Source organism: Allosaccharopolyspora coralli (assembly GCF_009664835.1).
GTDB lineage: Bacteria > Actinomycetota > Actinomycetes > Mycobacteriales > Pseudonocardiaceae > Allosaccharopolyspora > Allosaccharopolyspora coralli.
In genome coordinates, this window is sequence record NZ_CP045929.1 from 908,736 (window position 1) to 966,406 (window position 57,671).

The 57,671-nt window shown below is 69.5% G+C and carries 49 protein-coding genes (2 of these 49 cut by a window edge); 25 read left to right on the forward strand and 24 right to left on the reverse strand.

Features of this window, described 5'->3' with window-relative positions:
• Nucleotides 1–835: the 5' portion of a LysR substrate-binding domain-containing protein gene (locus tag GIY23_RS04345; protein ID WP_154075478.1), read on the reverse strand. 80 nt of this gene lie to the left of the window's left edge; only the first 835 of its 915 coding nucleotides appear in the window; the start codon lies at nucleotides 833–835; its stop codon lies off the left edge, out of view.
• Nucleotides 836–899: 64 nt separating this feature from the next.
• On the opposite strand from GIY23_RS04345, the gene GIY23_RS04350 reads away from it, so the two are divergent.
• A complete protein-coding gene (locus GIY23_RS04350; protein ID WP_228717540.1) occupies nucleotides 900–2,105 on the forward strand; it encodes an MFS transporter in 1,206 nt (401 codons plus the stop codon).
• A 5-nt stretch (nucleotides 2,106–2,110) separates the two neighbouring features.
• Here the strand turns inward: GIY23_RS04350 and tatB are convergent, their stop codons facing one another.
• From tatB to GIY23_RS04385, 7 genes are all read right to left on the reverse strand, one after another.
• Nucleotides 2,111–2,509 carry a Sec-independent protein translocase protein TatB gene (gene tatB / locus GIY23_RS04355; protein ID WP_154075480.1) on the reverse strand — a complete coding sequence of 133 codons (399 nt, stop codon included), beginning with the start codon at nucleotides 2,507–2,509 and terminating at the stop codon, nucleotides 2,111–2,113.
• Between the two features lie 102 nt (nucleotides 2,510–2,611).
• On the reverse strand, nucleotides 2,612–4,177 hold the full coding sequence (locus GIY23_RS04360) for a S1C family serine protease (RefSeq protein WP_187352020.1): 1,566 nt from the start codon (nucleotides 4,175–4,177) through the stop codon (nucleotides 2,612–2,614).
• A gap of 393 nt (nucleotides 4,178–4,570) precedes the next feature.
• Complete coding sequence (locus GIY23_RS04365; RefSeq protein ID WP_154075481.1) at nucleotides 4,571–5,293, reverse strand: zf-HC2 domain-containing protein; 723 nt, start codon at nucleotides 5,291–5,293, stop codon at nucleotides 4,571–4,573.
• The gene (gene sigE / locus GIY23_RS04370) at nucleotides 5,290–5,910 is read right to left on the reverse strand and encodes an RNA polymerase sigma factor SigE (protein ID WP_154075482.1); all 621 of its coding nucleotides are present in this window, start codon (nucleotides 5,908–5,910) and stop codon (nucleotides 5,290–5,292) included. The genes GIY23_RS04365 and sigE overlap by 4 nt, the downstream gene beginning before the upstream one ends.
• 284 nt (nucleotides 5,911–6,194) lie before the next feature.
• Complete coding sequence (locus GIY23_RS04375) at nucleotides 6,195–7,334, reverse strand: Mrp/NBP35 family ATP-binding protein (protein WP_154075483.1); 1,140 nt, start codon at nucleotides 7,332–7,334, stop codon at nucleotides 6,195–6,197.
• Between the two features lie 205 nt (nucleotides 7,335–7,539).
• The gene (locus GIY23_RS04380) at nucleotides 7,540–8,097 is read right to left on the reverse strand and encodes a DUF1003 domain-containing protein (RefSeq protein WP_154075484.1); all 558 of its coding nucleotides are present in this window, start codon (nucleotides 8,095–8,097) and stop codon (nucleotides 7,540–7,542) included.
• Entirely contained in the window at nucleotides 8,090–9,391 is a 1,302-nt protein-coding gene (locus tag GIY23_RS04385; protein ID WP_154075485.1) for a magnesium transporter MgtE N-terminal domain-containing protein, read from the reverse strand. Before GIY23_RS04385 ends, GIY23_RS04380 begins: the two co-directional genes overlap by 8 nt.
• Before the next feature lie 129 nt (nucleotides 9,392–9,520).
• On the opposite strand from GIY23_RS04385, the gene GIY23_RS04390 reads away from it, so the two are divergent.
• The 9 genes from GIY23_RS04390 (at nucleotide 9,521) to GIY23_RS04430 (ending at nucleotide 22,026) form a co-directional block, all read left to right on the forward strand.
• Complete coding sequence (locus GIY23_RS04390) at nucleotides 9,521–10,477, forward strand: HpcH/HpaI aldolase/citrate lyase family protein (RefSeq protein ID WP_154075486.1); 957 nt, start codon at nucleotides 9,521–9,523, stop codon at nucleotides 10,475–10,477.
• A gap of 172 nt (nucleotides 10,478–10,649) precedes the next feature.
• A complete protein-coding gene (locus GIY23_RS04395; RefSeq protein WP_154075487.1) occupies nucleotides 10,650–14,456 on the forward strand; it encodes a patatin-like protein in 3,807 nt (1,268 codons plus the stop codon).
• 403 nt (nucleotides 14,457–14,859) lie between these two features.
• Nucleotides 14,860–15,744: a 4,5-DOPA-extradiol-dioxygenase gene (ygiD, locus tag GIY23_RS04400; protein WP_222850235.1), complete on the forward strand. Its 885-nt coding sequence runs from the start codon at nucleotides 14,860–14,862 to the stop codon at nucleotides 15,742–15,744.
• Between the two features lie 73 nt (nucleotides 15,745–15,817).
• Entirely contained in the window at nucleotides 15,818–16,975 is a 1,158-nt protein-coding gene (locus GIY23_RS04405) for a CPBP family intramembrane glutamic endopeptidase (protein ID WP_154075488.1), read from the forward strand.
• Nucleotides 16,976–17,048: 73 nt separating this feature from the next.
• A complete protein-coding gene (locus tag GIY23_RS04410) occupies nucleotides 17,049–17,570 on the forward strand; it encodes a general stress protein (RefSeq protein ID WP_407646829.1) in 522 nt (173 codons plus the stop codon).
• Nucleotides 17,571–17,798: 228 nt separating this feature from the next.
• The gene (locus tag GIY23_RS04415; RefSeq protein ID WP_187352021.1) at nucleotides 17,799–19,064 is read left to right on the forward strand and encodes an ABC transporter substrate-binding protein; all 1,266 of its coding nucleotides are present in this window, start codon (nucleotides 17,799–17,801) and stop codon (nucleotides 19,062–19,064) included.
• Nucleotides 19,061–19,993: a carbohydrate ABC transporter permease gene (locus GIY23_RS04420; protein ID WP_154075489.1), complete on the forward strand. Its 933-nt coding sequence runs from the start codon at nucleotides 19,061–19,063 to the stop codon at nucleotides 19,991–19,993. Before GIY23_RS04415 ends, GIY23_RS04420 begins: the two co-directional genes overlap by 4 nt.
• Nucleotides 19,993–20,823, forward strand: a complete 831-nt coding sequence (locus tag GIY23_RS04425) for a carbohydrate ABC transporter permease (RefSeq protein ID WP_154075490.1) — start codon at nucleotides 19,993–19,995, stop codon at nucleotides 20,821–20,823. The genes GIY23_RS04420 and GIY23_RS04425 overlap by 1 nt, the downstream gene beginning before the upstream one ends.
• A 36-nt stretch (nucleotides 20,824–20,859) precedes the next feature.
• The gene (locus tag GIY23_RS04430) at nucleotides 20,860–22,026 is read left to right on the forward strand and encodes an ABC transporter ATP-binding protein (protein ID WP_154075491.1); all 1,167 of its coding nucleotides are present in this window, start codon (nucleotides 20,860–20,862) and stop codon (nucleotides 22,024–22,026) included.
• 748 nt (nucleotides 22,027–22,774) lie between these two features.
• Here GIY23_RS04430 and GIY23_RS04435 read toward each other — a convergent pair.
• Both GIY23_RS04435 and GIY23_RS04440 read right to left on the reverse strand, forming a co-directional pair.
• Nucleotides 22,775–23,854 (reverse strand): magnesium and cobalt transport protein CorA, encoded by a 1,080-nt coding sequence (locus GIY23_RS04435; protein WP_154075492.1) that lies wholly within the window; start codon nucleotides 23,852–23,854, stop codon nucleotides 22,775–22,777.
• A gap of 354 nt (nucleotides 23,855–24,208) precedes the next feature.
• Nucleotides 24,209–24,637 (reverse strand): NUDIX hydrolase, encoded by a 429-nt coding sequence (locus GIY23_RS04440; protein WP_154075493.1) that lies wholly within the window; start codon nucleotides 24,635–24,637, stop codon nucleotides 24,209–24,211.
• Between the two features lie 142 nt (nucleotides 24,638–24,779).
• Here GIY23_RS04440 and GIY23_RS22600 point away from each other — a divergent pair, with 142 nt between their 5' ends.
• From GIY23_RS22600 to GIY23_RS22950, 5 genes are all read left to right on the forward strand, one after another.
• The gene (locus GIY23_RS22600; protein ID WP_187352022.1) at nucleotides 24,780–24,941 is read left to right on the forward strand and encodes a cytochrome c family protein; all 162 of its coding nucleotides are present in this window, start codon (nucleotides 24,780–24,782) and stop codon (nucleotides 24,939–24,941) included.
• Nucleotides 24,942–24,959: 18 nt separating this feature from the next.
• A complete protein-coding gene (locus GIY23_RS04445; RefSeq protein ID WP_154075494.1) occupies nucleotides 24,960–25,529 on the forward strand; it encodes a PH domain-containing protein in 570 nt (189 codons plus the stop codon).
• Between the two features lie 154 nt (nucleotides 25,530–25,683).
• The gene (locus GIY23_RS04450) at nucleotides 25,684–26,550 is read left to right on the forward strand and encodes a PHP domain-containing protein (protein ID WP_228717541.1); all 867 of its coding nucleotides are present in this window, start codon (nucleotides 25,684–25,686) and stop codon (nucleotides 26,548–26,550) included.
• 49 nt (nucleotides 26,551–26,599) lie between these two features.
• Nucleotides 26,600–27,445, forward strand: coding sequence for a RecB family exonuclease (locus GIY23_RS04455; protein ID WP_154075496.1), 846 nt, complete (start codon nucleotides 26,600–26,602; stop codon nucleotides 27,443–27,445).
• The gene (locus GIY23_RS22950) at nucleotides 27,435–27,992 is read left to right on the forward strand and encodes a hypothetical protein (protein WP_154075497.1); all 558 of its coding nucleotides are present in this window, start codon (nucleotides 27,435–27,437) and stop codon (nucleotides 27,990–27,992) included. Before GIY23_RS04455 ends, GIY23_RS22950 begins: the two co-directional genes overlap by 11 nt.
• 122 nt (nucleotides 27,993–28,114) lie before the next feature.
• Here the strand turns inward: GIY23_RS22950 and GIY23_RS04465 are convergent, their stop codons facing one another.
• On the reverse strand, nucleotides 28,115–29,320 hold the full coding sequence (locus GIY23_RS04465) for an Rv3212 family protein (protein WP_228717542.1): 1,206 nt from the start codon (nucleotides 29,318–29,320) through the stop codon (nucleotides 28,115–28,117).
• Nucleotides 29,321–29,735: 415 nt separating this feature from the next.
• On the reverse strand, nucleotides 29,736–31,445 hold the full coding sequence (locus tag GIY23_RS04470; protein ID WP_407646830.1) for a DEAD/DEAH box helicase: 1,710 nt from the start codon (nucleotides 31,443–31,445) through the stop codon (nucleotides 29,736–29,738).
• A gap of 526 nt (nucleotides 31,446–31,971) precedes the next feature.
• Here GIY23_RS04470 and GIY23_RS04475 point away from each other — a divergent pair.
• Nucleotides 31,972–32,619, forward strand: a complete 648-nt coding sequence (locus GIY23_RS04475; RefSeq protein WP_154078610.1) for a ferritin-like fold-containing protein — start codon at nucleotides 31,972–31,974, stop codon at nucleotides 32,617–32,619.
• Between the two features lie 208 nt (nucleotides 32,620–32,827).
• On the opposite strand, the gene GIY23_RS04480 is transcribed toward GIY23_RS04475, so the two are convergent.
• The 5 genes from GIY23_RS04480 to GIY23_RS04500 all read right to left on the reverse strand — a co-directional run bounded on the left by GIY23_RS04480 (nucleotide 32,828) and on the right by GIY23_RS04500 (nucleotide 36,344).
• A complete protein-coding gene (locus GIY23_RS04480; RefSeq protein WP_154075498.1) occupies nucleotides 32,828–33,361 on the reverse strand; it encodes a hypothetical protein in 534 nt (177 codons plus the stop codon).
• Between the two features lie 27 nt (nucleotides 33,362–33,388).
• Nucleotides 33,389–34,657 (reverse strand): putative T7SS-secreted protein, encoded by a 1,269-nt coding sequence (locus tag GIY23_RS04485; protein ID WP_154075499.1) that lies wholly within the window; start codon nucleotides 34,655–34,657, stop codon nucleotides 33,389–33,391.
• Entirely contained in the window at nucleotides 34,650–34,979 is a 330-nt protein-coding gene (locus GIY23_RS04490) for a hypothetical protein (protein WP_154075500.1), read from the reverse strand. The genes GIY23_RS04485 and GIY23_RS04490 overlap by 8 nt, the downstream gene beginning before the upstream one ends.
• A gap of 39 nt (nucleotides 34,980–35,018) precedes the next feature.
• Nucleotides 35,019–35,531 (reverse strand): hypothetical protein, encoded by a 513-nt coding sequence (locus GIY23_RS04495; RefSeq protein WP_154075501.1) that lies wholly within the window; start codon nucleotides 35,529–35,531, stop codon nucleotides 35,019–35,021.
• 84 nt (nucleotides 35,532–35,615) lie between these two features.
• Complete coding sequence (locus tag GIY23_RS04500) at nucleotides 35,616–36,344, reverse strand: class I SAM-dependent methyltransferase (protein ID WP_154075502.1); 729 nt, start codon at nucleotides 36,342–36,344, stop codon at nucleotides 35,616–35,618.
• A 66-nt stretch (nucleotides 36,345–36,410) separates the two neighbouring features.
• Between GIY23_RS04500 and GIY23_RS04505 the strand changes: the two genes are divergently transcribed.
• Complete coding sequence (locus tag GIY23_RS04505; protein WP_154075503.1) at nucleotides 36,411–40,523, forward strand: alpha-(1->3)-arabinofuranosyltransferase; 4,113 nt, start codon at nucleotides 36,411–36,413, stop codon at nucleotides 40,521–40,523.
• A 224-nt stretch (nucleotides 40,524–40,747) separates the two neighbouring features.
• Here the strand turns inward: GIY23_RS04505 and GIY23_RS04510 are convergent, their stop codons facing one another.
• Nucleotides 40,748–41,977, reverse strand: a complete 1,230-nt coding sequence (locus tag GIY23_RS04510) for a lipopolysaccharide biosynthesis protein (protein WP_154075504.1) — start codon at nucleotides 41,975–41,977, stop codon at nucleotides 40,748–40,750.
• Between the two features lie 127 nt (nucleotides 41,978–42,104).
• Here GIY23_RS04510 and GIY23_RS04515 point away from each other — a divergent pair, with 127 nt between their 5' ends.
• Together GIY23_RS04515 and GIY23_RS04520 are read left to right on the forward strand one after the other, a co-directional pair.
• Complete coding sequence (locus GIY23_RS04515; protein WP_154075505.1) at nucleotides 42,105–43,808, forward strand: hypothetical protein; 1,704 nt, start codon at nucleotides 42,105–42,107, stop codon at nucleotides 43,806–43,808.
• A 4-nt stretch (nucleotides 43,809–43,812) separates the two neighbouring features.
• Complete coding sequence (locus GIY23_RS04520) at nucleotides 43,813–43,989, forward strand: hypothetical protein (protein WP_154075506.1); 177 nt, start codon at nucleotides 43,813–43,815, stop codon at nucleotides 43,987–43,989.
• A gap of 961 nt (nucleotides 43,990–44,950) precedes the next feature.
• On the opposite strand, the gene GIY23_RS04530 is transcribed toward GIY23_RS04520, so the two are convergent.
• Nucleotides 44,951–46,198 carry a glycosyltransferase family 4 protein gene (locus GIY23_RS04530; RefSeq protein WP_228717543.1) on the reverse strand — a complete coding sequence of 416 codons (1,248 nt, stop codon included), beginning with the start codon at nucleotides 46,196–46,198 and terminating at the stop codon, nucleotides 44,951–44,953.
• Between the two features lie 163 nt (nucleotides 46,199–46,361).
• Between GIY23_RS04530 and GIY23_RS04535 the strand changes: the two genes are divergently transcribed.
• Nucleotides 46,362–47,060, forward strand: coding sequence for a class I SAM-dependent methyltransferase (locus tag GIY23_RS04535; protein WP_154075507.1), 699 nt, complete (start codon nucleotides 46,362–46,364; stop codon nucleotides 47,058–47,060).
• Nucleotides 47,061–47,195: 135 nt separating this feature from the next.
• Here the strand turns inward: GIY23_RS04535 and GIY23_RS04540 are convergent, their stop codons facing one another.
• Entirely contained in the window at nucleotides 47,196–48,266 is a 1,071-nt protein-coding gene (locus GIY23_RS04540) for a DUF3068 domain-containing protein (protein ID WP_187352023.1), read from the reverse strand.
• A gap of 252 nt (nucleotides 48,267–48,518) precedes the next feature.
• Here GIY23_RS04540 and GIY23_RS04545 point away from each other — a divergent pair, with 252 nt between their 5' ends.
• Entirely contained in the window at nucleotides 48,519–49,283 is a 765-nt protein-coding gene (locus GIY23_RS04545; protein ID WP_154075508.1) for a hypothetical protein, read from the forward strand.
• A 464-nt stretch (nucleotides 49,284–49,747) separates the two neighbouring features.
• On the opposite strand, the gene GIY23_RS04550 is transcribed toward GIY23_RS04545, so the two are convergent.
• Nucleotides 49,748–49,975, reverse strand: a complete 228-nt coding sequence (locus tag GIY23_RS04550) for a DUF3107 domain-containing protein (RefSeq protein WP_154078613.1) — start codon at nucleotides 49,973–49,975, stop codon at nucleotides 49,748–49,750.
• 186 nt (nucleotides 49,976–50,161) lie between these two features.
• Here GIY23_RS04550 and GIY23_RS04555 point away from each other — a divergent pair, with 186 nt between their 5' ends.
• The gene (locus GIY23_RS04555) at nucleotides 50,162–51,403 is read left to right on the forward strand and encodes a PucR family transcriptional regulator (RefSeq protein WP_154075509.1); all 1,242 of its coding nucleotides are present in this window, start codon (nucleotides 50,162–50,164) and stop codon (nucleotides 51,401–51,403) included.
• A gap of 197 nt (nucleotides 51,404–51,600) precedes the next feature.
• Here GIY23_RS04555 and GIY23_RS04560 read toward each other — a convergent pair whose 3' ends face one another.
• Together GIY23_RS04560 and GIY23_RS04565 are read right to left on the reverse strand one after the other, a co-directional pair.
• Nucleotides 51,601–51,927, reverse strand: a complete 327-nt coding sequence (locus GIY23_RS04560; protein ID WP_228717544.1) for a DUF4873 domain-containing protein — start codon at nucleotides 51,925–51,927, stop codon at nucleotides 51,601–51,603.
• Nucleotides 51,928–51,944: 17 nt separating this feature from the next.
• Nucleotides 51,945–52,688, reverse strand: coding sequence for a TetR family transcriptional regulator (locus GIY23_RS04565; RefSeq protein WP_154075510.1), 744 nt, complete (start codon nucleotides 52,686–52,688; stop codon nucleotides 51,945–51,947).
• Nucleotides 52,689–52,760: 72 nt separating this feature from the next.
• Here GIY23_RS04565 and GIY23_RS04570 point away from each other — a divergent pair, with 72 nt between their 5' ends.
• From GIY23_RS04570 to GIY23_RS04580, 3 genes are all read left to right on the forward strand, one after another.
• Entirely contained in the window at nucleotides 52,761–53,660 is a 900-nt protein-coding gene (locus GIY23_RS04570) for an AurF N-oxygenase family protein (protein WP_154075511.1), read from the forward strand.
• Between the two features lie 124 nt (nucleotides 53,661–53,784).
• Complete coding sequence (locus GIY23_RS04575; protein WP_154075512.1) at nucleotides 53,785–54,729, forward strand: alpha/beta fold hydrolase; 945 nt, start codon at nucleotides 53,785–53,787, stop codon at nucleotides 54,727–54,729.
• Between the two features lie 203 nt (nucleotides 54,730–54,932).
• Nucleotides 54,933–56,618, forward strand: coding sequence for a BCCT family transporter (locus GIY23_RS04580; protein WP_228717545.1), 1,686 nt, complete (start codon nucleotides 54,933–54,935; stop codon nucleotides 56,616–56,618).
• 499 nt (nucleotides 56,619–57,117) lie between these two features.
• On the opposite strand, the gene GIY23_RS04585 is transcribed toward GIY23_RS04580, so the two are convergent.
• Nucleotides 57,118–57,671, reverse strand: partial view of a TetR/AcrR family transcriptional regulator gene (locus GIY23_RS04585; RefSeq protein ID WP_154075513.1) — the 3' portion only. The gene runs 82 nt beyond the window's last position; only the last 554 of its 636 coding nucleotides appear in the window; the start codon falls outside the window, past its right edge; the stop codon is at nucleotides 57,118–57,120.

Consider the following 57,671-nt stretch of genomic DNA (forward strand, 5'->3'; position numbering starts at 1 on the left):
TCCGGCCTGCGGGCGGGTCCAGCGGGATCTCCACGGTGCCCGGTGTCGGCCCGGTGTCGGCGGCGGGAAGGAGCGCGACACCGAGTCCGGCGGCGACGAGTCCGCGCACGGTGTCGACCTCCTCGCCCTCGAACGCCAGGCGCGGGACGAACCCGGCGCCCTCGGTGAGATCGGTGAAGATCTGCCGCAGGCCGTAGCCGACGCGGGTGGCGATGAAGTCGTCGTCGCCGAGTTCGGCGAGGTGAAGCCGCCGGCGTCCCGCGAAACGGTGCCGCGTGTGCAGCACCGCGAACAGCGGCTCGTCGCGGACCGCCGCGCACTCGAACGCCTCGTCCTCCGGGAGCGGCGACACCAGGCAGAGATCGATCTCGCCCGCGTGCATCCGGGTGAGCATGTCGTCGCGGGCGCCTTGTGCGAGCCGGAACCGGACCGTGGGGTGTTCGTCGCGGAACGAACGGATGAGGTCCGGAACGAGCCGCCGACCCATGGTGTGTTGGAAGCCGAGTACGACCTGCCCGCGTTCCGGGTCGAGTTCCTCGACGACGGCGCGGCACCCCGCGTCGAGCGTGCGGAGCGTGTCCCGCGCCGCGTCGGCGAGAAGCTCTCCGGTGCGGGTGAGCCTGATCCTGCGACCTTCCCGCACGACGACCGGGGTGCCCAGTTCGGTGCCGAGACGGGCGAGCGCGCGGCTCACCGACGGCTGCGGCATGCCCAGTCGCTGGGCGGCCCGCGTGACGTGCCTCTCTTCCGCGACCGCCCGCAGCAACGCGAGGGTGGGCGCGAGATACGCGCTGAGCTGCGATGCGTCCGGCAGCGGATCCAAATGATGCGTCATGGCATCAATAATGACCACTTTCAGCATTGGACGCATGAGTTGTGCGGTGCCTACGTTGCGCGGCGTGGACAGCGCGCAGGAACACAGCAGGGCGGTACGGATCCGGATCTCCCTGCTCTGCGGTGCACTGGCGCTGTTCGCCCTGCTGTACGTGCCGCAGCCGGTCCTGCCGCAGCTCGCCGACGAGTTCGCGGTCTCGGCGGGCACGGTCGCGTTGCTGGTATCGGCCTCGACGCTCGGGCTCGCCGCCGCGGCGGTGCCGCTGGGCACCCTCTCGGACGTGATCGGGCGGCGCAACGTCATGGTCACCTCGCTGCTCGTGGCCGAAGCGCTCGCGCTGCTGTTGCCGCTGGTGAGCAACTTCCCGCTCATGGTCGCGCTGCGGCTCGTGCAGGGCGCCGCCGTCGCTGGGGTGTCCACCGTCGCGCTCGCCTACCTCGGCGAAGAGGCCCGGGGGCCGCAGTTCGGCACGACGATGGGGCTCTACATCGCGGGCAACACGATCGGCGGCATGTCCGGGCGGCTGCTCGGCGGCATCCTCGGTGACTTCCTCGGCTGGAAGGGCGGCATCCTCTCGGTCGCCCTGCTCGCCGGTGTGTGCACGGCGGTGTTCGTCGCGCTGCTGCCGAAGGAACGCCACCACCGGCCGAAGCCCGCGCAGGTCGGACCGCTGCTGGCGGGGCTGCGCGCCTCGGCAGGAGACCGGATGCTGCGGGGGCCGTACCTCGTCGCGCTGCTCGGTTCCGCCTCGTTCGTCGCCGTCTACAACGCGCTGACGTTTCGTCTCATCGCGCCGCCGCTGAACGTACCGCCAGCCTGGGCGGCGCTGGCGTTCCTCGCGTACGCGGCGGGCACCGTCACCTCCGCACTGGCCGGTCGCGCCGCCGACAGGTGGGGCCGGGCCCCGATCACGCTGCTCGGTGTCGGAGTCACCGTCGTCGGGCTGTGGCTGACGATGTCCGCCCAGCTGTGGGTGATCCTGCTCGGGCTCGTGCTGTTCACCGGCGGCTTCTTCGGCGCCCACGCTGTCGCGAGCGGCTGGGTCGGTGCCGAGGCGCCCGCGTCGGCGCGTGGGCAGGCCTCGGCGGTGTACCAGTTCTGCTACTACGCCGGGAACGGGATCGGCGGGATCTTCGGCGGTCTTGCCTACGGCGTGTGGGGATGGACGGGCATGGTCGCGATCCTCACGGTGTGGCTGGTGGGCAGCGCACTCGCGGTGTGGCGGGTGCGGACCCGCCAGCAGAAGGCCGAACCGCTCGCCGTGGGCTGATCAGCTCACGTGGTGTCGGCGTCGAACGGCGGCTGCTCGTCGTTGCCGAGCGGGCGCTGCGGAGTCCGTCCCGACGTACCCTGCCGGGACGAGCCGTTCGACGGGTACTGGTTGCCCTTGTCGTCGCCGAACGGGTCGTCGCCGTTGAACAGGTGGTTCTGCACCGCGCGCTTCGGATCCATGTTGCGCAGATTGCGCAGGTCCTTCAGCGGTTTCTGCAGGTCGTCGTACTCGGGGCCGAGCTCGTTGCGCAGCTGCTCGCGGGCGCCGGTCGCGTAGTCGCGGACCTGGCGGACGGTGCGCCCGAGCCACGCCGCCCCTTCGGGTAGCCGTTCGGGGCCGAGGATGAACAACCCGGCGACGACGAGCACGAGGATCTCGGCCCAGCCGATACTGTCGAACACCTCGCCACCTCCGGTCGTCGCGTCTGCGTGTTCAGCGTACCGATCGTGGCCGCAACTCGGTCGACACCCGGGACACCGGCGTGTGCGGACAGAGGTCCCCTCTTACAGCTGGGCGTCGAGTACGAGTTCGCGGCCTTCCCGCACCACGGTGACCGGGACGCGGGAACCGACCGGGTTGCTGTCCACGGCCACGATCAGCTCGTCGGCACTGCCGACCGTGCGCTCACCGACCTTGGTGATCACGTCGCCCTCCGCGAGACCGGCCCGCTGCGCGGGACTCCCGTCGCGGACGTTCTGGACTTGCGCGCCGTCGGCCATGCCGTCGCTGACGGACTTCGCGTTCACCCCGAGGTCGGCGTGCGAGGCGCGCCCGGTCTGGATGAGTTCCTCGGCGATCCGGCGCACGTCGTCGATGGGAATGGCGAAGCCGAGGCCGATCGAGCCGCCCTCCCCGCCGGAACCGAGTGTGCGGATGGCGCTGTTGATGCCCACCACCGCGCCGTTGCCGTCCACGAGCGCGCCGCCGGAGTTGCCGGGGTTGACCGCAGCGTCGGTCTGGATGGCGTCGATGACGGCGTTGGTGTCGGTGCCCTCACCGGCCAGCCGCACTGGGCGGTTCACCGAACTCACGATGCCGGTCGTGACGGTGCTGGCGAGGCCGAGCGGCGAGCCGATCGCGATGACGTCGTCGCCGACGGCGAGGTCGGACGACTTGCCGAGGTCGGCGACGGTCGGGTTCGCGACCTCGACCTTGAGCACCGCGAGATCGGTCTTGGTGTCCCTGCCGACGATCCGCGCGGGCGCACGGGTGCCGTCGTGGAAGACGGTCGAGACCTTCGCGTCCGGAGTGTCTGCGGCCATCGACACCACGTGGTTGTTGGTCACCACGTAGCCGTTGCCGTCGATCACCACCCCGGAGCCGGTGCCTCCCTGCGAGCCGACCCGAACCTCGACGGAGACCACGGCAGGCACGACGCGCTGCGCCACGTCGGCGACCGAGCCTGCCGGGTGGTCCTGGCCGGGTTCGGCCTCGGCGAGCGTGACGTCGGGGTTGGTCAGCGGATTGCCCTCCTCGGCCGTGATGCGTCCGACGAAGCCGCCGACCATCGCGATCACCAGGGCGACGGCGGCGAGCGCGGCGAGCGCGCGCGGCCGCACGCGTTGTCCGAACAGCACCTCGCGGGCACTGAGCAGCGGGCCCCGTCCGGGCTCCGTCCGCTCGTCGCCGGAATCCTCGGAGACGGCGGGCGGGCCGATGATGGCGCCCGCTGCGGGGTTGCGCCACGGGTCGTGTGCGCCGCGTCCGCTCCAGAAGTCCGAGGTCGCGGGTGCGTCACGCTCCGGGTCCGGAGCTGATTCGCCCGGGGCGCGTTGGAGGGCGCTCACCTGCTGCGGCGGGCGGCCGAAAGCCTGGACGAGCGCTTCGGCCGGCGGAGCGCTCTGCTGGACGCCGGTGATCGGCGGCGGTTCGTGCCTGCTCGTCGGATCGAAACTGCCCTCGACACCGCGGGGGCGGCCGAACACGCCTGCGGTGGATGCCTCGGCGGCTTCGGAGCCTGCGGGGTGAGCCGCAGGCCGGGTGTCCGGAGACTGACCACCGGCCGGTTGCCCGGGCCTGTGCTGTTGCTGCGGAGGCGGTGGCGGGTGCCCACCCGGGTGGGCGGGCATGCCGCGCCCACCACGGCCCTGCTGCCACGGGTGCACAGGTTCGCCCGGAGGGTGCTGGGTGCTGCGTGGCGCTGCCGGAGGTTGCTGGGGATCCGGGCGCTCCGGAGAGTCCCGCTGATGATGGCGGCCGGTGTCGTCCGGACCACCGTCGTGTGGCGCCCAGCCGGCACCGGACTCGGATCCGTCCGCAGGCCCTCTCCGCTGCTCGCTCATCGCTCCCCGGGCGTGGTGTCGGCTCGTCCCTGTCCACCCGAGTGGATCACACGAGTGGGCCCTTGCAGGCACCGGCGCGCGCGACAGGCGTCGCGGCCGATGCGGCCATCATGCCTCGCGTGGGGTGAAGTCCGCGTGGGAGCCCGTGTCCGGGAACTGGCGGTTGTGCCCGTAGGGCACTCAGCGCGGAGCCGCGGCCGGAACGGGCGCCTGCGAGATCGCTTCTGCGGCGGGGGCCGGAACCGGGGTGGACGGTTGTGGTGCGGGTGCCGGGCGCGGCGTGTCGCTCGCGGGGGCTTCGGTGGCGTTCGCCGGGACGGCGGAGTAGGGCCACGAACTACCGTTGAGGTACGGCGCGGGTTCGACCTCGTCGACGGGGACGCTGACCAGCGCGAGCGTGCCGAGCATGAGTCCGGAGAACATGACGCCCGCGTGCCGCCCTCGCCGGTGCGGATGGGCGGTGTCGTGACCGGAAGGCGTGGCCCGCGAGCCCAGCGGGGGGTTGCTCGCGAACGGTTCCTGCCCCTCGCCCAGGGCGGAACCGGTCCCGAAGACGGCGCCGCCGAAGGTGCCGCGGTCCACACGGTCGGGCCGGGCCACGGCGACGAGCTGGCCGTCCTCGTCCAGCGCGAGCCCGTCGGGTTCGCTCGGCAGGTCCGCCTCGGACGGGATCGACTGCAAGGTGCGCAGCAGCTCCGGCGAGACCGACGGCACCGCGGCGGACCGGACGGCCGCACGGGCCTGTCGCTGGGCCGCGGCCTCGGCAGCGCACGACGGGCACGACGCCACGTGGGAGGCGGCACGATCGTAGGCGTGGGGGGTGAGTTCACCGTCGACGAACGCTACGAGCGCGTCCAGAGCGAGGTGCTGTTCGGCGAATCCCCACCCGCGCATTCCCGTCATTCGGTGTCCTCCTGAACTCCGTGACGGCGCTCCTCCTGAACTCCCTCACGGCGCGTTTCCAGTGCCGCCTTGAGCAGCTGCCGACCACGGTGGATCCTGCTGCGCACCGTACCCAGCTTCACGCCGAGCGTGGCGCCGATCTCCTCGTACGAGAGTCCTTCGACGTCGCAGAGGACGACCGCGGCACGGAACTCCGGGGGGAGGGCGTCGAGCGCGGCCTGCAGGTCCGGGTCGAGGTGCGTGGCCTGGAAGACCTGCTCCGGCGTCGGCGCACTACCCGGCAGCCGGTCGGTGTCCTCGGGCAGACCCTCCATCCGCAGGCGGGACCTGCGGCGGGCCATGTCGAGGAACAGGTTCGTGGTGATGCGGTGCAACCACCCCTCGAAGGTGCCCGGCTTGTAGGAGGCCAGGGAGCGGAAGACACGGATGAACGTGTCCTGCGTCAGGTCTTCGGCGTCGTGTTGATTGCCGGAGAGACGGAACGCGAGTCGATACACCCGATCGGCGTGCTCCCGGACCACGTCGTCCCAGGACGGCGGGGTCCACGGCACTTCCTGCTCGGGGACGACGGCGTCGGTGGTGTGCGGCTCGGCCGCACTCATCGGCTGTGTTGCCATCTGACGCGAAGGCACCTCCTGAAGGCAGTCGCACCGGGAGAACGATCGGGAGGTCCCCCGAGTTCCTGCGGAACGGTGTTCCCGAGGAACGGGGTTTCGAAACGTTCCGGTTCCCGCGCGTGGGCCCTGGGACGGGACCCTGGCCGGGCCGGGCGGGAGCTGCCGGCCCGGTTCTCACTATGACCGGTGCGCGTGAGGTGACGGTGATAAGCCGCTGAGAACAACCTGAGAAAGTGGGCGTGAGTCTTTTTGGTGGTCAGAGCCACCAAAAAGACTCACGCGCTCTAGGCAGGGGAGACGGAGAGGAGCTGGCCGGCGAGTCCGCGGGCACGGGTGGAGAGCTTCTTCGCGACGTCCCCGAGCACCTGGCTCGCCGGGGAGTCCGGGTCCTCCAGCACCAGCGGCGTACCGCCGTCGCCGGACTCGCGCAGCTTCGGGTCGAGCGGCACCTGGCCGAGCAGCGGCACGTCGGCGCCGATCGAGCGGGTCAGCGAGTCGGCGACGATCTGCCCGCCGCCGGAGCCGAAGACCTCCATGCGCTGCCCGTCCGGCAGCTCCATCCACGACATGTTCTCCACGACCCCGGCGAGCCGCTGCCGGGTCTGCATGGAGATCGCACCGGCGCGCTCGGCGACCTCGGCGGCGGCCTGCTGCGGTGTGGTGACGACGAGGATCTCGGCGTTCGGGATGAGCTGCGCGGTCGAGAGCGCGACGTCGCCGGTGCCGGGCGGCAGGTCGAGCAGCAGGACGTCGAGGTCGCCCCAGAACACGTCCGAGAGGAACTGCTGCAGCGCACGGTGCAGCATCGGACCGCGCCACACCACCGGCGTGTTGCCGGGGGTGAACATGCCGATCGAGATGACCTTCACGCCGTGCGCCTGCGGCGGCATGATCATCTGGTCGACCTGGGTGGGCTTGCCGTCGGCGCCGAGCATGCGCGGCACCGAGTGGCCGTAGATGTCGGCGTCGACCACGCCGACGGACAGCCCACGCTCGGCCATCGAGGCGGCGAGGTTGACCGTGACGCTGGACTTGCCGACGCCGCCCTTGCCGGAGGCCACGCAGTACACGCGGGTCATCGAGCCGGGCTCGGCGAACGGGATGCGGGGTTCCTCGGAGTCGCCGCGCAGCTGTTTGCGCAGTTCGGTGCGCTGCTCGTCGCTCATCACGTCGAGTTCGACGTCGACGGAGGTCACGCCATCGACGGCCTCGACGGCGGAGGTGACGCGCTCGGTGATCGTCGTCTTCATCGGGCAGCCCTGCACGGTGAGGTAGATGCCGACCCCGACGGCTCCGGACTCGCCGACGGTGACGTCCTTGACCATGCCGAGCTCGGTGATCGGCTTGTGGATCTCCGGGTCCTCGACCGAGGTGAGGGCGTCGCGGACGGCCTGCTCGGTGGGAGCGGACTGGGTGCTGGTCACGGCGAGCTGACACCGACCTTTCGTCACGGCTGGACTGCTGCTCCAGCAGCTCCCCCCATGCTACGGGCGGGTAGCACACGGGTGACGAGTGAGGATCGGCTACGTGCGCTGCGTCACGGTGAAGAGGGGTGTGGGGTGTGCGGGTTGGTCTGCGTGGCCGGCTACGGAGACGGTGGCGACGACGTACGCGCGACGAAGTCCCGCGTCAGCTCTCGCCGTCGTCCCACTGCGGGTTGTCGCGCAGTGCGTGCGCGTCCGGCCGCGGCCCCCGCACGCGTCCTCGCCTGCTCTCGGTGCCGGGGAGCTCGTCACGGAGCCGGTCGAGTTCGGTGCGCAGGAAGTCCCGGGTGGCCACCTCGCCGACAGCGAGCCGCAGCGACGCGAGCTCGCGGGCGAGGTACTCGGTGTCGGCCTTGGTCTGTTCGGCCCGCGCACGGTCCTCCTCCAGCGAGACCCGGTCGCGGTCGTCCTGCCGATTCTGGGCGAGCAGGATCAACGGCGCCGCGTAGGCGGCTTGGGTGGAGAAGGCCAGGTTGAGCAGGATGAACGGGTAGGGGTCCCAGCGCAGCTGCACCACGAGCACCAGGTTGAGCGCGATCCAGGTGACGACGATGACGGTCTGCCAGAGCAGGAAGCGTCCGGTGCCGAGAAAGCGGGCGATGCGCTCCGAGAGGCGTCCGATCAGCTCGGGGTCGAATTCCACGGAGAAGCGGCGTGGCTCCCGGGGCTGGTCGAGTCGCCGGCGGGAGTGCAGCTCAGGCACGGTCACCTCCTCGCGGCACCGGGGCACTGCCGGACTCGTCGGTGTCGGGCAGACCGCCCTCGCGCCAGTCCTCGGGCAACAGGTGGTCGAGCACGTCGTCGACGGTGACCGCGCCGAGCAGTCGTTCCTCCTCGTCGAGGACGGGTCCGCACACGAGGTTGTAGGCGGCGAAGTAGCGGGTCACGTCGGTGAGCGTGGCGTCCGGCCGCAGGCTGGCGAGATGGGTGTCGACCGCCGCGGCGACGAGGCTGTAGGGCGGTTCGCGCAGGAGCCGCTGGATGTGCACGCAGCCGAGATAACGACCGGTGGGCGTGCCGGTCGGTGGCCGGACCACCAGAACCATGCTGGAGAGCGCGACGGGCAGGTCGGCGACGCGCACCATGGCGAGGGCCTCGGCGATGGTCGTGTCCGGCTCCACGACGACGGGTTCGGGAGTCATGAGGCCGCCCGCCGTGTCGTGCGAGTACTCCAGGAGTCGTTTCACCGGCGCGGATTCCTTCGGCTCCATGAGTTCCAGGAACCGGTCCTTGTCCACTTCGGAGAGTTCGCCGAGCACGTCCGCAGCGTCGTCGGGGTTCATCGCTTCGAGGACGTCGGCGGCGCGTTCCTCGTGCAGATGGGTGAGCAGGTCCTTCTGGTCGTCCTCGGGGAGTTCCTCGACCACGTCGGCGAGCCTGTCGTCGTCGAGTGCCTCGGCCACTTCGTAGCGCCGCTTGGAGGGAAGCTCGTGCAGGGTGCTGGCGACGTCGACGGCGCGCATGTCCTCGAACAGCGCCAGCAGCTGGTGTACTTCCTGGGGCTGGTTGGCGACGTCGAGCGTGGCCAGGCCGCTGACCTGGTCCCAGGACAGGACGGTGACCGGGCCACGGCGGCCGAGTCGTCCGGTGCGTTCCCGGACGGCGACCTTGCTGATCTGCCAGTCGCGGGTGCGGGTCTGCTCCATCGCCACGTCGACGAGCACGGCGGACCTGCTCGTGGCGTTGACGGTGACTTTCGCGTCGAGCAGCTGGCCGAGGACCAGCAGTTCGTTGGGGCGCTGGGCGAACGCGCGCATGTTGACGCTGCCGGTGCTGAGCGTGGCGGCGGTGGCCTCGATCCGCGCCACGCGCAGCATGGGGACGAAGACGCGGCGCCGGGTTCCCATCTCCATGACGAGCCCGAGAACTCGGGGCGGGTTGTTGCCGACCCGGAGACCGCTGACGATGTCGCGGACCTTGCCGATCGACTCGCCGTCCGGGCCGAACACGGCCAGGCCGCTGAGTTGCGCCGCGAAGACTCTGGACGTGCCAGCCACGCTGATCAGCCTATCGGGTGGTCGCGGGCAGAGCAGTCCACGACTCGCCGTGCTCCCGACGTCCGAGCCTGACCTGCGGGTGCACGGCGTGGATAGGGTGGGCGCGAGTCGTGGAGTGGAGGAGCAGCCGTGGTTGAGCAGCGTTCCCGCCGGAGTTGTCTCGCGGTGCCGGGGTCGAGCGAGAAAATGATCGACAAGGCGCGTGGATTGGCTGCCGACCAGTTGTTCCTGGACCTGGAGGACGCGGTCGCGCCGCTGGCGAAGGAACAGGCGCGAGGGCAGGTGGTCACGGCGTTGACCGAAGGCGGCTGGGACGGCCGGATCCGCACGGTGCGGGTGAACGCGCTCGACACGCAGTGGACCTATCGCGACGTGATCGAGGTCGTGGAGGGTGCCGGCGAGCAGCTGGACACGATCATGTTGCCGAAGTGCGCGGGACCGGAGCAAGTGCGGTGGCTGGAGTTGACGCTCGCGCAGATCGAGCGGGCGACGGGCCTGCCGGAAGGCGGCATCGGCATCGAGGTGCAGATCGAGGACGCGCCCGGTTTGGTCTCCGTGGACGAGATCGCAGGCGCCTCTGCGCGGATGGAGGCGTTGCACTTCGGTCCGGCGGATTTCATGGCTTCGATCAACATGCGGTCGTTGGTGGTCGGCGAGCAGCCGCCCGGCTACGACGTGGGCGATGCTTACCACTACCCGTGGATGCGCATGCTGATGGCGGCGCGTGCCCACGACATCCAGGTACTCGACGGGCCGTACTTGCAGATCAAGGACGTGGATGGCCTGCGGACGGTCGCGGCGCGCTCGGCGGCGCTCGGGTTCGACGGCAAGTGGGTGCTGCATCCCGCGCAGGTCGAGGCCGTCAACGAGGTGTTCTCGCCGCGCCAGGAGGATTACGACCGCGCGGAGAACATTCTGGACGCCTACGAGTGGTACACCTCGGAAGCCGGTGGCGCGCGCGGCGCGGCGATGCTCGGCGACGAGATGATCGACGAGGCGTCGCGAAAGATGGCCCTGGTCGTCGCGGGCAAGGGCCGGGCAGCCGGGATGGTGCGCACGGATCGCTGGACGCCGCCGTCGCAGTGAGACCGGGTGAAGGGTGTGCGGACGGAGGGTTGCGCTACCGGTCCACCAACACAGACCAATCCGCGCACCCTCGGACCGAAACTCTCGATCCGCGTGACGACTTACCGCGCCCCGGTTCGAAGCGGTAGATTCCTCCTCGGCGTTGATCTCCAGACCGAGGGCGGTTCGGCGAGTGTCCACTGTGGCTCCGGACGGCAGGAACCAGCAGGAACTACGGCTCGCACTGGCGATGCGGGGCGGCGCGAGCATGGCGGTCTGGATCGGCGGCGCCGTCGCCGAGATCAACCACCTGCGCACCGCGCTGACGCCTCCGGAGCAGGAACCTGTCGCGGACGACGCACGGGCGGCTGCCCCGTTCGGCAGGAAGGTTCGCACACCGCACAAGCAGGCTCGTGTGGACACTGAGGTTCCGGAGAAGGCCACGCAGGAGCGGAGCAGCGAGGATCGGGGCGTCGAGCGCACGGCGACACAAGCCACGACCGGCTCGGACGGGGCGAGCACACCGACCGATCTCGGAAAGGAGACGGCGTCGCTCACCGTCGAGCACTCCGCGCAAGCGGTCTCGGCCGGAGGTGACGGAGGCAGCCTCGTCGGCGATCCGGCCGAAACGGAACTGAGCGACCCTCCGCACGAACCGAAAGCCGACGGTGCGGGCACGACCGAGGACTCGCCGCGGCCGACGATGTTGGACGAGCACCCGTGGGCGGTGCTGGCGCGGCTCGCCGGGTACGACTCGGTCGCCGTGGACGTGCTGGCCGGGGCGTCGGCGGGTGGGCTGAACGCGACCCTGCTGTCGACGTCGCTGGTGTACGGGATGCCGTTCGACCGGATGCGCTCGACGTGGGTGCGGTTGGCCGACCTGGAGGCGATGTCCCGGCCGGTACCGATGTTCTGGGACCGCAAGCCGATGTCGTTGCTCGAAGGTGACGCCTACTTCCGCGCCGAGTTGGCCGAAGTGCTCGACGATGCCGAGAGCGTCGAACCGTCCCGGGCCGAACGTGCGGATCTCCTGCTCACCGCGACCTTGCTGGATCCGGTGGTGGAGCGGCGGTTCGACGCGGGCTCGACGCCGATCACCGAGGAGCGCCGACGTGCCTGGTTCCGGTTCCGGCACCGAGGTGAGCCCGGCGACCCGCTCTCGGATTTCGCTGCGGGAACGGCTCGGAAACGGACCGCCAGGGAGCTGGCGCAGGCGGCGCGCTCGACCTCGTCGTACCCGTTCGCGTTCGAACCGGCGCAGGTGCATTCCCGCCCGGGTGAACCGCCGCTCGGAGAGCCGAACATGTTCGGTGCGTTCTCGGAGGTGGCGGTACCGCCGGAACACCGCCCGTTCCGGGTGATGGACGGCGGCGTGTTGGACAACATTCCGGTGGCTGCGGCGATCCACTCGATCGCCTCGACGGTGGCGGACCGGCCGTCGGAGCGTTTCCTGCTGTACCTGAACCCGGACCCGGAGTCGCCGACAGGGGAGCGGGAGGGCTCGCGGCTGGCGTTCCCGGTCGCATCGACGGCCATGCGGGCCCGGATGACGCAGGAATCGTTGCTCGCCGACATCGAGGCGCTGGACGAGCACAACAGTGCGGTGGAGCGAACCGCGTTGCGGCGCAAGGCCTTGTTCGCACAGATCAGCGCGGTCGAACCGGCTCAGCGCCCCGACGAGCTGCGCAGGGTGGTCGAGACGGTGCGCGACGACCACGCGGTGGTGCGGGTCGAGCTCGACGCGTTGGCGTTCGTCCGGCTGCTCACCGACCCGGCCGGGTCCGAGGACGGCAGGTTGTTGCCGCCGGTCGTCGGAGATCCGTTGCAGGGCTGGTCGGCCGCCGCGGTGTCGGCGTTGCCGGACGCGTTGTCGCGACGGCTGGCCGGTGAGGCCGAGCCGAACGCTGTCTTCGGTGACGTGCGCGGCTTCCTCTCCGCGGTGGAGGAATGTCTCGGTTGGACGCACGACCTGGAATGCGACGCGACGGGCGAGGCGGCTCGGGAGGTCGCTCGGTGCAAGGCCGCGCTGTACCGGCTCCGCGTGTTCGGCGAGGTCCTCGAAGGGCACGCCGATCGCTACTGGGTGCACGGCGCGCAGCTGGAGCCGATCGTCGACCCGGCGGAGTTGAACACGTGGGTGGGACGGGTTGCCGATCGCAGGCGCCGGTTACAGCACGCACTGCCCTCGCCGGTGCGGCCCTTGCTGGGCGCGGTGCTCTCCGAGATCGAGCAGGGCGAGCGTCTCGTCGGGGAGTCCTTCCAGCGCCCGCTGGGTGATTTCGCCGCCGAACTTTTGTCCATTGTGGAGTCGTCGGGCGCGGACGCCGCCGCCGAGGACACGCCGGGACACGTGGACGCCGTTGCGGAAGCCTCCGGCGTTCTGGACCGCCTGCTGGCTCGGCTGGCGTTCGTCGCGCCCACCCGCACGGAGTTCCGGTTTCCGGAGCAGATCGGCTACGGCATGCTCGAATCCGCCGCGGCCGACGACCGGATCGACGTGCTGCGCCGGGTGGTCGTGCTGACGGCACCGCTGGACGTCGGACGCGCTCCGGGCTCGCGGATCCGGCTGATGCGGGTGCGCAGCGACGCGTCGTCGCCGCTGCCGTTCGAGGCGTTGCGCCGCGACGGCGAGCTGCGGGTCGAGGACAAGGTCCGGGGCGGCGATCTCGGCAACTTCGGTGCGTTTCTGTCGGCACGGTGGCGGGCGAACGACTGGATGTGGGGCCGCATGGACGCGGTGCCGACGCTGGTCGACATGCTCTGCGACCCGGCACGACTGCGGATCCACAACGAAGCCGCAGGCGCCGCCGGAGTGTTCGAGGAACTGCGGGTGTTGGCGTGCACACCGTCGCCGGAGGAACTGCGGGGAGCAGGCGAGGGCGTCGCGGGGAAGTGGCGCGGATTCCTCACCGAACGGTGGGAACATCGTGCGGAGGACGTGCGCTCGGAACTGGCGACCGCGTTCGCGGAGCCCGACGGTGACCACCCGTTGCCTGCGACTCGCGCAGCGGTCACCGAACGTCTCCAGTGGATGATCGCCGCGTCGGAACTGCCGTTCGTGCACGAAGTGTCGCAGGGAGCCGAACCGGACCTTCCCGAGCGCGAGCCGCAGCCGTTGCCGTCGCCGCGCCGAGTGTCGGCTCAGGTCGAGCGGTACTCGGTCGGTGCGCAACGAGTACCGGACCTCGGTGAGCGGCGGGTCGCGGGAATGGCGACGCGGTTCGCGCTGCTGGCGCATCGAGCGGTGCGGCCGGGACGGTCCAGCGTGTGGGCGTGGCTCGGACGAGGCGCGATCATGCTGCTCAAGCCGTTCGTGGTGATCGCAGCGTTCGCTGTCGCCGCACCGGTCCGCGCGGCGACAGTGGGTCTGCTCGGTTCGATGGCGGCCGCGTCGGCGGCCCCGCTGGCGACCTTCTCGGGTGACGAGGGCTGGGACGATTCCGGTGTGAGCGGGCTGGTTCCGATCACGTTCGCCGGCAGCGGGGTGGGGGTCGCCACCGTGCTCGCCTGGGTGGTCTCCGGGGTGTTCGCGCTCTGGCTCGGCGTCGTCGGTTCCGGCCGCGTCCGGTTCGGCCGCGGTGGTGGCGGGCAGTCCGCCCAGAACGAGGCCCCGAGCCGCCGGGACGGACAGCTCAGCGGCGGACTGCGGTGGACGTTCGCGACGCTGCTCGCCGCCGTGCCGCTCGGGCTCGTGGCCGTGATGTGGGCGAACGGCTTCCGGCTCCGCCCGCTCGGCCTGCTGCTGGTGGCGATCGGTCTCACGTGGCTGGCGACGTTCGCGTACAAGGCGTCGGGACGGGTCGCGGCGACCGTCGTCGGCGGCCTCGTGTTCGGTGCGACGACGTGGGCGTTCGCCGACGGGTTCCTCACACCGTGGGCGACGGCGAGTTGGCTGGGCTGGACGATCCTCGTCACCGCCTACGCCCACGCGATCCTGCTCAGCGCCGTCGACCTGCTGCCCCCGCGCCCCCGCACCGACCCCCTCAGCACCACTTCCTGACCACCCCACGAGGCGAACGGCACCTTCGCCTCACCCCACGGGGCGAACGGCACCTTCGCCTCACCCCACGGGGCGAACGGCACTTTCGCCTCACTGTTGGTCGATGGGTGAACGGCACTTTCGCCTCAGGAGACGGGGCGAACGGCACTTTCGCCCCATGCCACGGGGTGAACGGCACTTTCGCCTCACTGTTGGTCGATGGGTGAACGGCACTTTCGCCCCATGCCACGGGGTGAACGGCACTTTCGCCTCACACGGGGCGAACGGCACTTTCGCCTCAGGAGACGGGGCGAACGGCACTTTCGCCTCACGAGACGGGGCGAGAGTGCCGTTCGCCTCGTGGGGTGCGAGACGTTGTTCGTCGCGGCACGATGACGGAGATCGGCGGGAGAAGGGAACGGACATGACGAGTGCGGAAACCCGGAACGGTTCGGGCGTCAGGATGCCTGCGGCGTTCTTCGGTCACGGCAACCCGATGAACGCACTGGAGGTCAACCGCTACACGAGCGCCTGGAAGGCGTTCGGTGCGGCGGTTCCTCGGCCACGCGCGATTCTGGTGATCAGCGCGCACTGGTACATCAACGCCACTGCCGTGACGGCCATGCCGAGGCCGCGCACCATCCACGACTTCTACGGGTTCCCGCAGCCGCTGTTCGACGTGCAGTATCCCGCCCCCGGTCTACCGGAGCTCTCCACCGAGATCAGCGACATCGTGCATCCGACCTGGGTCGGAGCCGACGTGGACAGTTGGGGCATCGACCACGGGACCTGGTCGGTGTTGGTGCACGCCTTCCCGGACGCCTCGATTCCGGTCGTCCAGTTGAGCATCAACGCCGACAAGCCGTTCGACTACCACCTCGAACTCGGGGCGAAACTCGCGCCGCTGCGGGAACGCGGGGTGCTGATCGTCGCCAGCGGCAACGTGGTGCACAACCTGCGCGGCATGGATTGGAGCCTCCGCGACGACGGCTACGACTGGGCGCGGCGGTTCGACGAGGACGCCAAGACCCGCATGCTGACGGAACCGACCGAAGTGGCGACGCTCGACGCCCACAGCGACTATCGCCACGCGGTGCCCACACCGGACCACTTCATTCCCGCGCTGTACCTGGCGGGGCTCGCCGGGGCGGCACGGGGATCCGGCACCGAGGTGCTCGTAGACGGTTACGCGTACGGATCCTTGTCGATGACGGCGTACACCCTGGGCATGTCGTGCCCGTCCGCGTCAGGGGTGGGTGGCTCCGCTCCGCCGCCGGACGAGGTGGCGCCCGACGAGTCCAACATCTAGCCGGGCGGTGGATCCGGCGACGGAACGAGACTCGGGCCGCACGGGAGGCGATGCGGCGCCTACGATCGTGGGTGTGACGGAACCGTCCGAACCTCCGATCGGCTCGGCGCACAGCGGCCCCGGCGAGACCGCACGCGCGCAGGATCCCCAGTCCTCGGCCCCCGCGTACGGCGCGCCTCCACCGGGCGGGGGCGCCCCGGCCGCGGTCGAGGCTCCGGGGGCCAGCGCCGTGCGACAGCCGCCCGCCCCCTCACGCAGCGCGGTGATCGAAACCGGTCAGCCCTACCACCTGCTCGCGCGCAATTCCGCTCACCGCTGGTGGCGCCCGCTCGTCTCGCTCGTCGTGTTCGTCGTGCTCGCCGTGATCGCGTTGGTCGCCGCGCTGGCCACGGTCACCGCGGTGGCGACGCTGCCGAGCGTGACGGGCGGTGCCGGCGTCCTCGACGCAATCGACCGGGTTCTCACCGATCCGATGTTCTTGCTCTTCGCCGGGTTCGCCACTCTCGTGGTGTTCCTGCCGTGCGTCTGGTTCACGGTGCGGACGTTGCAGAACCGGCCGTTCAGCAGCGTCAGCTCGGTGGTCGGCGGCCTGCGGTGGAGGTGGCTCGCTGAGTGCCTCGGCATCGCGGCCGTCCTGCTCGGAGCCGTCTTCGCGTTCGGCTTGGTCTACGAACTGATCACCGGACCGGGCGGCCCGATCGGCTTCCCCGGCTGGCCCACCTACCTCACGATCGCCGCCATCGCCCTGCTCGTGGTGCCGTTGCAATGCGCCGCCGAGGAGTACGCGTTCCGCGGATTCCTGGTGCAGACGCTCACCGCCTGGTTCCGCACCCCGTGGGTCGCCATCGTGCTCTCGTCGGTCGCGTTCCTGTTCAGCCACGGCTACACCGACGTGCTGGTGTGGATCCAGCTGATGCTCATGGCGCTGGTGATGTGCTGGCTGACCATCCGTACCGGGGGTCTCGAAGCCGCGATCGGCCTGCACATCGCCAACAACGTGCTCAGCCTGCTCGTCGCGGGGGTCTACGGCGTGCCCAGCCTCGAACAGGCCGGTGACTTCGCCGCCGCCGACGTGGTTCCGTTCCTCGTCGTCATCCCGCTCTATGGCTGGATCGCCGATCGGCGCGCCCAGCGCCGTGAACTGCACACCGTGCTCGGCGGGCGAGCTCCCGTCTCGCCGTGGACACTCGGTGTGGAGCGGGTTGATCTCCGCTCGGGCGCGACGGAGTAATCTGGTAGCGGGAGGATTCGGACACGACGCCGGTCGTCCCGTACACAGCCCCTCGTCAGTGGAGGTGTCCACGGTGACCAACCCGTTCGCCGGCTCGAGCCGGTCCGGGCCGCACACCCCCAGCATGCCGACCCCGCCCACGGGATGGCCGATCGGCTCGTACACCACCTACGGGGAGGCACAGCACGCCGTCGATCACCTGGCCGACAACGACTTCCCGGTGCAGGAAGTGACCATCGTCGGCGTCGACCTGATGCTCGTCGAGCGCGTCACCGGGCGGCTCAGCTGGGCGCGGGTGCTCGGCGGGGGTGCCGCCTCGGGTGCGTGGTTCGGTCTGTTCGTGGGCCTGATCATGGGGTTGTTCTCGCAAGCGGGCGCCTGGATCGGACCGGTCCTCGTCGGTCTCGGCACCGGTGTCGTCTTCGGGCTCGTCTTCGCCGCCGTCGGTTACGCCTCCACGCGCGGCCGCCGCGACTTCTCCTCCGCGAGCCAGTTGGTCGCCGGACGCTACGACGTCCTCGCCCAGCCCAAGCACGCCGAACAAGGCCGCGACATGCTCGCCCGGCTCGCCATGCGAGCCCCGGACGGACAGTAGCCGCCGCCGATCACACGGTGATCGGGATCCCGTTGCGGCACAACGGAGTCGGTCCCGCGGGCGGACGTGACTCACGGCAAGTGGGTTCAGCTGGGGGAAAGTAGCGCACGCCTCTTGCCTTGATCGATCTACACGCCTACCTTGCTCACACCGGCCGCGACGGCCGGTACCGGCAGCGGGGCCGAAACCCTCCCGCGCGCCGATCGAGCGACGGGGAGGCGGAGACCGTTGGGCACACCCGGCAGACGACGCGGCCGACGCGCGGCCGCGCTGGGCGCGGGACTCGCGTGCGTCACCGCGCTCACCGCGTGCGCGCCCGCCGAACCGCCGAACCAGGTGAACCTGTACTACGCGCCGGAAGACAACCTGCAGAAGGTCGTCGACCGCTGCAACGCCGAATCCGGCGGCCGGTACAACATCGTCTACAACAAGCTGCCCCGCGACGCCGACGGTCAGCGCGAGCAGATGGCGCGCCGTCTGGCCGCGCAGGACCCGGCCATGGACATCCTCGGACTCGACACCACGTGGACCGCCGAGTTCGCCGAAGCCGGCTGGATCCGCGAATGGACGGGCGACCGCAAGGCCGAGGTCTCGAACGGAACCCTCGCGGGTCCGCTGGCGTCGGCCACCTACGAGGGCAAGCTGTACGCGGCGCCGAAGAACACCAACGTCCAACTGCTCTGGTACCGCGGTGACCTCGTCGACCAGCCGCCGCGTACCTGGGACGAGATGCTCCGGCAGGCCGACCGGCTCGAGGCCGAGGGCAAGCCGAGCACGGTGCTCATCCCCGGCGCCCAGTTCGAGGGCTACGTCGTGCAGTTCAACACGCTCGTCGCCTCCGCGGGCGGTCAACTCGTCTCCGACGACGGCCAACGCGCTGTCGTCGACGACGGCGTGGTGCGTGCCTTGCAGGCCCTCCGCGACCTCGCCGACTCCGGGCACACCAGCCCGTCGATGTCGAACGCGCAAGAAGACGACATCCGTATGGAGTTCGAACAGGGCAACGCCGCTTTCCAGCTCAACTGGCCGTTCGTCTACGCCTCCATGAAGGAGGACTCGCCGGAGCAGCTGCAGAACCTCGAGTGGGCGCGCTACCCCAGTCTCGACCCGAACAAGCCCAGCAAGGTCACCATCGGCGGTTTCAATCTCGGCGTCAGCCAGTACTCGCAGAAGCCCGACCTCGCCTTCGACGCCGCGAGTTGTCTGCGCAACGCCGAAAGTCAACGCTTCTCCGCGGTCAACGACGGCGTGCCGCCGACGATCGAGTCCGTCTACGCCGGGCCGGGAATGGCCGAGGAGTACCCGATGCGCGACGAGATCCTCGCCGAACTCAGGGATCCCGCCATCAGGCCCGTCACCCCCGCCTACCAGAACGTGTCCACAGTGCTCGCGAAGCTGCTCTCGCCCGCCTCCGACATCGAGCCGCAGCGCACCGCCGAACGGCTCCGCAACGAGATCCAGGACGCACTCGACTCCACCGGAGTGATGCCGTGAGCGCCGCCACCCGCATCTCCACGTCGGAACGAAAAGCGCCACTGAGCGAAGGCAAACGCGCCGAACGGCGGCTCGGCTGGCTGCTGTGCGCTCCGGCCGCGATCGTGATGCTCGCGGTCACCGCATGGCCCATCGCGTACGCGGTGTGGCTCTCGTTCCAGCGGTTCGACCTGAAGTTCCCGGGCCAGCGCGAGTTCATCGGGCTCGACAACTACGTCACCGTGCTCACCAACCAATACTGGTGGACGGCGTTCGGGGTCACCGTGTTCATCACGGCGGTGCAAGTGATCATCGAACTGGTACTCGGGATGATCCTCGCGTTGATCATGCATCGGGCGCTCGTCGGCAGGGGGCTCGTCCGCACCGTCACGCTCGTGCCGTACGGCATCGTCACCGTCGTCGCCGCGTTCAGCTGGCGCTTCGCCTGGACACCCGAGACGGGCTATCTCGCGAACGCCCTCACGCCGAACGGTGCGCCGCTGACCGAACAGGGCAGCTCGCTGGCCATCATCATCCTCGCCGAGGTGTGGAAGACGACGCCGTTCATGGCGCTGTTGCTCATGGCCGGACTCGCCCTGGTCCCGGAGGATCTGCTCAAGGCCGCCTCCGTGGACGGCGCCGGGCCCTGGCAGCGCTTCACCAAGGTGATGCTGCCGGTGATGAAGCCGGCGATCCTCGTCGCGCTGCTGTTCCGCACGCTCGACGCGTTCCGCGTCTTCGACAACATCGTCGTGCTCACCGAAGGCGCCCAGGACACCTCGTCGGTGTCGGTGCTGGCCTACAACAACCTCATCAAGGGCCTGAACCTCGGCATCGGCTCCACGATGTCGGTGCTCATCTTCATCGCCGTGGCGATCATCGCGTTCGTCTTCGTGAAACTGTTCGGCACCGCCGCGCCCGGCAGCGACGAGAAGGACGGGAGGGGCTGATGGCCGCCACGGCCAAGAAGAAGGCACAGTGGACGGTGCTCAACGCCGTCGTCATCGTCTACGCGTTGCTGCCGGTGCTGTGGATCGTGTCGCTGTCGTTCAAGACACCGGCCACGATCGCCGACGGCAACTTCATTCCACGGGAGTGGACGTGGGAGAACTACGCGACGATCTTCAGCACCAGCGAGTTCACGCGTTCGTTGATCAACTCCATCGGGATCGCGCTCATCGCGACGCTGGTCGCGGTCGTCATCGGGGTCATGGCCGCCTACGCGATCGCCCGGCTCGACTTCCCAGGCAAACGAGCGCTCGTCGCCGTCTCGCTGCTCATCGCGATGTTCCCGCAGGTGTCCCTGGTCTCGCCGCTGTTCGAGATCGAACGCAACCTGGGGCTGTTCGACACCTGGCCGGGTCTGATCCTGCCGTACACGACCTTCTCGCTGCCGTTGGCGATCTACACGCTCTCGGCGTTCTTCCGGGAGATCCCGTGGGAACTGGAGAAGGCCGCGAAAATGGACGGCGCCACCCCGTTCCAGGCGTTCACCAAGGTCATCGCTCCGCTGGCCGCGCCGGGCGTGTTCACCACCGCGATCCTGGTGTTCATCTTCTGCTGGAACGACTTCCTGTTCGCGATCTCGTTGACCTCGACCGAGGCGTCACGGACCGTTCCGGTCGCGCTGCAGTTCTTCACCGGTGACTCACAGTTCGAGGACCCCACGGGCTCGATCTCGGCGGCCGCAGTGGTGATCACGATCCCGATCATCCTGTTCGTGCTCTTCTTCCAGCGCAAGATCGTCTCCGGCCTCACATCGGGGGCGGTGAAGGGTTGATGCGCGCCACCAGCTTTGTGTGTGAAAGGACTTCTCGTGGCTGAGATCGTTCTGGACAAGGTCAGCAAGCGGTACCCGGACGGTTCGCTCGCGGTCCGCGACGTCGACCTGAGCATCGGCGACGGCGAATTCGTCATCCTCGTCGGCCCTTCCGGATGCGGGAAGTCCACTACGCTCAACATGATCGCCGGGCTGGAGGACGTCAGCGCGGGCAACCTGATCATCGACGGCGACCGGGTCAACGAGCGTGCGCCGAAGGACCGGGACATCGCCATGGTGTTTCAGTCGTACGCGCTGTACCCGCACATGAGTGTCTTCGAGAACATGGCGTTCCCGCTGCGGCTGGCCAAAGTGGACAAGCCGACGGTCAAGGAACGGGTCGACGAGGCCGCCCGTGTTCTCGACCTCACCCAGCATCTCGACCGCACCCCCGCCAACCTCTCCGGCGGCCAGCGGCAGCGGGTCGCGATGGGGCGTGCGATCGTCCGGAGCCCCAAGGCGTTTCTCATGGACGAGCCCCTGTCCAACTTGGACGCCAAGCTCCGGGTGCAGATGCGCACCTCGGTCTCGAAGCTGCAGAAGCAGCTCGGCACCACCACCGTGTACGTCACCCACGACCAGACCGAGGCCATGACGCTCGGCGACCGGGTCGTCGTGATGCGCGGCGGTCTGGTGCAGCAGGTCGGCTCGCCGCAAGAGCTCTACAGCAACCCGCACAACCTGTTCGTCGCGGGCTTCATCGGCTCGCCGGCCATGAACTTCCTGCCCGGTGAGGTCGACGACGGGACGCTGCGGTGCGCGTTCGGCGACGTGCCGCTGAGTGATCGCATCCGCCGCTCGCTGGAAGCCGCCGACGCGCCGCGCGAACTCGTGCTCGGCATCCGGCCGGAGCACTTCGAGGACGCCGCGCTCGTCGACGACCGTCGCAGGGGCCACACCTTCACCGACGAGGTCGAGATCGTCGAGGAGATGGGTTCCGACAAGTACGTCTACTTCACCCTGCACAGCGCGCAGGCGGAGTCGGCGCAGCTGGACGAGCTCGCCGTCGACACCGGCACGTCCGATCTGCCGAGCGACCAGGCGCACGTCGTCACCCGGCTGTCGGTGGAGTCGACGGCGCGAGAGAACCAGAACGTCGAGGTGTGGTTCGACCCCGACAAACTGCACCTGTTCGACCCCTCGACGGGCAACGCCGTCACCTGAGGCATCGCACCCGACCTCGGACGATCCGGCAAATTCGCGCGAATTTGCCACCCCTCTGTCCACAGGGTGGCGAGTTGTCCACAGGGGCGGGGCCGAAGGGTGGGGTGCAGCGCGATCGGGGGAGTGAGGGGCTGCGCGGGTTGAGGCTGTGGCTCGCGAGGACGGCGTCGGGCGTGGTGTAGTTCGCTCCTTGATGTCGACGAGCCCGTAGCCAGCCTGTCGGCGGTTCCGCGACGGAACCGCCGACCCGGACCAACCCGCGCGACCTCCTAGCCCTGCTGGGCGATGACGATGAACAGGGTGATGATCCAGCCCATGAGGGCGGCGGAGAGCAGGGTGAGCTTGCTGGTGACCAGACGGGTCAGCATGAGTGCCTCCCGGGCGTGACAACGAAGTCCTACAGGGAAAGTCGCCTCACGATGTGGCCGACGGTTCCCGCGCGCGTTACGCGCGCAGCGCGGCGTGGCGCGGAACCGCAGTCCACACCGTGCCGGGTTTTCGCACCGCGGCACGACGTGCGACCGCGCTTCGTCGGGTGCGGCTCGCGGCGGTGGGATCGCCGGGACGGAACGGAACGGCAAGCACGGCGACCTCCCTCGCAGGCTCGTGCGGAACACGACTCACGGACTGTGGCTGGCGCGGCCACACCCGAACGACGGCCGGGTCGGGCGTCGGGACCGCAGGCGGGACGAACACGCGACTGCCCACCGGTGTGTCGGGTGAGTGGCTGCGCCCGTGACACCGCATGTCACAACCACCCGTTCTTCCGGAAGATCTTGAACAGGGCGATGCAACAGCCCAGCATCACCAGCAACGTCACCGGATATCCGAACACCGTGTTCGTCTCCGGCATGTTCTCGAAGTTCATCCCGTAGATCCCGGCGATCATCGTCGGTGTCGAGATGATCGCGACCCAAGCCGAGATCTTGCGCATGTCGGTGTTCTGCCGCAGCGTGATCTTCGCCAGCGTCGCGTCCACCAGGGTGGTCAGGAGCTCGTCGAACGAGACGACCCGCTCCGAGACCGTCGTCAGGTGGTCGTCGACGTCGCGGAAGTACGACCGCACCTGCTCGGGCACCATCGGCGTGTACCCCTCGGCGAGCCGCTTCAACGGCTTCGCCAACGGCATCACCGCGCGCCGCAGGTCCAGCACCTCGCGCTTCATCAGGTAGATCTGCTCGGCGTCGATCGTGGTACGGGGTGCGAACACCTCGGCCTCGATCGTGTCGATGTCGCCCTGGATCGCCTCGGTGACGTCGAGGTAACTGTCGACCACGTGGTCGGCGACGCCGTGCAGCACCGCTGCGGGCCCGAGCGCGAGCTGCTCGGGGTCGGACTCGAGCTGCCTGCGCACCACTCCCAGGCCCGCGTGCTTGCCGTGTCGCACCGTGATGACGAAGTCGTGGCCGACGAACGCCATCAGCTCGCCGCTCTCGACGATCTCGCTGGTCGCGGTCAGCTTCTCGTTGGCGACGTAGCGGACCGTCTTGAGCACCATGAACACGCTGTCGTCGTAGCGGTCCAGCTTCGGCCGTTGATGCGCGTGAACCGCGTCCTCGACGGCCAGCTCGTGCAGGCCGAACGTCTCGGCGATGCCGTTGATCTGCTGCTCGTCCGGCTCGTGCAGGCCGATCCAGACGAACCCGGTGCCGCGGCCGCGCACTTCCTCGATCGCTTCGCCGTGCGACCAGTGGCCCGCCAGGCGATGCCCGTCGACGTACACCGCGCAGTCCACGACGGACAGCGGGCGCGACTGCGGCGGACGCGGCGCGGCGTTCTTCACGCGCGACGAGCGATGGCGCAGACCGAGCGAAGGCAGGCTGGGCACAGCGACCTCCTGGGGGGCAGACACTGGGGCGACGCGGGACTTCGGCGTTCGCATCCCGGCCGGCCTCTCGGCGGTGCCTACCGCGAGGGGATGACCTACTGGCGGAGGTCTCCGGCGGGGATGCGGCCGGTACTACACGGCAAAGCATTGTTCGAGCTGCTCACGATCCCTCACCTCCTTGTGTTGCCCACCGACCGGTGGAAAATCTCGTCAACCGAGGCGAAACGATACCTGCTCGACCGACGTGGCCGAGCAGCCCCCTTGACGCGGTGTCGCCGAAGACCGTGAACGGGTGAATTGTCGGCTTCCCGGGAGAGTGGCAATGGCGGCGCAGCTCGGGAATGCGGCAGAGGTTCACTCCGCGGTCGGGAGGCAATTCCAGGAACGCAACAGGGCCGCGAGTCCCTCGGTCAGAGCATCCGCGGCGTCGAGTGTGGCGAAAGTCGCACTGCCCACCCACATTGCCGCGGCGGCGTCGTCGCCGGCACACGGCGTCTCCCCGCTGCTCCAACAGGAGTAATCGGTAATCCCGTACGTCACCGACCCGGAGTGAACCGTGGTGCGTCCGACAATCGGCCCGACGGTCACCGACAGTCCCGTTTCCTCCAGGACTTCCCGCGCCACCGCTGAACGGTCGGATTCCCCGGACTCCACTCGGCCCCCTGGCAACGACCACAAGCCGCGACGCGGCTCGTTCGCGCGGCGGACCAGCAGCAATCGTCCCTGGTCATCGTGTACCACGGCACCGACGCAGGGCAGCGGGTTCCGGTCCGATACGATCATCAACACGGAGCGTAGTGGGTTGGGGGCGACTCGAAAACGACTGACCCGAGTGCGGTACAAAGCTGCCGTACAGCGCCGGAGTGCGGTACAACGGATCAGCAGCGGTATGCGTCAAAAGGTTTTTCGGACGGGGTGCGTCACAGTGAACATGAAGAAAATCCTCACCTGGGCCGGGATCGCGTTTCTTCTCTTCTTCCTGATCTCCTCCCCAGCCCAGGCCAGCGATGTCGTCAACGGACTGCTCGGCAGCCTCCGGCAGGCGGCAGAGGCCGTCATCACTTTCATGCAGAACCTGTTCCAGTAACCGGCGGAGGCGGGTGCCGTGTTCGCACCGAGGGATCCCGACGAATACCTTCTCGACACCGAGCGGCGAGTCATTCGTGTCCGCCGTCACTGGGCCCACCTGGTGTGGGACCTGTTCGAGGCGGTCGGGCTCCTGGTCGGAGTGGTCATGGTGTCCTACCTGCTGCCCGGCGGGGTCTGGTGGGCGCAGAACATCCTCTGGTACGCGGGGCTGTTCGTGCTCATCAGGTTCGCCTACAGCGTCATCGAATGGTATGTCGAGCGCATCGTGGTCACCGACAAGCGCTTCATGATCATCACCGGCATCGTCACGTCGTCCGTGCAGATGATGCCGATCAGCAAGGTCACCGACCTCACGTATCACCGCAGCGTCGCGGGCCGCGCGTTCGGCTACGGCACCATGGTCGTTGAATCCGCAGGTCAGATCCAGGCGCTCAACAAGATCGAGTACCTGCCGAACCCCGAAGAGGTTTTCGACGCCATCTCGCACCTGGTGTTCGGGGACAAGAAGGTGCAGCAGGACCGCTTCTCCATGCTCAAGGCCCGGCGCGCCGCGGTCGGCGCACGCAAGTCCAAGCTCGCCAAGTAAGTGGTGGTGCGGGGTTGACGTGCGTGGTTCCGTCGCGCAGCTCTCCTCACTCCGATGGGGCGAGCGGCACTCTCGCCTCGTGTGGTGAGGCGAGAGTGCCGTTCGCCCGGCTTAGGGTTTCGGGTTGGGTCGGCCGATGGGTGACACTGGGGGCGTGGCTATCGACCTGCACACGCACTCGACCGAGTCCGACGGCACCGACACGCCTACCGAACTCGTCGCCGCGGCCGCGGCGGCAGGGCTCGACGTCGTCGCCCTCACCGACCACGACACCACGGCCGGGTGGGCGGAAGCCGAACGCGCCGTGCGTGACCAGGCCGGCCACGTGCGGGTCGTCCCCGGCGCCGAACTCTCCTGCCAGTGCCCGGACGGGCAGGGCCGCCACATCACCGTCCACATGCTGGCCTACCTGTTCGATCCGCGGTCCGAGGCGCTCGTCGCCGAACAGGCCCGGCTCCGAGCCGAACGCCGCACGCGGCTGCGCGTCATGGCCACCCGGATGGCCGACGACGGCTTTCCTGTCGATCCGGACGCGCTGATGGACGCGCTCCCCGAGGATTCACCCGGCGGACGGCCGCACCTCGCCCGCATGCTCGTCCAGGCCGGTGCCGCCGAGGACGTCAACGACGCGTTCGCCCGCTACCTCGGCAACCACGGCCGCTACTATCTGCCGCGCACCGACACTCCGGTCTTCAAGGCCGTCGACATGATCGCCGAGGCGGGAGGGGTGACCGTTCTCGCGCATCCGTTCGCGACCGCGCGCGGCCGGACGGTCTCGGCACGGACCATCGCCGAACTCGCGGCGGCAGGACTCAGCGGTGTCGAGATCGACCATCCCGATCACGACAGCGACGCGCGGGAGCAGCTCCGCGAGATCGCCGGGACTCTCGACCTCGTGCCCACCGGCAGCAGCGATTACCACGGGACGAACAAGACGATTCCGCTCGGAGCCGAGACCACCGATCCCGAATCGCTGGACCGGTTGGCGCAACGCGCCACCGGCAGCAAGATCTTCGGGTGATCCTCGGGTCGCGTCCTGGGCGGCCCGTTCCCGTGCGTACTGTGGAAGGGTGCAGGGGCAACTCGGTCTTGAAGGCATCCCGGCCGAGCTGGTGCGGATCACGCCCGCTCGGCTGAACACCTGGGCCGCGTGTCCCCGCCGGTACCGGATGGCGTATGTCGATCGGCCGACGCCGCCCCGCGCCGGACCGCACGTCGAAGCCACCGTCGGCGCCGCGGTCCACAACGCGCTCAAGGCGGTGTCGGAACTTCCCGCCACGCAGCGCACGTCCGAGAAGGCCGTGTCCGAGCTCCGCCGCTGTTGGAAGCACGACGGTTTTCGCGACCGCACTCAGTCGGTGCGGCACCGTGATCGCGCCGCAGGGTGGCTCTCCGAGTACGTCGCGGGCCGGGACGGGGATCTCTCGCCGCTCGCCGTCGAGCGGTGGGTCTCCGCGCCGGCTGGCTCGATCATCGCCGAAGGCCGTGTCGACCGCGTCGACCAGCGCGGCGAGGAGATCGTGGTGGTCGACTACAAGACCGGCAGGCACGTGCCCGAGACCGACGACGCCCGCACGTCGCGAGCGCTCGCGCTGTACGCGATCGCGGCTCGCCGCACCTTCCGCAAGCCGTGTCGCCGGGTCGAGCTGCACCATGTGCCGAGCTCAACCGTAGCCTCGTGGGAGCACACCGAGGATTCCCTCGCCGAGCACCTCGCCGACGCGGGGCAGACTGCCGGGCGGATCGGCCGTGCCACCGAGGCACACGCGGCCGGCGAGGATCGCGACGTCTGGTTCCCGCCGCGCACCGGCGGGCACTGCTCGCGCTGCGACTTTCCGGCACACTGCCCGGAGGGCACACAGGCCGCACCGGACCTGGCGCCATGGGCGAAGGTGGAGCGCGACGATGCGACCTGACGAGCACCCGGGACGTGCCCACGACGGGCGGCCGCGACGCCGGCCCACCGCGAGCCCGCCGCCGCAACAGCCACCGCCGTATCGGCAAGCCTCTCCGCACCAGTCACCGCACCGGCAGCCGGTGCGCCCTCCGAGGGCGACCCGGCCGGAGCGCACGCTGCACGAGCCGCAACCTCACCGGTGGGACGAGCAGCAACCGCGCGGGTGGGACGAGCAGGCTCACCGGCGCGACGAGCGAGAGCCCGTGGGGCGTCCCCTGCGGCGCGGCCCCAGTGCGGGTGGGCTCGCCGCACGCGGGTTCACGGGTTCACTCGCGGCGGGGTTCACGCTGCTGTCGGTCTTCCTCATCGCGGTACAGTTCTGGGCCACCGGCAATGGGCAGAGCGGCCCCGGCATCCCTGCGGTCGTGTCGCACTGCGTCGCGGCGGTTGCCGCGCTCGCACTGCAGGCGACCGCCGACCGCAGAACCGGAGCGGTGGCCGCGGGATACGCGCTCGGAGTGGTCGCAGTGGTGATCGGCTCGCTGTGGTTCTGGTGGTGGGCCTGAGAACGCATTGTGGAACTGGGGTGGGTGGTCCCGGTCCCAAGCCGCTCACCGTGCTCGGGCAGAGCGCGCGAGACCATGCCCTGAACGGGCATCAGGACCAGAGCAGAGACAGGCACTGATCCTCAGCGCAGAGCGACAAGCGTGTCGCCGCGCTGTTCCAGCACGGTGTCTCCGAGCACGGCGACCTCGACGGGACCGTCGAACCCACCGCGATCGACGGGGATCATCGTCTCGCGAGCTCCCGATCTCGGGTCGATCACCGCGAGCCCGTTCCGCACGGGCACCAGCAGCTTGCCCGCGAACAACGCCCCCGAGCCGAGCGTGTCGGGCACGGTCCACAGCGGGGTGAACGAGTTCGGTGCCAGGGCGACGGTGTCCCGGCCGGTGAACCAGGTGAGCGGCTCACCGGGTGTGGTCGCCTCCACGCGAACCTCGTCCGGCGGCAACGCCTCCGTCCGAGCCGGGAACGATTGTCGGCGGTTCCCGTCCGTGTCGTAGACCGCGACCTCGCCGCGGTCGCGGAGAACGGCCGCGACGAACTGCTGGGAGACCGCGACGATGCTCGCGTCTGCGCTGCCGAGAGCGACGGAGAGCACCTGCTCCGGTTGTTCGTCGTCCTCGGGGCGCGCCTTGATCACCGTGATTCGGTCACTCTGCTCGCCGGGACATGCCTCCACGAGCCCCACCCGGTCGTCACCGACTCCGACCGACACCGTCCGGCACCCCGGGCGCGGAAGGTTGTTGCCTGCGTTCTTCGGTGCCGCCGGAACGCCGTACTGCTGGGTACGCACCAGGTCCGAGCGCCAACTCTCCACGATGCCGGTTCCGGTGGCGGTCACGTACGTGCCGTCGCTGAGCAGCCGGGTTCCGAGTTCGGCGTCGGAGTTGCGCTGCGGACCGCGTGTGCCGGTCGCGCCCTCCAACGCCGTGACCTCGCTGCAGCCGTCGCCTTTCCGGTGCACGGCGATCGCACCGCGCCACTCGGCGCCGACCGTGCACAGCGGGAGATCGCGCGCGTAGCGCCACTGCTCCTCGCCGGTTCGCGGATCGTGGCCGCGCACGGTGGAGCCGTCACCGGTGATCACCCCCGGTCCTGCGGTCACCGGCTCGGGTGTCGCCCCGCTGGGGGCGCGCCATGCCTCGGTGAGTTCGGGCGGGACGGCGACGGGCTGTTCCGGTGCGGGGATCCGAGGCGAGATCTCGGAGAGGGTGGCGCGCGCGTCGCTGGTGACCCACACCACGGTCGTCGCGACGACAGCCGCCACGACCAGCACCACGACCGCGACGAGATCCGCTCTGGTGCGCCGTTCCGGCCCTGCCACAGTCACGTCCCCCGGCACTTCCTCGTCCGCTATTCCTTCGCCGAGCTTAGAGGGTGCCCGGAGTGATCTGGGTCGGTGGTTCCGTGGCGGAACCATCCCGGATGTCCTCTCAGCTCAGAGGGCGTTTGGAACTGAGGTGGGTGCTCCGGTACCGCCGTCCCAGTTCGTGCCTCGCGGCGTTGGGGTCCTCTTGAGTACCAGGCGTACGCGGCGAGAACCCCTGCCTTGCGAGGCACGAACTGGGACGCCGGAGCCCCTCACCGTGCCCCGGCTGATCACGTATGACCGTGCCCTACGGGCACACAAGCAAATGTCCTCTCAGACCCGACTCGACGCCGCTGTGCCCCGGGGTGCGCGCACACAAGCGAACGCCCCGAGGCTGCGTGGGCCTCGAGGCGTTCGACCGGTCAAGCGGTGGTGGTCATTCCGCTGCGGGAGCGGAGTTGCCGCCCCGGCCGGAACCACCCCGGCGACGACGGCGACGCGGACGGTCCGAACCGGGCGCCTCCTGCTGGCCGGAGCCGTTCGAGGTCGCGGCCTCCGACGGCGCCTTGGCGTCCTCCGCGTTCGCGCCGCCGCGAGTGCGACGCCGCTTGCGTCGACCCGCCGGACGGCTCTCGCCTGCTTCGCCGTTCTGTTTGGACTCGCCACCTCGGCCGCGTCCACGGCGGCGTGGCGCGCGTTTCGCGTCCTCGTCCGGCTCCGACGACAGTCCCGACCGGGTGCGCTGCGAGAGCGGCAGCCGACCACTGGCGTCCGAAGGGATGTCGAGGTCGGTGTAGAGGTGCGGCGACGTGGAGTAGGTCTCCACCGGCTGCGGCTTGCCGAGGTCGAGCGCGTCGCTGATGAGCTTCCAGCGGGGCTCCTCGTCCCAGTCGACGAGCGTGATCGCCACACCGGTCTTGCCCGCTCGGCCGGTGCGGCCGATGCGGTGCACGTAGGTCTTCTCGTCGTCCGGGCACTGCAGGTTGATCACGTGTGTGACGTCCTCGACGTCGATGCCGCGAGCCGCCACGTCGGTGGCCACCAGAATGTCGACCTTGCCGCCTCGGAACGCCCGGAGTGCCTGCTCGCGGGCGCCCTGGCCGAGGTCGCCGTGCACCGCGGCCGACGCGAACCCGCGCTCGGCGAGATCGTCGGCGAGGCGCTGCGCGGTCCGCTTCGTCCGGCTGAAGATCATCGTCAGTCCGCGGTCGGTGGCCTGCAGTGCCCGCGCGAGCAGTTCGGTCTTGTCCATCGCGTGCGCGCGGTAGACGAACTGCTCGGTGCGCTCGTGCACCGCGCCCGCGTCGGCCTGCTCGGCACGGATGTGGGTGGGCTGCTGCAGGAAAGTGCGGGCCAGGTTGATGATCGGCCCCGGCATCGTCGCCGAGAACAGCATCGTCTGCCGCTGCTCGGGCACCATCCGCAGGATCCGCTCGATGTCCGGCAGGAAGCCGAGGTCGAGCATCTCGTCGGCCTCGTCGAGCACCAGCCCGTTGACCTTGCCGAGCACCAGGTGCTGCTGTTCGGCGAGGTCGAGCAGCCGACCCGGCGTGCCGATGACGACGTCGACGCCCTTCTGCAGCGCCTCGATCTGCGGTTCGTACGGCCTGCCGCCGTAGACCGCGAGGGTGCGCACACCCAGGTGCTTGCCCGCGTCCGTCAGGTCCCGGGTGACCTGCACACACAGCTCACGGGTCGGGACCACGACGAGTACCTGCGGCGTGCCGTCGCCCGGGTTCTGGACCCGCTGCAGCAGCGGCACACCGAAGCCCAGGGTCTTGCCGGTGCCGGTGCGCGCCTGCCCGATCAGGTCTTCGCCCCGCAACGCCAGCGGCAGCGTGAGTTCCTGGATGGCGAACGTGTGCTCGATGCCGGCCTGCGAGAGCGCCCGCACGATCTCGGACTTCACGCCCAGTTCTGCGAACGTCGGCGTCGCGGGTGCGGCGCCCTCGGCGTGCAGGTGCCGGACCTGATCGACGTCGACGTCCTCGCCGCCGGTCTCGGCGTGCTCGAGGGCGTGCTTGTCTGTCGTGTCGGGCTTCGCGGTCGGGCTGGTCTCGGGGGCCGGGGTGTCGTCTACGGAGCTCTCGGAGCCCCGGTTGTTCGTGATCGTCAGGGTGATCGCCTCTCTCGTACCTGCGCGCACGGATCGGTGTCACCCATGATCGGGACACTCGGGACGGGACGAACTCCGGCCATCGACCGCGTCGTACGGCGGTCGGGAACTATGCTCGAAGTCACCGTCGTAATGGTGCGCGCCCTTGTTCACGTCAGCGGCCCACGCCGCTGTCAGGTCTGTTCGTACCGGAGTCGTCGAGCGCGGGGACGGTTCCTCGTGCCGGCACCCACCGGGTCGGTGGACCGTGTCACGGGCTGCGTTCGCGCCGACGGTGTTCCCGGGTCCGCCCGATCGCGGGCGCCTCCTTCGACCTGCGACGATCCGTCGGAGACGGTGTCGCAGAGGACCCTCGTGGATGATCCTCGACGGCCCGTTGCGCGGGCTCCGCGACGATCGCACCGCCTGACGCCGGTACTCCTCCACGTTCCAGGATACCTGCCGTCCGGAGGATCGTGCGCGACCCGACCCGGTGCGGGTGTCGAGCGATAGGCTCCGGGCCATGAACGAGGCTGAGCGAAGCGGTACGTCGACACCGGCCACGACGAGCACGGACATGGGGGACAAGTACGAGGAAGGTGTCGTCGACCTGCTGGCCGCACTCGCCTACGGCGAGTTGTCCGCGTTCGACCGTTTGGCCGAGGACGCCCGCGCCGCACCCACCCTGACCGGGCGGGCGGCGCTGGCCAAGATGGCGGCCGCCGAGATGGGGCACTACCGGGTGCTCGAAGAACAACTCGCCCGGCGTGGCGCCACTGTCGAGACCAAGATGCAGCCGTTCGTGCAAGCCTTCGACGACTTCAACGAATCCACCGCCCCGCACTCCTGGCACGAATCGCTGGTCAAGGCTTACGTCGGTGACGGGCTCGCCGCCGATTTCTACCGCGAGATCGCCGAATGGCTCGATCCGGAGACCAAACGGATCGTGCTGTCGGTCGTCGACGACACCGGCCACTCCGCCTTCGCCGAACGCGAGGTCCTCGCCGCTTGCGCCGACGACCGGACCCTGCGCGACAAGCTCGCGCTCTGGGGTCGCAGGCTGCTGGGCGAGGCGGTCACCCAGGCGCAGCGGGTCGCGGCGGAACGGGACGCGCTCTCCGAGCTGATCATCCGCGGGTCCGGGGACCTCACCGGCATCGCGACGCTGTTCCGGAAGCTGCAGTCCAACCACACGAAACGCATGCAACGCCTCGGCCTGGCCTGAGCCCGGGTTCGCGCCGGCGAGTGCTTCCCCCACCCGCCCACCGAGGCGAACGGCACGTTCGCCTCGTCTCATGGGGCGAAAGTGCCGTTCGCCTCGATGGGGCGTGTGGGGTGAGCGGCACGTTCGCCTCGTGTGGTGGGGCGAAAGTGCCGTTCGCCTCAAATTGAGCCCCCGGAGCCTCCGGAGCCCCCGGAGCCGCCGCGACGCCTCAGCCGCTGGGGCTGCTCGAGTCTCCGGGGGTGCCCGAGTCTCCGGAGCTGCCGGCCCGCACCGTCGAGACGAACTCCTGGAAGTCCGCGCGGACCGAATCGAACTGTTCGCTAGGCGCCGTCATCGCCAGCCGCACGACCGCGCGCACGCCAGGATCCCGCTCATCGGGCATGGCCAGATACACCTGGCACTGCACCAGTTCCCGTGTCGTCTCGCCGATCACGGCGGAGACCGTCAACAGCTGCGTCAGGCCCGGAGCGTCCGCAGAGCCGATCTCCCGACGGTCGGACACCGCGACACCTCGCGACGCTTCCGCGAGATTCGTGACCGACTCCTCGGCCACCTCCACGAGCGAGATCTCGTCCGAGCGGACCTCGCCGTCGATCGTGATGTTCGTGGTGAAGCCGGGCACCTGGGACGTCGGGTGCAACGCGACGAACGCCGCGCCGGGAGCACCTACCTCGTCCGGTTTCGCCGCCTGCCAGCCTTCGGGAAGGCGGAACTCGATCGGGACCGGCATCGATGTCGCCACGTCACACTCCTGTTCCTCCGGCCGCGTTCACTCCAGCCAGCCGGATATCGTCTTGCTGGCGTCCCCTGCGGCGTCCCCGAGCTCGCCGATCGCGCTTACAGCGTCGCCCGCGGTCTCCTGGACCTTGGCCGGGTCGATCGTCACCTCGAAGCCGAGCTTGCCGCCGAGACCTACCGCAGCGCCCGCGTCGGCACCGATCTCAAACGTTCCGTTTTCAGAAGGACCGATGGTGATCCCCGCCTCAGCGCCGGCCCCTGCCCATCCTTCGGCTGTGGCGTTGATGCCGATTCCGCCAACGTCGCCACCGCCTTTCGCTGTGCCCTTGGCGCCAGCGAAAGCATCTGCTCCGATTTTGAGCCCGTCAGACTTGTTCAAAGTCGCGCCCGCGCCCGCCTGTGCGCCCGCTTGGCCTTCGACTTTGCCGTACCCGCCGAACGGGCCTAGTTCAGAACGGCCCTCGGCGGACGCTTTTGCCATTGCAGCGACTTGGGCCTTCGCATTCAGTCCTTCATCGGTAAGCGAAGCGGCGACCGTGGCCTCGGCACCTACGCTTGCTTCGGCTTTGCCGGAGAGGCTGTAAAGATCGTTGCCGACGGTTCCTTCGGCGCTCGCCTTGCCGAGCTGCGCGAACGCTTTGAGTTCGCCAAGCTTGCCGCCGCCCGGTCCTTTCGCCTCGAAGCCGGCACCGGGACCGCTCGCCTCGGCTTTGCCTTTTGCCGACCATCCGCCGGTGACCGCGTCGACGAGTCCGCCGAGCACTCCGGTCCCGTCGGTGTGCTGACCGCCGATCGTCCGAGCGTGCTGGTCGCCGGTCGAACGTAACTTGCCGCGCGCGTGTTCGAGCAGGTCACGGGCTTCCTGCCGCATCGCTTCGCCCGGGTCCGTGAACGGTCCGACTGTCGTGGGCGTGTTCTGGGTGTTGGCGTTCGCGACGGCCGCGTTGTGTTCGGCTGTCGCTCGCTCCGTGGCTGCCTCCCCGCGTTCCCAGATCTCGACGGCCTGAGCAGCTTGGGCCTGCGCCCACCGGAGGGTCTCGGCATGCTCGGTGAGCACCCCGGAGACGGTCTCCAGGGCCTCACAGGCTTTGATCCACTTCGGTGGCTCGAGGGAGAACATCTCCTGGAAGCTGGTGCTCGCCTGGCCTTGCCATCCGCCGACATCCACCTTGCGCAAGTCCCGCGCGACGATGTCGAACTTCTCGCCCTGCTTGCCCAGCATTTCCGCCGCGTCATCGACGTGAGCGGGCTGCCCCGGCACGAGTTCCTTGGGGTTGGTCGTCTCTCCCAACTCAGCCATGCGACCCCCCGGGCGGTGGGACCTCGGCGGCGAGCTGTTGCATGCGTCGACGTTCCGCGTCGTCGTCGCTCTCGTAGGTGCGTGCCACCGCGTGCAGACCGGTACTCGCGGACTCGGCGCTCTGCATCAGCACATCCGTGGCCAGCTTGGTCGCCTCGCAGAACTCCGTGAGCGCACGGTGAAGGCCGTCGTGACCGAATGCTGCAGCATTGGTCGCGACATCGGCCGTGGCCGCGGGCTCGATCGGTCGGACGATGCCCGTGATTTCAGCGGCGATACCTCGTACTTGTTCAGGATCAGCGCCGAAGCCGGCAGCTGTCATCCGTTCGTCCCTTTCCTGAGTCGCCGATGGTGGAGCGGTTCAGAGCTTGCCGAAGGCGAGGCCGCGCCACGTCCAGCCCGCGCTCGTCACAGCTTCTTTCAGCGGAGTTTTCAGCTCACTGCTAGAGAACTTGTAGCTGTAGACTTCGCCGTACTGGCCTTCTTCTGTGAAGGCATACCCGGTGCCGAACGAGACCTTATTGCTCTGGCCCCTGGAGAATTCCGCAGTGAGGGACAAGGTCGGTACACCGACATTCCACGAGACCGACCACTCCTGGTCGATCGACCTGACCTCGTTTTTCGCCGGATCGAATCGCATCAACACCCTGAAGACCTTCTTCAAGCCTGCTTTGGAGAAGATCGCGTACCAGGATGCGTCGACGATCTTCCACTCCGCGACCAGGTCGACGCCCTCCTGGTGTGCCGGACGCACCACGTACGGCGCCGTCGGACGGTTGACGGCGAGCAGGGCTTGGTAGACCTCGTGGGGTGATCTCGGCGGGACACCGTCGGCGGGCCGCTTGGTGCCGGTCAGCCAGTCGAACATGCCCATCGTGCGCCTCCGTCAGCTCGCGTCGAGCCGCACGCTAACAGGGCGCCGCACGCCACCAGGGCACCGCTCGTGAACCCGCCTCGATCAGTACGGGTCGTAGCGGCTGTCGTGGCCCAAGCGGCGGGCCACCGGGTACAGGCGCAGGCGCAGCAGGATCTTGAAGAACGCGTTCCGCAGGAACCACGGCAGCTGGGCGAGGATCCGGAGCCGGTCGCGGGCAGTGGGGCGTTGCAGGCGGAAGCGTGCCAGCGAGGACGCCCGGTCGACGTAGACGTAGCGCCTGCCGCAGAGCATCTTCGCCAGCGTGCCGAGGGTGACACCCAGCGACGAGAAGCAGTCGTGCACGAGGACCTCACCGCCGGGCGGCAGATTCCGCGACCAGCGGAGATCGTCGGTGTAGGTCCAGTAGTCGTGTTTGCCGTCGATGTAGAGCAAGTCGATCGGACGGGTCCACTCGGGGCGAAGCGCGGTGCTGTGTCGTTCCACGAGCTCGACCACGTCGTCGAGGCCCGCGGTGGCGATGTTCTTCTCGAACAGGTCTTTGGTCGCCGCGCCCCCGAACATCGGGCCGCCGACGAACGGATCGACGGCCACGACCGACGCACCTACGGTTCGAGCCGCCGCTCCGAGAATCAGCGTGGAACGTCCGTGGTGACTTCCGATCTCGACGACGACCGCGCCCGTTCCGAGTCGTCGCACGGCCTGCCACAACTGACGGGCCTGCCCGCGCGTCATCCACCCTTTGACCTGGGCCGCGTGTGCCCAGGCGCGCTCGAACTCGGGCTCGCTCGACGGCCTCGACGGCTGTGCCATGTCCACCTCTCCGTTGGGGGCCATGCCACCAGCCACCCAGGTTCCCCAGCACCTAGTATCTACCCGATGGTAACCACGGGCGGCGGCGAGCACGACAGGTTGCCGCAGCGTGGTGGTGTCGACTCGACGCGCACCTGGCCGCGGCGGCCCACGCCCGCGCTGTGGGTCGGCGCCGTGCTGGTCCTAGTGTCCTTCCTACAGGCGCCGGGAAAGATCACCTCGGAGACCAAGCTCGACCTCGCGATGGACCCCGCCGGGTTCCTCGGCCGCGCCCTGCACATGTGGAACCCACAGGCGACCAGTGGTGAGCTGCAGAATCAGGCCTACGGCTACCTGTTCCCGATGGGCCCGTACTTCGTCGCGCTCGACGCGATCGGGGTGCCCACGTGGATCGCGCAGCGGCTGTGGTGCGCGATCCTGCTGTGTCTGGCGTTCGGCGGTGCGCTGCTGCTCGCGCGGAGTCTGCGGATCGGCACCGAGCCCTCGCGGCTCGTCGGAGCCGTGGCGTACGCGCTCGCACCGCGCATGATCACCGAGATCGGGGTCGTCTCGGCGGAGATGATGCCCGCAGCGATGCTGCCGTGGGTGATGTTGCCGCTCGTGCGTGCGGAACGGATCGGGTCACCCCGCCGGGCAGCGGGCCTGTCCGCGCTGGCCGTTCTCGGCATGGGCGGCGTCAACGGGGCGATGGTCGTCATGGCCCTCGTGCTGCCCGGCCTGTGGCTACTCACCCGCAGGTGGACGCGCGGGCACGTGAAGCTCGTGGCGTGGTGGTGCGTGTTCGTCCCGGTGGTCTCGCTGTGGTGGATCCTGCCGCTGTTGCTGCTCGGCAGGTACAGCCTGCCGTTCCTCGACTACATCGAGTCCGCGGCCACCACCACCGGTCCGCTGTCGCTGTTTCAGGTGTTGCGCGGCACCGACCAGTGGGTCGCCTACATCGTCCAGGACGGTCCGTGGTGGCCCGCCGGATGGGCGATGATCAACAATCCGGTCCTCATCGTCGCCACCGGTGTCGTCGCGGCGCTCGCCTTGTGGGGCCTCGCGGACTCGCGGCTGCCCGAACGCCGTTTCCTCGTGCTCGCCGCGATCACCGGGCTGACGTTCCTCGCGGTCGGGTTCGTCGGGGAGCTCGGCAGTCCCTTCGCCGAGACGGCCCGGGAGTTGCTCGACGGCCCACTGGCGCCGCTGCGCAACGTGCACAAGTTCGACCCGGTGCTGCGGCTCGCGTTGGCGCTGGCGTTCATGCACGCGGTGACGGTTCTGGGGATCGAACGAGCACCACGGACGCGCTGGAGCGGTGCATTGTGGACGGCGGGCGCGGCAGCGCTCGTCGTGGTCGCCGCCGCGCCCGCGTTCCTGTTCATGCTGCGCCTGGAACCGGGGTGGGACGAGACACCGCGACACTGGCAAGAGGCGATGTCCTGGGTCGCCGAACGCGACGAGCACGCCCGCACGCTGCTGGTCCCGTCCACCGGCTTCGGCCTCTACGACTGGGGCCGCACGATCGACGAGCCCGCGCAGCCGCTCGCGTCGAGCCCGTGGGCGGTGCGCAACCAGATCCCGTTGGGCTCGGAGGGCAACACCAGGATGATGGACGCCGTCGACGAAGTCCTCGCACACGGCCGCGGCGATCCGCACCTCGCCGACATGCTGGCGCGCTCAGGGTTCCGGTTCCTGTTGCTGCGCAACGACATCCCGCGCGAGAAGACCGAGGCGCCACCACTGTCCCGGATGCACGAGGGACTGGCGGCCTCGCCCGGCCTGCGCAAGGTCGCCGACTTCGGCCCGACGGTGCAGCCGGGTACCGGTGAGTCGGCCAGCGTGGTCGACACCACCGCGCCCCCGGTCGCCTCGGTGCAGATCTACGAGGTCGAAAGTGAGGTGCCGAGAGCCACCGCCACCCCGTTAGACGAGGTCACCACCGTCAGTGGCGGGCCAGAGTCGCTGCTGCCCCTGATGCGGTCCGGGCAGCTCGACCCGAGGACACCCGTGGTGCTCACCGGCGACGGAGGTGCGGGCGGCGAACGCGTCGTCACGGACGGGCTGCGAGATCGGGAACGAGACATGGGCCGGGTGCGTGAGAACCTCAGCGCCACCCGCACCTCTGAGCAACCGACCCGATTCGACCGTGGTGCGCAGGACCTGCTGCCGGTGCGCGGGGAACAGCACCGGACGTTCGCCGAACTGCGCGGGATCACGTCGGTCTCGGCGTCCACTGCGGCCTCCTACGCGGACTCTGCCGGGCGGGTCGACCCGACGCATCAGCCGTTCGCCGCCGTCGACGGGGACCCGACGACGGCGTGGCACTCGTCGAGCTTCTCCGGGCCCGACGGACAGTGGCTCGAAGTGGATCTGCCCGGACCGCGCGACGTCGACTCCGTCGATCTGTCCTTTGTGGAGGACCTGCGGGTGGGGTGGCCCGCGAGCCGCATCCGGATCACGACCGACCAGGGCTCGATCGAACACTCGGTCCAGCGCGGTGGGGGCACGCACAGCTATCCGACCCGAGCCGGGCCGACGTCGAAGGTGCGGGTCACGGTTCTGTCCCTGGTCGTGGGCAGGCAGGACGGCAACGTCGGGATTTCGGAGCTGGCGGTGCCCGGCGTCGAAGCCGAACGGTTGCTGCGCGTTCCGTCGGACACCGGCGCGCTCGCGGCGGGACCTCGGCCGGGATTCACCTTCAGCCGAGGGCCGGCTCCCGAGTTCGCGTGCCAGCGGGACGCCTCGGGAGCAACGCGCTGCGACGCCGGTCTTGCGCAGGAAGGGGAGGAACCACGCGGCCCGCAGCGGCTGTTCAGCACCGACACCGACGGCACGTACCAGGTCGGGGGCACGGTCCTGCCAGCTCCGGGAGGGGTGGTTCCGTTCGCCCCACAAGGTCTCGACGTCACCGCTTCGTCGCAGCTCGGAGGCGACCCTGCCGCCGGGCCGTTCGCCGCGATCGACGGTGACGCCGCGACCGCGTGGGTTCCGGACGTCACGGACCTGGACCGTTCGCTGCGGCTTTCGTGGGACGGTCCCAGGGAAATCAGCGGCATGCGCCTGTTCGTGGACAACGCGCACACCGCGATCCGGCCGAACAGCGTCGAGATCGTCACGCCCGAAGCGACGTATCGCTCCGATGTGGACGCTGCGGGGAGAGTGGAGTTCCCGCCGGTGACCACCGACGTCATGGAGATCCGGATCACCGGATTCGACGGCCAGGACCCGGTGACCGGCCAACCCACGAACCGGCACGCAGGAATCGGTACGCTCGAACTCACCGGCGCCGAAGACCTGCTCACCCCGGCCGACCCGGAGACCCCGTTCACGGTGCCGTGCGGCCAAGGCCCACCGGTGACCATCGACGGTGTCGAACACCCCACCTCCGTCCGCGGCACCATCGCCGACGTCACCGGCCACCGCACGCTCCCGCTGATCCCTTGCGACGACCTCGCCGAGGACGTGCCGATCCCGGCGGGCGAACACGAAATCCGCACGGCTCCCTCCGACGCGTTCGTCGTCCAGGGCCTGTGGCTGCGGCCCGCCGAAGACGGCCCCCGCGCGGAGCCCGCACCGTCGCGTCCCGTCGAGGTGACCGACTGGAACGAGACGAGCCGCAGTCTCGACCTCGCGCCCGGGCCACGGTCGGTGTTGTCGGTTCCGGAGAACGCCAACCAGGGGTGGGTGGCGCGACTCGACGGCGAGCGGCTCGAGCCGACCCGGGTGGACGGCTGGCAGCAGGCGTGGGTCGTGCCCGAGGGCGCGGGAGGCGAGGTCACGCTGGACTTCGAACCGAACAGCCGTTACCGAGGCGGTCTGCTGGCGGGCGGGTTCGCCGCGCTCGCAGTAGTCGGGGCGACGTTCCTGCCGGTACGGCGGCGACAGCAGGTCTCGACCGCTCCGAGTGGCGGCCGGATGACGTTCGCGGCGGTGGCCGGGCTCCTGGCGGTCCTCGGTGGGATCCCCGGGGTGGTGGCCCTGGCCGCCGGGCTCGGCCTGCGGTGGTGGCGGCCGTCGTTGTCGCCGTGGTTCGCGCTCGGCGGGATGGCGGTCGCGACGACGATCGCGTTCGCCGGTCAGGTGCTCGGCTTCGGCCAGGAGTGGGCGAACGCCGGGCCGAGTCAGGCGGCGGCGCTGCTCGCAGTAGGCGCAGTCATCGGGACATGCCTCGACTTCTCCCGGAGAGGGAGTGGTTGATCTGCGTGGACGTGCCTCGACTTCCGCCGTGAGAACTCCTTGCAGAAAGGAGCTGTCACCCCAGTACGCAGCCGGACCACCGGCGGGTTCTCAGCGCCCTCCTCGCGAGGACAGCGGTTTCGCCGCGTAGGTCGCTACTCAAGAAATCGATCCCGCAGCGAGGAGGGCGGGAGAGGTTCCGCTACCCGACCCACCGAGAAACCGTCTGACAAAAGTTCTCAGCTTCAGTTCGGGCGGCGGGCGCGATGCAGGTCTAGGGCGGCGCTGCCGACGGTGAGAGCTCCGGCGGTGAGTGCGGCGGCAGTGATCACCTCGAGTGGTCCGTCGTGCAACCAGATGAGCACCAGTACGACCTCCAGCGCGACCGCCGACCACATCAGAACCGTGACCCGCCGGTCGGCGTCCGCCAGCCGCGAGAACAGCAACACCTGCACCATCGACAGCAGCGCGCCGACGAGCGCGAACGGCCACAGTGACAACGTGCTCGACGCGTACTCGCCACCGCCGATGATCGACACGAGCTCGCTCCCGGAGAACGCGCAGAACCCGATCACCGACGCCCCGAGCCCGGCACAGACCACGAGTGCGGCAGGGACCGTCCGCTTCCGGGCGGCACGATGCGCGAGCCGAGGCAGGACGACCACGGCGACCGCTTGCGGGAGCCAGTAGGCGATCTTCGTGACGATGGAGCCGACCGCGTATTCCCCGGCGTCGGGGCCGGGAAGCACGAACCGCGCCAGGACGAGGTCGAGGTTGAGCAGCAGGACCAGCGCGAACATCGCCTGGATGGCGTGCACGATCTCGCCGAGTCGTTCGCCGCGGAACGCGTGCGGCAGCGGCGCGCCGCACTGCCACCATCCGACAGCCGCCACCACCAGCGACCCGAGCGCGGCACCGGCCATGGTCGCCGCGGAGGTGCCGAAGGTGAGCAGGCCGAGCAGTGCCCCGCCGACCTTGCCGACACCTTCGAGCGCGACGAGCCCGGCGAGCGCGACGAACCGCTTCGACCCCTGCAGGATTCCGTGGAAGAGCCCGAGCATCGTCAGCGGCGCGAGCGCGACGACCAGGAACATCGCGGGCAGCGGGCCGTCGAGGTGCAGCAGCAGGGTCAGTGGCAGGACGACGAGCGCACCGATCCCCAGCACCGCCGTCGTGGTCACGAGCCCGCTGGCGAGCAACCGCGCGGTGAATTCCCGGCGGGGAGCCGGGTCGTCGCCGCCCGCGACGCGCAAGGCGACCACTGTCTGCAGGCCCATCGCCGGTACGACCCCGATGACCAGAACCGCGAGCAACGCGCTCAGCTCCCCGAAGTGCGCGGGTGCGAGCACGCGGGCTGCGACGACGTTGAGGACGTAGCTGGCGGCGTTGCTGCCCGCGAGTGCCGCGGCGACGAGCAGCGGTTCGAGCCGCGCGAGCCACCGGTACCGGGGCGGTGCGGCTTCTCGGGTCGTCACCGACTCTCCCCTCACCGGTCGAGCCGGGGTCGGTCGCGGGCGGCTTCGGCGACGCACCCGACGATGCCGCTTACCCGCGAGTAACCTCCGACTGTAGCCTGACCGAGCACCGACGAGGGAGACCCGGTTGGACGCCGACGACTCGACCACTCCGCCGCACGGCAGGCGGGTCCTTCTGGCGGTGTCCGCGGCGTTGACCGTGCTGGTGCTCGGACCGTTGCTCGGGCCGGGGTTCGCGCTCTCCTACGACATGGTCTTCGCGCCGCGTCAGTACCTGCTGCCCGAGTCCTTCGGGCTGGGCGAGGTCCTCCCTCGGTCCGTTCCGGCCGACGCGGTGGTCGCCGCGGCGACGTCGGTGCTCCCCGGCGACCTCGTACAGACGCTGGTGCTGGCGGCCGCGGTGTTCTCGGCCGCTTACGGTGCGGGACGACTGGTGCCGACGGCCTCGGTACCGACGCGAGTGGTCGCGGCGGTGGCCTACGTGTGGTCGGCCTACTTCGCGGAGCGGTTGTTCCTCGGCCACTGGCCGCTGCTGCTCACCTATGCCTGCCTGCCGTGGATCGCGCTCGCGGCCTTGCGGCTGCGACGCGGGCAGGCGCGAGCGGGAGCGCGCCTCGTCCTCGCGACCGCACCGGCGGTGCTGACCGCGCCCGGTGGTGTGCTCGCGGCCGGGGTGGCGTTGGCGTGCGCCGGGCGCCGCAAGGTCGGCATCGTGCTCGGCGTGTCGGCGGTGCTCAATGCCCCGTGGTGGGTGCCGTCGTTGCTGCGGGGCGCGGAGACCCTGTCCGACCCGGCAGGCGTCGCCGCGTTCAGCGCCCGCGCCGAGAGTTGGGGACCGGCATGGCTCAGCGTGCTCGGCCTGGGTGGAGTGTGGAACGCCGAGGTCGTGCCGGACAGTCGCACCGGACCACTCGCTCCGATCTTCGTGCTGGTCACCGTCGCTGTCGCGCTCGTCGGCCTGCGACGGCTCGCGTGCAGGTGGGGTCGACCCGCCTGGGCGTTGTGCGTGCTCGGTGCGATCGGTTTCGCGCTCGCCGTCCTGGCCACGATGCCGATGGGGGAGCCGTTGCTGGCGTGGGCGATGCAGCACGTTCCCGGCGCGGGTCTGCTCCGGGACGGACAGCGGTGGGTGGCGTGGTGGGCGTTGCCGTGGGCGCTCGGGTTCGCTCTGGGCGCGGAGCTGCTCGCGGAGTACGTGCGGTCGCGCGGACGGACCGCGGTCCTGCTCGGCGCGGCACTGCTTCCGGTGGTCGTGATGCCGGATCTGGCGTGGGCGGGATGGGGGCGGATGGAACCGGTCGACTATCCGGCGGACTGGTACCGCGTCCGGGAGATACTCGCCGACGATCCGGCGCCCGGCGCGGTGGTGACGCTCCCGCTGTCGAGTTTTCGCAGCTTCGCGTGGAACGAGCACCGCACACAGCTCGATCCCGCGCCACGGGTGCTGCCGCGCAGCACGGTGATCGACGACCGGCTCCGCGTCGGCGATGCCGTCGTGGCGGGCGAGGACCCTCGGGCGCGGCACGTGCGCTCCGCGAGCTCGGCCGAGAACCTCACGGAGGCCGGAATCGGCTGGATCCTCGTCGAGCACGGCACGCCGGGCCGGGCGGACCCCGCGTTGCTCGAGGACGCCGCAGAGGTGTGGAGCGGGCCGTGGCTGAGCCTGTACCGCGTGCCCGGTGACGTCACGCCCACCGAGATCCCCCGAACACAGGTCGTCGCGGTGGCGGCGGCCAACGGTCTCGCGGGCGGGCTGATGATCGGAACGCTGTTGTGGCTGGGGTTACCGTCCGGTAGATTGTCCCGAATCACGCGTCGGACGAAGGAGTGACACGGTGGGCAACGTCATCGGAGCAGCTGTGGCTCTGGTTCTCGGACTCGGGCTCGCCGCTGGCGCGGGTCAAGGCATGATCGCGCTCGCGGATCCGGACGGCTCCGACGAGGTCACGAACGCGGTGAACTCCTCCGTCAACCCGATGAGCGACCCGGACACCCTCTACGGCAGTCGCTGACCTCTGCACCGTGGGCTCAACTCCGCGCCGGCGGCGCGCCGAGGCCGCTTCCGAGAGCGCGCACGCGGCGGTGGGACTCTACGGCGATCCGACGGTGTCGTGGAGCATCGTGCTGCACGCCCGGCTGCACGCTCCGATTCGAGCGGACGACGTCGCCGCGCGACTCGCCGAAACCACCGTCGCCCATCCGCATCTGGGCTCGCCGCCTGCCGTCCGGGAGGTATCGGCCGCCGAGCTGCCCGCCCTGCGTGACCGATTCGCCTCCGAGTCCTACGAGCGAGGTGATCCGCTCGTCCGCGCGGCCGTCTGTGCCGAGGAGCCCGGGCTGGTCATCGCCGCCCACCACGGAGTCGTCGACGGCCTCGGCTTGCTGAGCCTGCTCGGCACGGCGTTGGATACGCGCGTCACCTCCCAGGCCGCCGGACTCGGCGATCGCGAGCCCGAGGGGTCCTTTCTGATGTCGGCGGTGCGGCGTGGGACGGAGGCCGTGCTGGCCCCGCCCTCGCGCATCACCCCGCTCCCGGCCGGAACGCGATCGGATGGCGGCGACGTGTTCGTCCGGCGCGATCACGATCGGATGCGAGCGGGCACCGCCGTTCTCGCCGTCGCCGCGACGCGGGCCACCGAACGCTGGAACCGGGGCAGTGGCCGTGCCGCCTCGCGGATCGTCGCGGCCGTCGGGGCGTCCCGCCGCAGCGGCGCCACCACGCGCCCGGTCCAGGAAAGCGCCTTCTTCCGGCTGCGTCTGCAGCCGGATGCCCGAGTCGAAGACGTGGCACGGATGCTGCGCGACCACACCCCCGAACCCGAGTTCCCCGCACGCTCCAGCGGCCTGTTCCGGTTCGGGACGAGACTGCTGGCCCGCCGGCTCGGCTCGACCTTCCTGGTCTCCAACCTCGGAGTGGTCGACACGGGTGGCGAAGTCGCCGCGCTGGCGTTCTACCCCGCCGCCAGCGGCCGCTCAGGCGTGGCCTTCGGCGCGGTCACCGTCGACGGCACCACCACGCTCACCGTGCGGGCGCGTCGCCGGGACTTCGACGAGCGGGCGGCCGCCGCGCTCGCCGACGGGCTCGTCGACCGGCTCGACGCGTTGGTCGGGTCCGTCGACGGTCAGCTCGCGCACGAGTGACTCGAACGCCGCGACACTGTCCTCCCACCGGTAGCGGCCCGCGTGCGTCGTCGCCGCCTCGCCCATCACGCGCCGCAGGTGCGCGTCCGCGAGAAGCCGCTCGACGCCGTCAGCGAACTCGTCGAAGTCGTCGGCCAACAGGCCCGTCCGGTCCTCGACGATCGACTCGGTGACCCCACCCGCAGACCGGTAAGCCAGCGACGGGACGCCGTGCGCGGCGGCCTCCATGATCACGATGCCCCAGCCTTCCTTCACCGACGGGCACAGGTGCAGCCACGAGCGCGCGAGGATCTCGTGCTTTGTGTGTTCCTCCACCCAGCCGTGGAACGTGACGCGCCGCTCGACGCCGCGCGTGCGCGCGTACTCGCGCAGCTCGTTCTCCCAGGGGCCTTGGCCCACCACGTCGAGCCGCAGAGTCGGCCACCGCTGTCCGAGCAGGGCGAGCACGTCGATCGCGTGCTCGACGCGCTTGTGCGGGACCAGTCGGCTCACAACCGCGAGCGTCGGCTCCGGCGCACGGCGACCGCTGTGCGCCGGCACCGGGTCGAGGCCGTTCGGCACCACCTCGACACGCGCGGGATCGACGCCCAGCTCCGCCAGCTCCGACCGGGTCACCTCGGAGACGGTGACGTACCGGCACTTGCGGTACACCTTGGGCGCCAGCCACGACTCGATCCACCAGCCCACTCGTCCAAACACCGAACCCAACGCGCTGGCCCACTGTTCGCGATGCACGTGGTGCACCAGGACCACGACGGGACAGCGTGCGACCAGTTTGGACAGGAACGGCATGCCGTTCTGTACGTCGATGACGACGTCCGCGCGGGTGCGGGCACTGGCCAGCAGGGCGTGCGCGTACACGCTGAACGTGCTGCCACGCCTGCGGTAGCGGACGCCGTCGCGCCACTCGCCGACCCCGGCGTGCGGATACGCCGCGCACTGGATGTCGACACGGTAGCCGCGCCGCGCCAGCCCGTGCGCCATCTGTTCGACGTATCGTTCGGAACCGCCGCCTGCCGGGTGTCCGGTGTCGCGCCAGTTGAGCAGGAGCACCCGCGGGCGGGAATCGGCGTCGCGCACGAAATTCTCCCCACTCCGGCACGTGATGCTAAGTTGACGGTGCTGACAGGATAATCGACGGTCGATCCGAAAGCGAGATGCGAGAACGATGAAACCTTCCCGTGTGCGATTCGGTTCAGATCGTTCTCGAGATCCGGGACACCGGCCGGATCTCGCTCGGTCCGTGCGATTGTTCACGGCGTTCCTGCACGAGCAGACGGATCCCGACAGATTCTACGGCGAGCTCGCGAAGGACTCCGTCGAGCAATTGGCGCGCTACACGCCGTTGTCCGGGCGAACGGTGGTCGACGTCGGCGGCGGGCCCGGTTATTTCTGTGACGCGTTCCGGGCGGCGGGCGCAGGCTACCTGGGCGTGGACCCGGATGTCGGCGAGCTGTCCGCACGCGGAACACCTGGTCAGAACATGGTTCGGGCCAGCGGGACCGAGCTGCCCGTCCGGGACGGCGCGGTCGACGTGTGCTACTCGTCCAACGTTCTCGAACACGTCTCCGCGCCCCGGACGATGTTGGAGGAAATGTGTCGCGTGACGAGACCGGGCGGCATCGTGTTCGTCTCGTACACGCCGTGGCTGTCTCCGTGGGGCGGACACGAAACAGCCCCGTGGCATTTCGCAGGCGGCGATTTCGCACGCGATCGCTACATCCGGAAAAACGGCCACGAGCCCAAGAACAGGTTCGGCGAGACGCTGTTTCCGATCAGTATCTCCGCCGTGCTCGACTGGGCCCGTGGCACCCCGTCCGCAGAATTGCTGCACGCGTTTCCCCGGTATCACCCGTGGTGGGCGACATGGATCGTCCGGATCCCCGGAATCCGGGAGGTCGCGTCGTGGAATCTGGCGATGGTGTTGCGTAAGAAACCGTGAGCGCGACCGAAGGGTGGAAGAGTCCCGCCGCACTCCGGTGAGCACGGCGGGACTCGGTCTCAAAGGGCATTGTGGAACTCGGGTGGGATGCCGGTACCGGACCAGCCACCAAGTTCCAACAATGCCCTCTCGCACTCAGCGATCGCTCATCGCGTGCTGCGGATGAGTCGGAGCGTCGAACTCTCGATCCGGGGTCGTGCGGTTGCGCCGCGGCAGCAGCAGGAGGCCGGCGACCACGAGCAGCGCGCCGACCGGGCCCAGCACCCACGGTGCTGCGGAGAGCATCTTCAACCCGCCCATGCTCTCTTCGGCCTGGGCGACCTTCGCGGCGATCGTGTCCGGCGAATACTCCAGGTCGCCGTCGAGCACCACGGTGCCCTCGTCCTGACCAGGCAGGCGGAGTTCCTGCCGTTGCTGCTGCTCCTGCTTGACGATCAGACCGGTCGTGGGCTCGACGTAGTCGGTGATCGTGTTGGTGTAGTAGCGGCCGACGTCCACCGAGGGCTCCGGACCCGCGCCGACGAGCTCACCGGCGACCTGCTGCTCGCTGAACTGCGTGGCCGGGATCGGCTGCACGAACTTGAGGACCGGCAGGCCGTTCACCTCGTCGGTGCCTTCGAACGAGGAGGTCACGGGCTTGCCGATGGTGTTGTCGTAGATCTCGTAGGACTTCCGCTGCGTGTCGAACGGGTACTTGAAGTGCAAACCGGGCTGGCCGCCGTACTCGGCGTACTCCTGCGGCTTCTGCCCCGGAGCGTCGGGGTCCTGCTGGAGTTTCGCGACGAACGTGCTCTCCGGTGCGCAGCGGTTCTCGTCGGTGCCGGTGTAGCCCTCGGCGGTGCGACGGTCGAAGCACACCTGCCGCTTGCTCGCGCTGACGACCTTGTCGTCGGCGTTGTCGGTGACCCGCAGGGTCTGGGCCCAGACCGCGACGTCGCTGCCCTCGGTCATCTCCGGGCGGGAGAAGTTGGCCTGCACCTTCGCGACGGCCGTGAGGTCGACGTCCTCACGAATGGTCGGTTCGGGACCCTCCGGCGTTTCCTCGACCGCCAGTACGCGCTCCGCCGTTCCGTCGAGGACCGTCGTCGAGTTCTGGTTCAGCGGTGTCTTCGCCAACGAGTGGTACACGTGCGTCGGCAGCAGAACCGCCATGGCGATCGCGAACACGCCAACGACGAGCAGAGCGAGACTGAGTGCGCGACGCACCGGTCCTCCCCAGGGTGTGGGTTCCGAATCACAAGCTACTGGACAGTAAGCCAGCTTTGATCCTGATGGCCGGATCACACACCGTCAACGGCGAGTTTCGCCGTGCTCCCCCGAACGGGCGAGAGAGCTGGGGTGTGAACGAAGCCGCACAACCATCTCTGTTCCCCGTCACAACGTGTCCGGTGCCACGATCGAGCTGACCGGAGCGCGCCCCCGACGTGCTCCGGCTCCCCAACGAAAGGGCGGAGAGCGGTGCGGAACATCGGCGAGCGAGCGGTCGGTACCCCGGCACGGCCGGCTCGGGACACGGGACTCGAGAGAGTCACGATCAGTGACTGCGCCGGCGCGAACGGGCGAGCGTTCGAGTGGGGCGGGCCGGGAGTCGCGCTGACCCGGGGTCTCGCCGAACCCATCCGCGCCGGTGTCCGCGCCGCCACGCACGCCGTCGACGCCGACACCCGCACCGACGCGGTCCGCCTCGTGGAACTCGGTGTCTGTGCGTCCGCGGTCGTGCAGGAAGACAGCCGCGGTCTTGCCGCGCCGCCCGACCGTGGGCGGGTGCAGTGGCACGCGCGCGGACTGACCGTGATCGCCCGCGACCTCGCCGATCTCGTGGCGACGGTCCCGCTCGTCGGTCAGGTCGAGCGCGCAGGCACGCACACCGAGCCGATCCGGGTCGGCGCGCACAGCGATTCCATCGCCGACACGAGGATGCGCGACCGCATCGGAGACGTCGCCGCGCGCCTGTCTCTCGGTGGCGTTCCCGTCGTCGACTTGGACGCGGAACGATCCCCACTGTTCGGCGGGCTGCTGCGGCGGGTCAACCGGGCGTCACGAGCCGACATCGACGTCGTGGTCACCTCGGTGCCGCCGCCCGACACGCACCCGGCCGCAGGGACCGTGGTGAGCTTCCCGTCCACTCCGGACGGCGCAGGCGACCACGTGCAGGTGCGGGCGCGGGAGGGTGTCGCGGGCACGTCCGTGCTGGACCTGCTCCGGTCCCTGGCCACCCCGTAAGAAGGCGTTTTTGGAACTTGGGTGGGTGGTCCGGTACCGCCGCCCCGGTTCGTGCCTCGCGGTGTTGGGGTCCTCTTGAGTACCAGGCGTACGCGGCGAGAACTCCTGCCTTGCGAGGCACGAACTCCGAACGACGGAGCCCCTCACCGTGCCGCGGCTGATCACGTGTGAGGCGTGCCCTACGGGCACAAAGCCAGTTCCCCAATGCTCTCTCAGAGGGTGTGCGGGTCGGTCTGCGTGGGTGGTTCCGTGGCGGAACCTCACCTCGCGGCCGACTGCGGGATGGTCGACCCCAGGTCGAGACGTACATCACGTCGACGCTGTCCAGTCAGCCACGAGGTGAGAACCCGCCGGTGACCGGCCTGCGTAGGCGGTGAGAAGAATGCGGCGCACTGTGGCTGACCACAGCCTCAACGCTATCGGGGACCTTCCGTGACCGGAGGGTGCCCCGACCGCGCACCCTCTCAGCCGACGCCGAAGCCCACGCGCTGCGACTCGACCGCGCCGATCTCGACGTACGCGAGCCGAGCCGACGGCACGATGAAGCGACGGCCCTTGTCGTCGGTCAGGGCCAGCACACCGTCGGCCGTCTTCAGCGCGTCGGCGACCAGCGACTCGACCTCGTCGGGGGACTGGTTGCTCGCGACCGTCAGCTCGCGCGAGCTGTCCACCACGCCGATCTTGACCTCCACGCCGAACCTCCGTTGAGTACTCGTGTCCATTCGGGCTACGGCCAGGCTATCCCAGCGAGGGCGACGCCCGAGGGACGGACGCCCCACGGACCGGACGTCCGAGGGACAGGGCACCTCCGGACGGCCCAGGTGGACACCCCAAGACAGACGTCGTCGCCGGATCGCGGCGCGGGCTAGAGTCGCAACATGGTTTCGCCCAGCACGCACTCGATCGCTCCCGCTCACCGGGCGATCGGACGAACCATGCTGAACAAGGTGCCCGAACTCGCCGACCGGTTCGCGCGGCTGCTCAGTGAGCAAGACGACTTTTACCGTGAGGTCTACCGCGTCGCCCCGGACGAGCTGCGGAAGGTGTGCGAGGCGAACTTCACGCGTGCGCTGCGCGCGTTCATCGACGGGGAGGAACCGGCCCTGGACGCGGCTCGCAAGACCGGGCGCGCACAGGCCCTCAAAGGGATCCCGCTCTCGGCGGTCCTGCGCGCATTCCGGCTCGCAGGCAGTTTCGTCTACCAGGACCTGCTGGAGCAGGCCGACCTGTCGTCGATGCCCGCCGACCAGATCCTGCAGATCAGCAGCCAGGTGTGGCAGACCATCGACGTGTACTCCGCGTCGCTGGCCAGCGCCTACAACGAGGTCGCGACCGAGTCGGAGCAACACGACGAGTGGACGCGACGCAGCGCGTGGCTGGAGCTGCTCGCGGGTCACCGACTGGAGCCCTCGGCGGTGCACAACGCGGCACAGGTCCTCGGGTTGCCGATGACCGGCAGGTTCGTCGTGGTCGCCGGTGCCGCGGCGGCCGACGATCGGGCGCCGGAGGCCGACGGGACGGACACGAACGTGACGGTCTCCGAAGCGGGCGAGGCGGCGCCGGTTCAGGTGTCCAGACTGCTGCGCAGCACCGGCTATCAGTCGGCATGGCGTACCGGCCCGGGCTCGGAGATCGGCATCGTCGTCGTGGAACGTGACCTGCGCACGTTGCGCGAGGCGTTGGAAAGCACGCCGGTCGCGGTCGGGGTGAGCACTCCGTTCGGTTCGCTCCGCGACGTTCCGGCGGCCGTCGAGCGCGCGCGGCTCGCGCAGCAGTGCGTGCCACCCGGCGTCAGCGGCGTCGCGGTCTACGGCGACACCCCGGTGACGACGCTGGTCGCGGGGGCGCCGACACTGGCGCGGGAGGTCGCGCTCGCGCCGCTCGCCGGGGTGCTGGAACTCCCCGAGGCGGAGCGCACTCCGCTGCTCGACACGCTGCGGGTCTGGTACGAGACCGCCGGTTCGGCGAAGGTCGCGGCGGGCGAACTGTTCGTCCACCCGAACACCGTGCGGTACCGGATGCGCCGCGTGCAGGAGCTCACGTCGTTGGACGTCTCGAATCCGGTGGCGGTCGCGGAACTCTACGTGGCCCTCGAAGCCCACCGCTTCGCTCCCAGCTGACCCCCGCGAAGACGAGGCGAACGGCACTCTCGCCCCGCCCCGGTGAGGCGAAAGTGCCGTTCGCCTCACCGGGGCGTTGTGGTGCGAAGGGCACGTTCGCCTCGTCTGGTGAGGCGAAAGTGCCGTTCGCTTCACCGGGGCGTTGTGGTGCGAGAGTGCCGTTCGCCTCGTCTGGTGAGGCGAGAGTGCCGTTCGCCTCAGGCTGGGTCGGTGGGTTCGAGGTCGCTGAGCGACGTGGGGACGGCGAACGGGGGCCGTCCGACGCCGGTGATGCGGTGACGTGACCACGGGTCGGGGTCGGAGAGGGTGCCGAGTGCGTCGCCGTCGTCCGTGCTGAGCACGACACGCGCCGAGCGGCCCCCGGTCAGCGCGTCGACCTCCGGGTTCGCCGCGATCCGTCCGTACCAGTGGAACCGCCCGTCGATCGGCTGGAAGTGGCCGCGCAGCACGACCTCGACCGCGATCGCGGCGTCTTCGGTCCGCAGCATCGCGGGGCCGGTGTAGTCGTCGTCTTCGTCTTCCACGTGTCCTCCCGGTCGAGTCAGGACCCGGACTCGCCCGACTCCCCGTCGGCGATGTCCGGCACGACGTGCAGTTCGGGTGCGAGCGGCTCGTCCGGGTCGAGCACGATGCCGCCGTTGCGCAGCACGCCGTCGATGGCGTGCCAGATGATCTGGGTGAGGTACCTGGCCAGGTCCTCGCGACTCATCGACCGTCGCTCGAGCCACCATTCACCGCTGGCTTGGACCATGCCGACGAGCCCGTGGCTCCACGCTTCCACCCCGCCGGAGTCGAGTTCGAGGACGCGCATGAACTCGCCGAGCATGCGGGAGAGCGTTTTCGCGATCTCGGCCTTCTCCATCCCGACCGGGTCGTCGTGGGCGGGCCGGTCCGCGTAGGCCCGGTGCACCACGAACCGGTAGAGGTCCGGGTATTCCTCGATCAACGTCAGATAAGTGTCGATGATCCGGTGGATGCGCTCTCGCGGTGAGCCACCTTCGTTGATGGTCGGGGCGAGGCGCTGCATGAGCAGTTGCGTTCCCCACGAGCCGACGCCGGCGAACAGGTCGGACTTGTCGTGGAAGTGCCGGTAGAGCACCGGTTTGCTGACGCCGGCCTCGGCTGCGATCTCGTCCATGCCGACTTCGGGGCCGTGCTCGCCGATCGCGCGCACCGTCGCCTCGACGAACTCGGCACGTCGTGCCGCCCGGTGGTGGCGCCACCGTTCGCGGCGGGCATCACCGCCCGATCGGGTGCTCTTGACACTGCGGTGTGGGTCACTCACGCTACCGACGGTACGTGTTACTCGAAGTAACACGCAATGCTGCGACCGCCGCATCGAGAAGGTGATCGACCGATGTCCAGTGCTGCCTCGCTCAACGACCGGGAGAAAACCGCGGCACGACTGCTCAAGTCGACCGCGAAGAACAGCTACGACCCCGAGGTCGACATCGACTGGGACGCGCCGCTGTCCGACGACAGCCCTTACATTCCGTTCCACCGCAGTTCGCTCTACGGAACGCACCTGTGGGATCGGCTCAGCGACGAGCAGCGCGTCGAACTCACCAAACACGAGTTCGCCAGCATCGCCTCGAACGGGCTCTGGTTCGAGATCCTGCTGATGCAGCTGCTGCTCAAGGAGGTCTACGACCGGGACCCGCGGAGCAACCACGTGCAGTACGCGCTCGCCGAGATCGCCGACGAGTGCCGCCACTCGACGATGTTCGCCCGCGCCGTCGAGCGTGTGGGGGCACCCGCCTACGGGCCGCTGCCGTGGGTGCACCGGTTCGCCAAGATTCTGCCGTGGCTCGTGCACGGCCCGTCGCTGTACGCGAGCGTGCTCGTCGCCGAGGAAGTCCTCGACCGTTTCCAGCGTGACCAGATGAACGACGAGCAGGTGCAGCCGCTGGTGCGCATGGTCAACCGGATCCACGTCCTCGAAGAGGCCCGCCATGTCACGTTCGCCCGCGAAGAGGTGCTGCGGGGCATGGCCGAAGCCGGACCGCTCGCACGTCGGTATCACCAGTACGTGACCGCGCTCGTGGGCTATTTTATCCTCTTCTCGCTGATCAACCCGCACGTGTACAAGGCGGTCGGGATCTCTCCGCGAGAAGGGCACGCGGCAGCGTGGTCGAATCCGCACTTCCGCGAGACGCGGCGCTGGGCCGGGGAGAAGATCATGTCGTTCCTCGACGGCGCCGGACTCGTGGGAAGGCCCGGCGCGCGCTGGTGGAAGAAGGCGCATCTGCTTCGATGAGCAGCACCACGACGAGCTCAGCGCAGACGACGAACACGAGGCATCCCGCATGACAGGTCCCGTCCGGAATCTCGAATGGACCGTGACCGACCCTCGGCACCACACGACAGGGGAGAGCCAAGGCATGGCAGTACGCACCCTCGACCGCAGCAGCGTGTTCACCACCAGCGACGGTGTCCGGTTGCACGTGAGCGACACCGGGCCGGACGCCGCGCCGGTCACGGTGGTGTTCCTGCACGGCTGGACGCTCGACCTGGCCACATGGGACACGGTGTGCGGGCAGCTCGACGAGGGTCTGCGGCTGCTGCGGTTCGACCTGCGCGGGCACGGTCGCTCGCAGCCCGCACCGCCGGAGACGGCGACCATCGAGCGTTGCGCGCTGGACCTTGCCGAGCTGATCGACGAGCGGGTGCCGACCGGGCCGATCGTGCTCGCCGGGCACTCCATGGGTGCGATGACGATCATGGCACTCGCCGAGGGGCGCGCCGACCTGTTCGCCGAGCGCATTGCGGGTGTCGCGCTCGTCGCGACCTCCGGAGGCGGTCTCGGGCTCTCGCGGGCGACGTTCGGGCTACCGGGGCCACTCGGCAAGGCGAGCACCTCGGTGCAGCGCGGTCTGCAGCGATGGCTCGCGGGCAATGAGCACAGCCGTTTGCTGCGGGACTCCCGCACGATGCGCCCGGGAGTGCGCTGGCTGCTGTTCGGGAAACGGGCCCGTCGCGCAGACGTGGCCGCCACCGCCGAATCGCTCGCCTGCTGCCATCCGCGCAGCATGGGGCAGTTCCGGGAGTCGCTCGCCACGCACGAGCGGCTCGAACGGATCGAGGCACTGCGCTCGGTTCCGACGGTCGTCCTCGCCGGACTCTCCGACCGGCTCACCCCGTACCCGCACGCCCGGCGGCTCGCACGTGCGCTCCCGGAAGCGGAACTGCTGGTCCACGCCGACGCCGGGCACATGCTTCCGCTGGAACGCGGCGACGCGGTGGCGGCCCGGATCAGCGACCTCGTGCGTCGGGTGTGGCCGGATGAGTCCGCGCGTGCGGGAACGGACTTGAACGATCCGACATAGTTGTCTTCCCACGACCGGGTTGTCCGATACGGTGCTTCGTCGGGATTCTGCTGTCGAAGGAAAGGAGCGGGCGCCCGGACCGGGTGCCCGATGCTGTGTTAACTGAGCCATCACAACAAGAAACTTCCCGGTCGGACGACGCGTCGCCGGGTGAGGGCGGCGAAGAGAAGCTGGTCGATCGGCCCGGTCGCACCGACTGGGGCGTGTTCGGTATCGCGGCGGTGCTGGCCACCGCCTTCATCGCATGGGGTCTGCTCGCGACCGAATCCCTACAGGCGTTCTCCGAGACGGCGCTGCAGGTGCTCGTCCGCAACGGCGGATGGGTGTTCGTCACCGCCGGAACCGGGTTCGTTGTGTTCGGTCTGATCCTGGCGTTCACCCGGTTCGGCCGGATTCGTCTCGGCGACGACGACGAGAAGCCGGAGTTCCGGACGTCCTCCTGGATCGCGATGATGTTCGCCGCCGGTATGGGCATCGGTCTGATGTTCTACGGCGTGGCCGAGCCGCTCCAGCACTTCACGACTCCGCCACCGGGCACCAATGTCGCACCGGGCAGCCAGGAAGCACTCGGGGCGGCGATGGCCACCTCGTTGTTCCACTGGACGCTGCACCCGTGGGCGATCTACGCCACCGTCGGCCTGGCGTTGGCCTACAGCAGCTACCGGCGCGGTCGTAAACAGCTGTTGAGTTCTGCGTTCGTGCCGCTGTTCGGCGAGCGCACCGCGAACGGCACCGTTGGCAAGATCATCGACATTCTCGCGGTGTTCGCCACCGTCTTCGGCACCGCCGCCTCGCTGGGCATCGGCGCCACCCAGATCGCGGCCGGACTGCAGCAGGTCGGCTGGGTCGGTTCGATGAGCAACACGCTGCTGGTCGCGATCATCACCGTGCTCATCGCGGCGTTCGTGATCTCGGCTGTCTCCGGAGTGTCCAAGGGCATCCAGTGGCTGTCGAACAGCAACATGGTGCTGGCCATCGTGCTGGCCGCGTTCCTGTTCGTCGTCGGCCCGACCGTGTTCATCCTCGACCTCATCCCGAACGCCGTGGGCTCCTACGTCAGCGACTTCGGCATGATGATCTCGCGCACCGGCTCGGTCGGCGGCGAGGACACCACCGAGTGGCTGTCCACCTGGACGATCTTCTACTGGGCGTGGTGGATCTCCTGGGCGCCCTTCGTCGGGATGTTCATCGCCCGCATCAGCCGCGGCCGGACCGTGCGCCAGTTCGTGGGCGGCGTGCTGATGGTTCCCAGCGCCATCAGCCTCGTGTGGTTCGCGATCCTCGGCGGCACGGCCCTGTTCGAGCAGCGCAACGGGGTCGGTCTCGCGGACGCGAGCGGCGAGGAGGAGCAGCTGTTCGGCATGTTCGACCAGCTCCCGTTCTCCGGGGTGCTCAGCGTGCTGGCGATGCTGCTGATCATCAACTTCTTCGTCACCAGTGCCGACTCGGCCTCGGTCGTCGTGGGCTCGCTCTCGCAGCAGGGCAGTGCACGGCCCCGGATGTGGGTCGTGGTGTTCTGGGGCGTGGTGATCGGCGGTGTGGCGATCTCGATGCTGCTCGCCGGCGGTGACGAGGCGCTGACCGGACTGAACAACACGACGATCATCGCGGCGTCGCCGTTCGTGATCGTGGTGATCCTGCTCTGCTTCTCGCTGATGAAGGACCTGCGGCAGGACCGGGTGATGCTCGTCGAGTCCCGCAGCGCCGAGGTGCTGGAAGAAGCGGTGATCTACGGCACTGAGGAGCACGACGGCAACTTCCATCTCGAAGTCACGCCGAGCGAGCCGTCCGATGACTCCGACGACTCCGGGGACTCCGGGGACTCCGGGGACTCCGGGGACTCCGGCAAGGAGGAGAGTCGCAGCAGCTCGTCCAGCGACGAGAGCTGATCCCTGCGACGGGCGTGGTGTCCTGCCAACCGGGCACCTCGCCCGTCCCACGGGTCCGGTGCTGAGAGGGCGTGCCGGTGGAGCTGCGTGTCGTCGTGTCGTGTCAGCGGCGGAGCCGCTGCGCGGTCACCCCGTTCGCAGCCGGACCACCGGCGGGTTCTCAGCGCGCTCCTCGTGAGGACAGCGGTTTCGCTGCGTAGGCCGCTACTCAAGAAATCGATCCCGCAGCGAGGAGGGCGCTGAGGTTCCGCCACCCGACCACCCACCCAGATCAACCCGCACGCGGTCTCAGTCTCAGGGGCGTTGTGGAACTGAGGTCCGGTACCGCCGCCCCAGTTCGCGCCTCGCGGCGTTGGGGTCCTCTTGAGTACCACGCGTACGCGGCGAGAACCCCTGCCTTGCGAGGCGCGAACTGGAACGCCGGAGCCCCTCGCCGTGCCCCGGCTGATCACGTGTGACCGTGCCCTACGGGCACCAAGGACAGTTCCCAAATGCCCTCTCAGCCCTGTTGCAGGGGGAAGCCTGCCAGGCCCTTCCACGCCAGCGTCGACATGAGCGAGACCGCCTCGTCCCGCGAGACCGAGCCCTCGGTGCCCAGCCAGTACCGCGCGGTGACCTGGCTGAGGCCGACGAGGCCCACCGCCAGCAGGCGGGCCCGTTCGTGGTCGATGCCCGCGTCGGCCGCCACGACGTCTGTGACCGCGTCGATGCAGCTGGACATCGCGTCGTCCACGGCCTTCTCCACCGCGGGTTCACCGCGCAGGTCCGACTCGAACAGCAGCCGGAACGCCTGGCCCTCACCGTCGACGAACTCGTACAGCGCCTGCACGGCCTGCTTGACGCGCTGCTTGTTGTCCGGGGTGGACGAGATCGCCTCGCGGACTCGCTGCACCAGGGCGTCGCCGTGTTTGTCCACCAACGCCATGTACAGCTCGAGCTTGCCGGGGAAGTGTTGGTAGAGCACGGGCTTGCTGACGCCGGCCCGCTCGGCGATGTCGTCCATCGCCGCAGCGTGGTAGCCGTTCGTGACGAACACGTGCTGTGCCGCGTCGA

Bases quoted from the DNA above. Each gene is read 5' to 3' on its own strand.
- GIY23_RS04475 (WP_154078610.1), top strand. From the start codon at position 31,972: ATGGGGGACAAGTACGAGGAAGGTGTCGTCGACCTGCTGGCCGCACTC.
- GIY23_RS04500 (WP_154075502.1), bottom strand. From the start codon at position 36,344: ATGGCACAGCCGTCGAGGCCGTCGAGCGAGCCCGAGTTCGAGCGCGCC.
- ygiD (WP_222850235.1), top strand. From the start codon at position 14,860: ATGACGAGTGCGGAAACCCGGAACGGTTCGGGCGTCAGGATGCCTGCG.
- GIY23_RS04555 (WP_154075509.1), top strand. From the start codon at position 50,162: ATGGTTTCGCCCAGCACGCACTCGATCGCTCCCGCTCACCGGGCGATC.
- GIY23_RS22950 (WP_154075497.1), top strand. From the start codon at position 27,435: ATGCGACCTGACGAGCACCCGGGACGTGCCCACGACGGGCGGCCGCGA.
- GIY23_RS04440 (WP_154075493.1), bottom strand. From the start codon at position 24,637: ATGATCGTATCGGACCGGAACCCGCTGCCCTGCGTCGGTGCCGTGGTA.
- GIY23_RS04490 (WP_154075500.1), bottom strand. From the start codon at position 34,979: ATGACAGCTGCCGGCTTCGGCGCTGATCCTGAACAAGTACGAGGTATC.
- GIY23_RS04485 (WP_154075499.1), bottom strand. From the start codon at position 34,657: ATGGCTGAGTTGGGAGAGACGACCAACCCCAAGGAACTCGTGCCGGGG.
- GIY23_RS04360 (WP_187352020.1), bottom strand. From the start codon at position 4,177: ATGCCCGCCCACCCGGGTGGGCACCCGCCACCGCCTCCGCAGCAACAG.
- GIY23_RS04570 (WP_154075511.1), top strand. From the start codon at position 52,761: ATGTCCAGTGCTGCCTCGCTCAACGACCGGGAGAAAACCGCGGCACGA.
- GIY23_RS04495 (WP_154075501.1), bottom strand. From the start codon at position 35,531: ATGGGCATGTTCGACTGGCTGACCGGCACCAAGCGGCCCGCCGACGGT.
- GIY23_RS04505 (WP_154075503.1), top strand. From the start codon at position 36,411: ATGGTAACCACGGGCGGCGGCGAGCACGACAGGTTGCCGCAGCGTGGT.
- GIY23_RS04575 (WP_154075512.1), top strand. From the start codon at position 53,785: ATGGCAGTACGCACCCTCGACCGCAGCAGCGTGTTCACCACCAGCGAC.
- GIY23_RS04425 (WP_154075490.1), top strand. From the start codon at position 19,993: ATGGCCGCCACGGCCAAGAAGAAGGCACAGTGGACGGTGCTCAACGCC.
- GIY23_RS04365 (WP_154075481.1), bottom strand. From the start codon at position 5,293: ATGACGGGAATGCGCGGGTGGGGATTCGCCGAACAGCACCTCGCTCTG.
- sigE (WP_154075482.1), bottom strand. From the start codon at position 5,910: ATGGCAACACAGCCGATGAGTGCGGCCGAGCCGCACACCACCGACGCC.